63 protein-coding genes and 1 tRNA gene (2 of these 64 cut by a window edge) are annotated in these 52,810 nt (G+C 70.9%); 31 read left to right on the forward strand and 33 right to left on the reverse strand.

Annotated elements, in window-relative coordinates; all coding sequences use genetic code 11:
- Window positions 1-1,236 carry the 5' portion of an amino acid permease gene (locus ACIBST_RS19300; protein WP_397173208.1) on the reverse strand. Its footprint begins 294 nt before the window's first position, so 1,236 of the gene's 1,530 nt are visible here — the first part of the coding sequence; it begins with the start codon at window positions 1,234-1,236; its stop codon lies off the left edge, out of view.
- Between the two features lie 97 nt (window positions 1,237-1,333).
- Complete coding sequence (locus tag ACIBST_RS19305; RefSeq protein ID WP_397173210.1) at window positions 1,334-2,248, reverse strand: zinc-binding dehydrogenase; 915 nt, start codon at window positions 2,246-2,248, stop codon at window positions 1,334-1,336.
- Between the two features lie 92 nt (window positions 2,249-2,340).
- Here ACIBST_RS19305 and ACIBST_RS19310 point away from each other — a divergent pair, with 92 nt between their 5' ends.
- Window positions 2,341-2,895 (forward strand): TetR/AcrR family transcriptional regulator, encoded by a 555-nt coding sequence (locus ACIBST_RS19310; RefSeq protein WP_397173212.1) that lies wholly within the window; start codon window positions 2,341-2,343, stop codon window positions 2,893-2,895.
- A gap of 93 nt (window positions 2,896-2,988) precedes the next feature.
- On the opposite strand, the gene ACIBST_RS19315 is transcribed toward ACIBST_RS19310, so the two are convergent.
- On the reverse strand, window positions 2,989-3,534 hold the full coding sequence (locus tag ACIBST_RS19315) for a type 1 glutamine amidotransferase domain-containing protein (RefSeq protein WP_397173214.1): 546 nt from the start codon (window positions 3,532-3,534) through the stop codon (window positions 2,989-2,991).
- Between the two features lie 110 nt (window positions 3,535-3,644).
- On the opposite strand from ACIBST_RS19315, the gene ACIBST_RS19320 reads away from it, so the two are divergent.
- Window positions 3,645-3,905 (forward strand): heavy-metal-associated domain-containing protein, encoded by a 261-nt coding sequence (locus tag ACIBST_RS19320; RefSeq protein ID WP_352325934.1) that lies wholly within the window; start codon window positions 3,645-3,647, stop codon window positions 3,903-3,905.
- A gap of 4 nt (window positions 3,906-3,909) precedes the next feature.
- Here the strand turns inward: ACIBST_RS19320 and ACIBST_RS19325 are convergent, their stop codons facing one another.
- The gene (locus tag ACIBST_RS19325; RefSeq protein ID WP_397173216.1) at window positions 3,910-4,260 is read right to left on the reverse strand and encodes a DUF2809 domain-containing protein; all 351 of its coding nucleotides are present in this window, start codon (window positions 4,258-4,260) and stop codon (window positions 3,910-3,912) included.
- A 146-nt stretch (window positions 4,261-4,406) separates the two neighbouring features.
- Here ACIBST_RS19325 and ACIBST_RS19330 point away from each other — a divergent pair, with 146 nt between their 5' ends.
- From ACIBST_RS19330 to ACIBST_RS19350, 5 genes are read left to right on the forward strand one after another with little or no spacing between them, the layout of a single operon-like run.
- Window positions 4,407-6,227 (forward strand): ABC transporter substrate-binding protein, encoded by a 1,821-nt coding sequence (locus tag ACIBST_RS19330; RefSeq protein ID WP_397173218.1) that lies wholly within the window; start codon window positions 4,407-4,409, stop codon window positions 6,225-6,227.
- Entirely contained in the window at window positions 6,224-7,279 is a 1,056-nt protein-coding gene (locus ACIBST_RS19335; protein ID WP_397173219.1) for an ABC transporter permease, read from the forward strand. The genes ACIBST_RS19330 and ACIBST_RS19335 overlap by 4 nt, the downstream gene beginning before the upstream one ends.
- A complete protein-coding gene (locus ACIBST_RS19340; protein WP_397173221.1) occupies window positions 7,276-8,157 on the forward strand; it encodes an ABC transporter permease in 882 nt (293 codons plus the stop codon). The genes ACIBST_RS19335 and ACIBST_RS19340 overlap by 4 nt, the downstream gene beginning before the upstream one ends.
- A complete protein-coding gene (locus ACIBST_RS19345; RefSeq protein WP_387679670.1) occupies window positions 8,154-9,134 on the forward strand; it encodes an ABC transporter ATP-binding protein in 981 nt (326 codons plus the stop codon). Before ACIBST_RS19340 ends, ACIBST_RS19345 begins: the two co-directional genes overlap by 4 nt.
- Entirely contained in the window at window positions 9,131-10,135 is a 1,005-nt protein-coding gene (locus tag ACIBST_RS19350; protein WP_397173223.1) for an ABC transporter ATP-binding protein, read from the forward strand. The genes ACIBST_RS19345 and ACIBST_RS19350 overlap by 4 nt, the downstream gene beginning before the upstream one ends.
- Window position 10,136: 1 nt before the next feature.
- On the opposite strand, the gene ACIBST_RS19355 is transcribed toward ACIBST_RS19350, so the two are convergent.
- The gene (locus ACIBST_RS19355) at window positions 10,137-10,961 is read right to left on the reverse strand and encodes an NAD(P)H-binding protein (RefSeq protein ID WP_397173225.1); all 825 of its coding nucleotides are present in this window, start codon (window positions 10,959-10,961) and stop codon (window positions 10,137-10,139) included.
- Between the two features lie 61 nt (window positions 10,962-11,022).
- Window positions 11,023-12,198 (reverse strand): FAD-dependent monooxygenase, encoded by a 1,176-nt coding sequence (locus ACIBST_RS19360; RefSeq protein ID WP_397173226.1) that lies wholly within the window; start codon window positions 12,196-12,198, stop codon window positions 11,023-11,025.
- Between the two features lie 73 nt (window positions 12,199-12,271).
- Between ACIBST_RS19360 and ACIBST_RS19365 the strand changes: the two genes are divergently transcribed.
- On the forward strand, window positions 12,272-12,841 hold the full coding sequence (locus ACIBST_RS19365; RefSeq protein WP_397173228.1) for a TetR/AcrR family transcriptional regulator: 570 nt from the start codon (window positions 12,272-12,274) through the stop codon (window positions 12,839-12,841).
- A gap of 53 nt (window positions 12,842-12,894) precedes the next feature.
- Here the strand turns inward: ACIBST_RS19365 and ACIBST_RS19370 are convergent, their stop codons facing one another.
- From ACIBST_RS19370 to ACIBST_RS19390, 5 genes are all read right to left on the reverse strand, one after another.
- Complete coding sequence (locus tag ACIBST_RS19370; protein ID WP_397173229.1) at window positions 12,895-13,533, reverse strand: maleylpyruvate isomerase N-terminal domain-containing protein; 639 nt, start codon at window positions 13,531-13,533, stop codon at window positions 12,895-12,897.
- A 99-nt stretch (window positions 13,534-13,632) separates the two neighbouring features.
- Window positions 13,633-14,379: a nucleotidyltransferase domain-containing protein gene (locus ACIBST_RS19375; protein WP_397173231.1), complete on the reverse strand. Its 747-nt coding sequence runs from the start codon at window positions 14,377-14,379 to the stop codon at window positions 13,633-13,635.
- Window positions 14,380-14,433: 54 nt separating this feature from the next.
- Complete coding sequence (locus ACIBST_RS19380; protein WP_357966942.1) at window positions 14,434-15,372, reverse strand: ribose-phosphate pyrophosphokinase; 939 nt, start codon at window positions 15,370-15,372, stop codon at window positions 14,434-14,436.
- 18 nt (window positions 15,373-15,390) lie between these two features.
- Window positions 15,391-15,849 carry a GNAT family N-acetyltransferase gene (locus tag ACIBST_RS19385; RefSeq protein WP_397173233.1) on the reverse strand — a complete coding sequence of 153 codons (459 nt, stop codon included), beginning with the start codon at window positions 15,847-15,849 and terminating at the stop codon, window positions 15,391-15,393.
- On the reverse strand, window positions 15,846-16,484 hold the full coding sequence (locus ACIBST_RS19390; RefSeq protein ID WP_397173546.1) for an HAD family hydrolase: 639 nt from the start codon (window positions 16,482-16,484) through the stop codon (window positions 15,846-15,848). Before ACIBST_RS19390 ends, ACIBST_RS19385 begins: the two co-directional genes overlap by 4 nt.
- A 149-nt stretch (window positions 16,485-16,633) precedes the next feature.
- On the opposite strand from ACIBST_RS19390, the gene ACIBST_RS19395 reads away from it, so the two are divergent.
- Window positions 16,634-18,433 (forward strand): alkyl/aryl-sulfatase, encoded by a 1,800-nt coding sequence (locus tag ACIBST_RS19395; protein ID WP_397173235.1) that lies wholly within the window; start codon window positions 16,634-16,636, stop codon window positions 18,431-18,433.
- Window positions 18,434-18,697: 264 nt separating this feature from the next.
- On the opposite strand, the gene ACIBST_RS19400 is transcribed toward ACIBST_RS19395, so the two are convergent.
- Window positions 18,698-18,925: a hypothetical protein gene (locus ACIBST_RS19400; RefSeq protein WP_352327393.1), complete on the reverse strand. Its 228-nt coding sequence runs from the start codon at window positions 18,923-18,925 to the stop codon at window positions 18,698-18,700.
- A gap of 41 nt (window positions 18,926-18,966) precedes the next feature.
- Window positions 18,967-19,854, reverse strand: a complete 888-nt coding sequence (locus ACIBST_RS19405) for a maleylpyruvate isomerase N-terminal domain-containing protein (RefSeq protein ID WP_397173236.1) — start codon at window positions 19,852-19,854, stop codon at window positions 18,967-18,969.
- Between the two features lie 168 nt (window positions 19,855-20,022).
- Here ACIBST_RS19405 and ACIBST_RS19410 point away from each other — a divergent pair, with 168 nt between their 5' ends.
- The gene (locus ACIBST_RS19410; protein ID WP_397173237.1) at window positions 20,023-20,781 is read left to right on the forward strand and encodes an NAD(P)H-binding protein; all 759 of its coding nucleotides are present in this window, start codon (window positions 20,023-20,025) and stop codon (window positions 20,779-20,781) included.
- 5 nt (window positions 20,782-20,786) lie between these two features.
- Here ACIBST_RS19410 and ACIBST_RS19415 read toward each other — a convergent pair whose 3' ends face one another.
- Complete coding sequence (locus tag ACIBST_RS19415; RefSeq protein ID WP_397173238.1) at window positions 20,787-20,918, reverse strand: hypothetical protein; 132 nt, start codon at window positions 20,916-20,918, stop codon at window positions 20,787-20,789.
- Between the two features lie 173 nt (window positions 20,919-21,091).
- Here ACIBST_RS19415 and ACIBST_RS19420 point away from each other — a divergent pair, with 173 nt between their 5' ends.
- Both ACIBST_RS19420 and ACIBST_RS19425 read left to right on the forward strand, forming a co-directional pair.
- A complete protein-coding gene (locus tag ACIBST_RS19420) occupies window positions 21,092-22,138 on the forward strand; it encodes a trypsin-like serine peptidase (RefSeq protein WP_397173239.1) in 1,047 nt (348 codons plus the stop codon).
- A 714-nt stretch (window positions 22,139-22,852) separates the two neighbouring features.
- Complete coding sequence (locus ACIBST_RS19425; RefSeq protein ID WP_397173241.1) at window positions 22,853-23,356, forward strand: HIT family protein; 504 nt, start codon at window positions 22,853-22,855, stop codon at window positions 23,354-23,356.
- Window positions 23,357-23,499: 143 nt separating this feature from the next.
- Here ACIBST_RS19425 and ACIBST_RS19430 read toward each other — a convergent pair whose 3' ends face one another.
- The 3 genes from ACIBST_RS19430 to ACIBST_RS19440 all read right to left on the reverse strand — a co-directional run bounded on the left by ACIBST_RS19430 (window position 23,500) and on the right by ACIBST_RS19440 (window position 25,200).
- Window positions 23,500-24,312, reverse strand: coding sequence for an inositol monophosphatase family protein (locus ACIBST_RS19430; RefSeq protein ID WP_397173243.1), 813 nt, complete (start codon window positions 24,310-24,312; stop codon window positions 23,500-23,502).
- 10 nt (window positions 24,313-24,322) lie between these two features.
- Window positions 24,323-24,658 carry a hypothetical protein gene (locus tag ACIBST_RS19435; RefSeq protein ID WP_397173244.1) on the reverse strand — a complete coding sequence of 112 codons (336 nt, stop codon included), beginning with the start codon at window positions 24,656-24,658 and terminating at the stop codon, window positions 24,323-24,325.
- A gap of 104 nt (window positions 24,659-24,762) precedes the next feature.
- Window positions 24,763-25,200, reverse strand: coding sequence for a hypothetical protein (locus ACIBST_RS19440; RefSeq protein WP_397173246.1), 438 nt, complete (start codon window positions 25,198-25,200; stop codon window positions 24,763-24,765).
- A 209-nt stretch (window positions 25,201-25,409) separates the two neighbouring features.
- On the opposite strand from ACIBST_RS19440, the gene ACIBST_RS19445 reads away from it, so the two are divergent.
- From ACIBST_RS19445 to ACIBST_RS19460, 4 genes are all read left to right on the forward strand, one after another.
- Entirely contained in the window at window positions 25,410-25,919 is a 510-nt protein-coding gene (locus tag ACIBST_RS19445) for a sensor histidine kinase (protein WP_397173248.1), read from the forward strand.
- 267 nt (window positions 25,920-26,186) lie between these two features.
- A complete protein-coding gene (locus ACIBST_RS19450; protein WP_397173250.1) occupies window positions 26,187-26,360 on the forward strand; it encodes a hypothetical protein in 174 nt (57 codons plus the stop codon).
- Between the two features lie 98 nt (window positions 26,361-26,458).
- Window positions 26,459-26,980 carry an EF-hand domain-containing protein gene (locus ACIBST_RS19455; RefSeq protein WP_352355651.1) on the forward strand — a complete coding sequence of 174 codons (522 nt, stop codon included), beginning with the start codon at window positions 26,459-26,461 and terminating at the stop codon, window positions 26,978-26,980.
- 69 nt (window positions 26,981-27,049) lie between these two features.
- Window positions 27,050-27,511, forward strand: coding sequence for an NUDIX hydrolase (locus tag ACIBST_RS19460; RefSeq protein ID WP_397173252.1), 462 nt, complete (start codon window positions 27,050-27,052; stop codon window positions 27,509-27,511).
- Window positions 27,512-27,804: 293 nt separating this feature from the next.
- Here the strand turns inward: ACIBST_RS19460 and ACIBST_RS19465 are convergent, their stop codons facing one another.
- Window positions 27,805-28,110, reverse strand: a complete 306-nt coding sequence (locus ACIBST_RS19465) for a phosphoglycerate mutase family protein (RefSeq protein WP_397173254.1) — start codon at window positions 28,108-28,110, stop codon at window positions 27,805-27,807.
- 150 nt (window positions 28,111-28,260) lie between these two features.
- On the opposite strand from ACIBST_RS19465, the gene pyrH reads away from it, so the two are divergent.
- The 4 genes from pyrH (at window position 28,261) to ACIBST_RS19485 (ending at window position 30,093) form a co-directional block, all read left to right on the forward strand.
- Window positions 28,261-28,977 (forward strand): UMP kinase, encoded by a 717-nt coding sequence (gene pyrH, locus ACIBST_RS19470; RefSeq protein WP_397173256.1) that lies wholly within the window; start codon window positions 28,261-28,263, stop codon window positions 28,975-28,977.
- A 21-nt stretch (window positions 28,978-28,998) separates the two neighbouring features.
- Window positions 28,999-29,538, forward strand: coding sequence for an SMI1/KNR4 family protein (locus ACIBST_RS19475; RefSeq protein ID WP_397173258.1), 540 nt, complete (start codon window positions 28,999-29,001; stop codon window positions 29,536-29,538).
- Window positions 29,539-29,662: 124 nt separating this feature from the next.
- Window positions 29,663-29,842, forward strand: a complete 180-nt coding sequence (locus tag ACIBST_RS19480) for a hypothetical protein (RefSeq protein WP_397173260.1) — start codon at window positions 29,663-29,665, stop codon at window positions 29,840-29,842.
- Entirely contained in the window at window positions 29,839-30,093 is a 255-nt protein-coding gene (locus ACIBST_RS19485; RefSeq protein ID WP_357967010.1) for a hypothetical protein, read from the forward strand. The genes ACIBST_RS19480 and ACIBST_RS19485 overlap by 4 nt, the downstream gene beginning before the upstream one ends.
- A gap of 397 nt (window positions 30,094-30,490) precedes the next feature.
- On the opposite strand, the gene ACIBST_RS19490 is transcribed toward ACIBST_RS19485, so the two are convergent.
- From ACIBST_RS19490 to ACIBST_RS19505, 4 genes are all read right to left on the reverse strand, one after another.
- A complete protein-coding gene (locus tag ACIBST_RS19490; RefSeq protein ID WP_397173262.1) occupies window positions 30,491-31,054 on the reverse strand; it encodes a hypothetical protein in 564 nt (187 codons plus the stop codon).
- Between the two features lie 219 nt (window positions 31,055-31,273).
- A complete protein-coding gene (locus tag ACIBST_RS19495) occupies window positions 31,274-31,669 on the reverse strand; it encodes a DUF5655 domain-containing protein (RefSeq protein WP_397173264.1) in 396 nt (131 codons plus the stop codon).
- A gap of 106 nt (window positions 31,670-31,775) precedes the next feature.
- A complete protein-coding gene (locus ACIBST_RS19500) occupies window positions 31,776-32,171 on the reverse strand; it encodes a hypothetical protein (protein WP_397173265.1) in 396 nt (131 codons plus the stop codon).
- 545 nt (window positions 32,172-32,716) lie between these two features.
- Entirely contained in the window at window positions 32,717-32,986 is a 270-nt protein-coding gene (locus ACIBST_RS19505) for a hypothetical protein (protein WP_397173267.1), read from the reverse strand.
- Between the two features lie 215 nt (window positions 32,987-33,201).
- Between ACIBST_RS19505 and ACIBST_RS19510 the strand changes: the two genes are divergently transcribed.
- Window positions 33,202-33,930, forward strand: coding sequence for a Type 1 glutamine amidotransferase-like domain-containing protein (locus ACIBST_RS19510; RefSeq protein WP_397173269.1), 729 nt, complete (start codon window positions 33,202-33,204; stop codon window positions 33,928-33,930).
- 180 nt (window positions 33,931-34,110) lie between these two features.
- On the opposite strand, the gene ACIBST_RS19515 is transcribed toward ACIBST_RS19510, so the two are convergent.
- Complete coding sequence (locus ACIBST_RS19515) at window positions 34,111-34,683, reverse strand: creatininase family protein (RefSeq protein ID WP_397173271.1); 573 nt, start codon at window positions 34,681-34,683, stop codon at window positions 34,111-34,113.
- Between ACIBST_RS19515 and ACIBST_RS19520 the strand changes: the two genes are divergently transcribed.
- Window positions 34,655-34,825: a hypothetical protein gene (locus ACIBST_RS19520; protein ID WP_397173559.1), complete on the forward strand. Its 171-nt coding sequence runs from the start codon at window positions 34,655-34,657 to the stop codon at window positions 34,823-34,825. The genes ACIBST_RS19515 and ACIBST_RS19520 overlap by 29 nt on opposite strands.
- A gap of 175 nt (window positions 34,826-35,000) precedes the next feature.
- Here ACIBST_RS19520 and ACIBST_RS19525 read toward each other — a convergent pair.
- Window positions 35,001-35,074: transfer RNA gene (locus ACIBST_RS19525), tRNA-Gly, on the reverse strand.
- 100 nt (window positions 35,075-35,174) lie between these two features.
- On the opposite strand from ACIBST_RS19525, the gene dcd reads away from it, so the two are divergent.
- The 3 genes from dcd (at window position 35,175) to ACIBST_RS19540 (ending at window position 37,614) form a co-directional block, all read left to right on the forward strand.
- Complete coding sequence (gene dcd, locus ACIBST_RS19530) at window positions 35,175-35,750, forward strand: dCTP deaminase (protein WP_364326571.1); 576 nt, start codon at window positions 35,175-35,177, stop codon at window positions 35,748-35,750.
- A 236-nt stretch (window positions 35,751-35,986) separates the two neighbouring features.
- Window positions 35,987-36,604: a DUF47 domain-containing protein gene (locus tag ACIBST_RS19535; protein ID WP_106243913.1), complete on the forward strand. Its 618-nt coding sequence runs from the start codon at window positions 35,987-35,989 to the stop codon at window positions 36,602-36,604.
- Between the two features lie 5 nt (window positions 36,605-36,609).
- The gene (locus ACIBST_RS19540) at window positions 36,610-37,614 is read left to right on the forward strand and encodes an anion permease (protein ID WP_397173273.1); all 1,005 of its coding nucleotides are present in this window, start codon (window positions 36,610-36,612) and stop codon (window positions 37,612-37,614) included.
- Between the two features lie 29 nt (window positions 37,615-37,643).
- Here the strand turns inward: ACIBST_RS19540 and mshD are convergent, their stop codons facing one another.
- Window positions 37,644-38,552, reverse strand: a complete 909-nt coding sequence (gene mshD / locus ACIBST_RS19545) for a mycothiol synthase (RefSeq protein WP_397173275.1) — start codon at window positions 38,550-38,552, stop codon at window positions 37,644-37,646.
- Window positions 38,553-38,659: 107 nt separating this feature from the next.
- Here mshD and ACIBST_RS19550 point away from each other — a divergent pair, with 107 nt between their 5' ends.
- Window positions 38,660-40,480 (forward strand): bifunctional metallophosphatase/5'-nucleotidase, encoded by a 1,821-nt coding sequence (locus ACIBST_RS19550; protein ID WP_397173277.1) that lies wholly within the window; start codon window positions 38,660-38,662, stop codon window positions 40,478-40,480.
- Between the two features lie 63 nt (window positions 40,481-40,543).
- Here ACIBST_RS19550 and ACIBST_RS19555 read toward each other — a convergent pair whose 3' ends face one another.
- A complete protein-coding gene (locus ACIBST_RS19555) occupies window positions 40,544-41,884 on the reverse strand; it encodes a sensor histidine kinase (RefSeq protein WP_397173278.1) in 1,341 nt (446 codons plus the stop codon).
- 256 nt (window positions 41,885-42,140) lie between these two features.
- Here ACIBST_RS19555 and ACIBST_RS19560 point away from each other — a divergent pair, with 256 nt between their 5' ends.
- On the forward strand, window positions 42,141-43,025 hold the full coding sequence (locus tag ACIBST_RS19560; RefSeq protein ID WP_397173280.1) for a cytochrome c oxidase assembly protein: 885 nt from the start codon (window positions 42,141-42,143) through the stop codon (window positions 43,023-43,025).
- An 8-nt stretch (window positions 43,026-43,033) separates the two neighbouring features.
- Here ACIBST_RS19560 and ACIBST_RS19565 read toward each other — a convergent pair whose 3' ends face one another.
- Window positions 43,034-44,437 (reverse strand): MFS transporter, encoded by a 1,404-nt coding sequence (locus tag ACIBST_RS19565; protein WP_397173281.1) that lies wholly within the window; start codon window positions 44,435-44,437, stop codon window positions 43,034-43,036.
- A 113-nt stretch (window positions 44,438-44,550) separates the two neighbouring features.
- Between ACIBST_RS19565 and ACIBST_RS19570 the strand changes: the two genes are divergently transcribed.
- Window positions 44,551-45,945, forward strand: a complete 1,395-nt coding sequence (locus ACIBST_RS19570) for a purine-cytosine permease family protein (RefSeq protein ID WP_397173283.1) — start codon at window positions 44,551-44,553, stop codon at window positions 45,943-45,945.
- Window positions 45,946-45,957: 12 nt separating this feature from the next.
- Here the strand turns inward: ACIBST_RS19570 and ACIBST_RS19575 are convergent, their stop codons facing one another.
- The 3 genes from ACIBST_RS19575 to ACIBST_RS19585 are packed head-to-tail and all read right to left on the reverse strand — an operon-like array spanning window position 45,958 to window position 47,498.
- Window positions 45,958-46,239, reverse strand: a complete 282-nt coding sequence (locus ACIBST_RS19575) for a hypothetical protein (RefSeq protein WP_397173285.1) — start codon at window positions 46,237-46,239, stop codon at window positions 45,958-45,960.
- A gap of 35 nt (window positions 46,240-46,274) precedes the next feature.
- Window positions 46,275-46,694, reverse strand: a complete 420-nt coding sequence (locus tag ACIBST_RS19580; RefSeq protein WP_397173287.1) for a CoA-binding protein — start codon at window positions 46,692-46,694, stop codon at window positions 46,275-46,277.
- Between the two features lie 39 nt (window positions 46,695-46,733).
- Window positions 46,734-47,498, reverse strand: a complete 765-nt coding sequence (locus ACIBST_RS19585) for an SDR family oxidoreductase (RefSeq protein ID WP_397173289.1) — start codon at window positions 47,496-47,498, stop codon at window positions 46,734-46,736.
- 78 nt (window positions 47,499-47,576) lie between these two features.
- Between ACIBST_RS19585 and ACIBST_RS19590 the strand changes: the two genes are divergently transcribed.
- The 3 genes from ACIBST_RS19590 to ACIBST_RS19600 all read left to right on the forward strand — a co-directional run bounded on the left by ACIBST_RS19590 (window position 47,577) and on the right by ACIBST_RS19600 (window position 51,007).
- Window positions 47,577-48,413: a helix-turn-helix transcriptional regulator gene (locus ACIBST_RS19590; protein ID WP_397173291.1), complete on the forward strand. Its 837-nt coding sequence runs from the start codon at window positions 47,577-47,579 to the stop codon at window positions 48,411-48,413.
- Between the two features lie 33 nt (window positions 48,414-48,446).
- Window positions 48,447-49,388, forward strand: a complete 942-nt coding sequence (locus ACIBST_RS19595) for a DNA polymerase domain-containing protein (RefSeq protein ID WP_397173293.1) — start codon at window positions 48,447-48,449, stop codon at window positions 49,386-49,388.
- A gap of 122 nt (window positions 49,389-49,510) precedes the next feature.
- Window positions 49,511-51,007, forward strand: a complete 1,497-nt coding sequence (locus ACIBST_RS19600; RefSeq protein WP_397173295.1) for a M28 family metallopeptidase — start codon at window positions 49,511-49,513, stop codon at window positions 51,005-51,007.
- A gap of 40 nt (window positions 51,008-51,047) precedes the next feature.
- Here the strand turns inward: ACIBST_RS19600 and ACIBST_RS19605 are convergent, their stop codons facing one another.
- The 3 genes in view from ACIBST_RS19605 to ACIBST_RS19615 are tightly spaced (at most 4 nt apart) and all read right to left on the reverse strand, a layout consistent with a single transcriptional unit that may run on beyond the window.
- On the reverse strand, window positions 51,048-51,656 hold the full coding sequence (locus ACIBST_RS19605) for a hypothetical protein (protein WP_397173297.1): 609 nt from the start codon (window positions 51,654-51,656) through the stop codon (window positions 51,048-51,050).
- Window positions 51,653-52,414, reverse strand: a complete 762-nt coding sequence (locus ACIBST_RS19610) for a MerR family transcriptional regulator (RefSeq protein WP_397173299.1) — start codon at window positions 52,412-52,414, stop codon at window positions 51,653-51,655. The genes ACIBST_RS19605 and ACIBST_RS19610 overlap by 4 nt, the downstream gene beginning before the upstream one ends.
- A gap of 4 nt (window positions 52,415-52,418) precedes the next feature.
- Window positions 52,419-52,810, reverse strand: partial view of a tyrosine-type recombinase/integrase gene (locus ACIBST_RS19615; protein WP_397173548.1) — the 3' portion only. 211 nt of this gene lie beyond the right edge of the window; the window shows 392 of its 603 coding nt (coding positions 212-603); the start codon falls outside the window, past its right edge — the gene reads right to left on this strand; its stop codon occupies window positions 52,419-52,421.

Raw genomic sequence — 52,810 nt, forward strand, 5'->3', positions numbered from 1 at the left:
CCAGATCGGGATGAGGAACGCCAGGTAGAGGCCGATGACCGCGATCGACACGACGGCGTAGAAGGCGACCGGGGTCGTCGAGCCGGCCGGGGCGTACAGGGCGGGCAGGGTGATCAGGGCCGCGATGAGGCAGCCGGCCAGGATCGCGTTGACCGGCGTGCGGTTGCGGTCCACCTTCGACCACAGCCGCCAGCCGGGCACCGCGCCGTCGCGCGAGAACGCGTACGTCATGCGCGACATCGAGGTCACGCAGCTCATCCCGCAGAAGAACTGGCCGATCGTGGAGATCGCGAAGATCGCGGTGGCCAGCGGGGAGGAGAGCGCGGTCTCGAAGATGGCGCCGACGAAGCCGGACTGCTTGTTGATCTCGTCCACGTTCGTCGCGGCGAACAGGAACGCCAGCAGCAGGATCCAGCCGCCGATCGCCGAGTAGAAGATCGACTGCCACAGGCCGCGGGCGGCCGTCCTGGCCGCGCCCTGCGTCTCCTCCGACACGTGGGCGCAGGCGTCGAACCCGGTGATCGTGTACTGGGTGAGCAGGAAGCCGAGCGGGAGCACGTACAGCCAGAAGGGCACGCCGCCGTCGCCGTCGCCGAAGCCCGAGTTGTTGATCGTCCCGCCGAACACGAAGCCGAGCGACTGGTGCTCCGACGGCGCGAAGACCAGGATCGCCACGATGACGACCGCGCCCGCGACGTGCCACCACACGCTGATGTTCTGCAGCAGCGAGATGAGCCGGTGGCTGAAGATGTTGATGAGCGCGTGCAGGATGAGGATGATCACGAACAGCAGGAACGCCTGGGGGAGCGTCCCCTCCCACGCGCCGCCGGTCAGGCGGCTGATCGTGATGTTGAGGAACGTGGCGCAGCCGTAGTCGACCGACGCGGTGACCGCGATGAGGCCGATCAGGTTGAGCCAGCCGGTGAACCAGCCGTGGATCGGCTTGCCCATGGTGGCGGCCCACCAGTAGATGCCGCCCGCCGTCGGGAACGCCGAGACCAGCTCCGACATGCAGAAACCGATGATCAGGATGAACGCGGAGATCAGCGGCCAGCCCCACGAGATGGCGATGGGGCCGCCGTTGTTCCAGGCCTGCCCGAAGGTCGTGAAGCAGCCGGCGAGGATCGAGATGATGGAGAAGGAGATCGCGAAGTTGGAGAAGCCGCTCCAGGTCCGGGCCAGCTCCTGCTTGTAGCCGAGCTCGGCGAGTCGCCTGGAATCCTCTTCGAGTGACATGAGGTCTCCCTGGGGGGCGCGGAGGACGCTCTGTTTGGTCTAGGTCTAGACCATTTCTTCCCGAGGGACAAGGCGTGACAGGTGAGTTTCGATGTGGTCAGGAAAGACCGTCTCCCGCCGGGCCGACGTCGAGCACGACCTTCCCCGTGACCGTGCGGTCGAGCTGGGCCGCGGCGGCCTCGTCCAGGCGGTCCCACGGCACGCGGCGGCCGATCTCGACGGTCAGGTCGCCGGCGGCCACGAGGCCGAGCAGGAAGGCCAGGTCGGGGCCGGGGGCGCTGACGTCGCCGAAGGAGTTCATCGAGCGGGCGGGGCCGAGGGAGAAGGTCGAGCCGGGCGGGAAGACGGCCGGCTGCCCGCCGGCCCAGCCGACGCTCTGGAGGTTGCCGCCCGGCTTGAGCAGGCCCCAGGCGGTCACCAGGGCCGGGCCGCCGACCAGCTCGATCACGACGTCCACGGGGGCCACGCCGTCCAGGGCGGTCACGACGTCCACGTCCGGGCCGAGGGCCGAGGCGCGGGCGGGGGAGCTCACCGAGGCGACGACGTGCGCCCCGGCCAGCCTGGCGAGCTGCACGGCCAGCCGCCCGACCGAGCCGGACGCGCCCGTCACGAGGACGCGCGACCCGAGGGCGACGCCGGCGGCGCGCAGGGAGCGCAGGGCCGACAGGCCGGACATCGGCAGGGCGGCGGCCACCGCCAGGTCCACCCCGTCGGGCACCACGGCGAGCGAGCCGGTGTCGAACGCTGCCCGCTCCGCCCACGCCCCCGCCCCGAACGCCGCCACCCGCGCGCCCTCGGCCGGGCCCGTGCCGTCGGCGGCGGGCCGCAGCACCACCCCGGCGGCGTCGTAGCCGAGCACGACGCCCTCCGGCAGGCGGTCCATGTGCCGCAGCTCGCTGAAGTTGACCGACGTCCGCCGCACCTCGACGAGTGCCTGTCCGGCCTCGGGAACGGGCTCGGGGACGTCGGCGAGCCGTCCCACGGCCCCCGGGCCGACCACCAGTGCGCGCATATGACATCCTCCCGGAACCATGCGGACCGGCGGTCCGCTTCATCGCCGGGATACTATGGGGACCGACAGTCCGGTTGCAAGGAGGGGCCTTGGTGCGATCAGACGCGACCCGCAACAGGCAGGCGATCCTGCGGGCCACCGAAGAGCTCCTGGACGCCCACGGCGCCGAGCACATCTCGCTCGACCGGGTGGCCGCGGCGGCCGGGGTGGGCAAGGGCACGCTGTTCCGCCGCTTCGGCAGCAGGACCGGCCTGTTCCAGGAGCTGCTGGCCGAGCGCGCCGCCGCCCTGGCCGAGGCCATCGAGTCGCCCGGCTCGCCGCTCGGGCCGGGGACGCCGCCGCGGGAGCGGCTGCTGGCGTTCCTGGACGAGCTGGCCGGGCTGGCCGAGCGCAACCTGGCGCTGTTCGCCGCGCACGAACGGGCCTGCGCGGCCGACAAATACCGCGACCCCACCTACCTGCGGTGGCACGCCCACGTGACGGGGCTGGTCGGGGCGGCGGCGCCGGGGCTCGACGCCGGGTTCGCCGCCCACACGTTGCTGGCCTCCTTCGACGCCGACCTCGCCCGGCACGTGATGGCCGAGGGCGGCGCCGACCGGCTCAGGGCCTCGGTGCGCGGCGTCGCCGAGGCCCTGCTCCGCACCTGAGGCCCTGCCCCGCGCGCAGGCTCTGCTTCGCGCTTCAGGCCCTGTTCCGCGCCCGCCAAGGGGCCGAGGCGACAGCGGGATGACGTGCCGCGGTCAGGCCGAGAAGGCGTCCGTGACGGCCTGGCAGAAGGCCTTGAGGTCGTCCGGTTTGCGGCTGGTGACCAGGGTGTTCGGGCCGTCCGTGCAGACCACGACCTCCTGGTCCTTCCAGGTCGCGCCGGCGTTGCGCAGGTCGGTCTGCAGGCTCGGCCAGGACGTCAGCGTGCGCCCGCGCACGACGTCGGCCTCGACCAGCGTCCAGGGGGCGTGGCAGATGGCGGCCACCGGCTTGCCGGCGTCGAAGAAGGCGCGCGCGAACCGGACCGCCTGCGGCACCGTGCGCAGGAAGTCGGGGTTGGCGACGCCCCCGGGGAGCAGCAGGGCGTCGAAGTCGCCGGGGTCGGCGTCGTCCACCGTGGCGTCCACGGTGAAGGTGTCGGCCTTGTCCAGATGGTTGAACGCCTGGATCCGCCCCGAGGACGTGGAGACCAGCCGGGGCGTGCCGCCCGCCTGCTTGACCGCCTTCCACGGCTCGGTGAGCTCCACCTGCTCGACTCCTTCGGGAGCGACCAGGAACGCGATGGTCTTGCCGTTCGACATGACTGTCCCTTCGTTTTCGCCTCCCCTATCCGGACGCCGCCGAAGTATGCGCTCATTACCCCTGGGGGGTATATAGTGGGCCGCGAAGCCGAGAGAAGAGGAGTTCGGACATGGTGATCACCGCGTACCAGGTCGAGGGCATGACCTGTGGCCACTGCGTCAGCTCGGTGCGGGCCGAGGTCGGCAAGGTCGACGGGGTCCAGGCGGTCGAGGTCGACCTCGCGGCCAAGGAGATGGTCGTGACCAGCAGCGCGCCGATCGACCAGGCCGTCATCGAGTCGGCCGTCGTCGAGGCCGGCTACGAGCTGGGCGGCGGCCGGGAGCTGCTGCCGCAGGCCGGGTCGTGCTGCGGCTCGGGCGGCTGCCACTGACCCCTCAGGGGGATCGGCGCCGGGCCCACAGGGTGTGCGCGGCGCACGCGGCGGCCGCGCCGACGGCGTACCAGAGCAGGTCGGGCGGGTTGAAGGTGCTGCCCAGCAGTGGCCGCAGGACTGCCGGGATCTCACCGAGCTGGGCGAACTCGATCGCCCAGCTCAGCCCGCCCGACGCCAGGGCGGCTGCCCACGGCCGCACCCGCGGCAGCGCCAGCACGACGAGCGCGTAGATCAGTACGGTGTAGAGCGCGTCGCCCGCGTACTTGGGCACGGGCCCGTCCCACCACACCCGGACGGCGAGCCCCGCCACGACGGTCGCGACGGCGGCGAGGAGAACGGGCAGGCGGGGCACCCGATCACGGTAGTGCCAAGCCTACTGAAAATTTACACCGCAGAAGGAAACGAGAATGAAACAATTTTCCGCGACTCGTTGACACGCGGTCTCCGTATGGTGTGCCTTCATCTACACAGGAATCCCCCGCCTGAAGGTGAGGCATCATGAGGAAATGGTTCGCACGCCTGGCTGTGCTGGGCGTAGCGCTGTTAGTGGCCGGCCAAGGCGCCACGGCGGCCCAGGCCCAGGAACCTGCGGCGGGGAAGAAGATCCTACGCGTCGGCGCCACCCAGGCGATGGACTCCATGAACCCGTTCCTGGCGGTCCGGCTGGTCTCCACCGCGATCCAGCGCACGATGTACGGCTTCCTCACCGTCCCTGACTCCAAGACGCTCCAGCCCAGCCCCGACCTGGCCGAGTCGTGGACGACGTCCGACGACGGGCTCACCTGGACGTTCAAGATCCGTAACACCAAGTGGTCCGACGGCCAGCCGGTCACGGCCGAGGACGCCGCCTGGACGTTCAACAAGATGATGACGGACGAGGCGGCCAAGACGGCCAACGGCCCCGCCGTGGAGAACTTCGCGAGCGTCACCGCCAACGGCCAGGACCTGATCATCAAGACCAAGGCGCCGCAGGCGTCCATGCTGGAGAACCCGGTCCCGATCATGCCCAAGCATGTGTGGGAGAAGGTCACCGACATGGCCAACTACGAGGCGGAGACGTACCCGACCGTGGGCAGCGGCCCGTACATCGCGGTCGAGCACAAGAAGGACCAGTACGTCAAGCTGCAGGCCAACCCCAACTACTGGCGGGGCAAGCCGAAGGTCGACGAGCTCCAGTTCATCTTCTACGACAACCCGCAGGCCGCCATCGCCGGGCTCAAGAAGGGCGACATCGACCTGCTCGGCCGGATGACGCCGCCGGAGTTCCAGGCGATCGAGAACGACCCGAACATCGAGGCGTGGAACACCCAGGGCAGGCGGGCGTCGTACCTGCAGATCAACCACGGCGCCACGACCACCGACAACAAGCCCATCGGCGACGGCCATCCGGCGCTGAAGGACCCGAAGGTGCGCCAGGCGCTGCACTTCGCCATCGACAAGCAGAAGCTGGTCGACGAGGTGCAGGGCGGGCTGGCCAAGCCCGCCGACGGCTCGATCATCCCGCCCATGTACAAGGACTTCTTCTGGGAGGCCACGGGCGAGGACAAGGTCACCTACGACGTGGCCAAGGCGAACAAGATCCTCGACGACGCCGGCTACAAGAAGGGCGCCGACGGCGTCCGGACGATGCCCGACGGCAAGCGCAAGCTGGAGTTCCGCTTCAGCATCCACACCGACACGCCGATCGAGGACAAGCTCGCCGAGTACCTGACCGGCTTCTGGAAGGAGATCGGCATCACGCTGACCACCCAGAAGCTCGACTCCAGCAAGTTCACCGAGGAGACCGGCGTCACGGCGCTGTTCGACATCGCGATCAGCGGCTGGTCGGTCAACCCCGACCCCGAAGAGGTCCTGGCCACCCACCTGTGCAGCCGCAGGCCGGCGCCGGGCGGCGAGGGCGGCGGCACCGAGTCGTTCTACTGCGACCCGACCTTCGAGAAGCTCTACCAGGAGCAGCTCAAGGAGCTCGACCGGCCCAAGCGCGCCGAGCTCATCAAGCAGATGGAGCAGCGGCTCTACACCGACGCCCCCGTCATCGCGATCTACTACACCAACGACCTTGAGGGTTACCGCAAGGACCGGATCACCAGCATCACCCCGATCCCCGAGGACAAGGGCCTGCTGTACGGCGGCAGCGGCTACTGGCCGTTCTACACGGCCGACGTCAAGGCGACCGCGGCCGGCGGCTCGGCCTCCGACGGCGGCTCCGGCTCCAACACCGGTCTCATCGTCGGCGTGGTCGGCGGCGTGGTGGTCATCGGCCTCGTGGCCTTCCTCCTGACCAGGCGGCGCAAGAGCGCCGCGGACGAGCGCGAATGACCACACCGCTCGAAGCAGCAGAGCCCGCCGCCGTCCAGGCGGCGGGCCCTGGTGAGGACCGCCCCGCTCGCCACGGCACGCTGAGGTACGCGTTGTCGAAGGCCGGCGGGGCGCTGTTCAGCATCGCCGCGGTGATCGTCGGGACGTTCTTCGTCTTCCGCATGCTGCCCGGCGATCCGGTGCGGAACCTGGCGCAGGGCCGCAACATGACCCCGGCGCAGCTCGACATGGAGCGTCACCGGCTCGGTCTCGACAAGCCGGTGCTCGACCAGTTCTTCGACTTCGTCGGCAAGACGCTCAGGCTCGACCTGGGCACGTCGTACGAGTACAAGCGGCCGGTGCTCGACCTCATCGGCGAGCGCATCGGCCCGACGCTGCTGCTGGCCGGGACCGGGCTGGTCATCGCGGTCAGCCTGGGCATCTGGCAGGGCACCAGGGCCGGATGGCAGCGGGGGAGCCGGTTCGACCGCTTCTCCACCGGTCTGTCGCTGGTGTTGTGGTCGGTGCCGACGTTCTGGCTCGGCCTGCTGCTGATGATGGTGCTGGGCGTGGGCATCGGCCCGATCCCCGGCATCTTCCCCTTCCGCGGCATCGAGAGCGTCGACGCGCCCGACGGGTTCGCGTACCTGCTCGACGTGGCCTCGCACATGGTGCTGCCGTGCCTGACCCTGGTGGCGGTGATCTACGCCCAGTACCTGCTGGTCATGCGGTCGTCGTTGCTGGAGGAGGTCAGCCAGGACTACGTCACCGTGGCCCGTGCCAAGGGCCTGCGCGACGACGAGGTGCGCCGCCGCCACGCGGTGCCCAACGCCCTGCTGCCCACGGTGACGCTGGTCTTCATGCGCATCGGCTTCGTGGTCGGCGGCGCGGTCACCGTGGAGACGATCTACACCTGGCCGGGCCTCGGGCAGCTGTTCTACCGGGCGGTCCGGGTCCCGGACTTCACGCTCATGCAGGGCACGTTCATGCTCATCACCGTGGCCGTGATCCTCATGAACACGCTGGCCGACCTGCTCTACCACGTTCTCGACCCGAGGGTGAGGTCGGCATGACGAGTGTCGCTGCCACGCGCAGGCGGCAGGCGCTGAGCAACTTCTGGACCGACTTCCGCCGGCACCGCGCCGGGGTGGCCGGGATGGTCGTGCTACTGGTGGCCGTGGTGCTCGCGCTGGTCGCGCCGCTGTTCATCGACGAGGGCGTGACGAGCGTCATCGACGCCCCCGGCGACGAGTTCGACGCGCCCAGCCTGGCCTTCCCGTTCGGCACCGACGAGTCGGGCCGGTCGATCCTGCTGATGATCTGGTGGGGCTCGCGCGCCTCGCTGCTCATCGGCTTCCTCGCCGCGCTGCTCAGCATCGTGATCGGCATGGTCATCGGCATCGCCGCCGGGCACTTCGGCGGCTGGCTCGGCGGCGCGCTGATGCGGGTCACCGACTGGTTCCTGGTGCTGCCCTCGCTGGTGACCGCGCTGGTGCTGGCGGCCATCCTCGGCGGCAGCACGTTCACCATCATCATGGCGATCGGCGTCACCACCTGGCCGTCCACGGCCCGGCTGATCAGGGCGCAGACCTTCGCCGTCGAGGCCCGGCCCTACATCGAACGCTCCAAGGCGCTCGGCGGCGGCCACTGGCACATCACCACCCGGCACGTCCTGCCCAACGTGGCGCCGCTGCTGCTGGCCAGCACGACGCTGGAGGTGGCCAGCGCGATCGTCACCGAGTCGACGCTGGCCTTCCTCGGCGCCAGCGCGAACAAGACGTCGTGGGGCACGATGCTGCGCGGCTCCTACGACTACGGCGCGGCCAACGAGGGCGCGTGGTGGTACATCATCCTCCCCGGTCTGGCCATCCTCGTGGTCGTCATGGCGTTCACCCTCGTCGGACGGGCGCTGGAGGCCGTGCTGAACCCAAGGCTCAGGAGGGCGGCATGAGTCTCCTCGAACTGGACGACCTGTCGGTGACCTACCGCATCGCGTCGGGCGAGGTGCCCGCGGTGCGCGGCGTGTCGCTGACCCTCGACCCCGGAGCGGCGCTCGGCGTCGCCGGCGAGTCCGGGTCCGGCAAGTCCACGCTGGCCATGGCGCTGCTCAGGCTCCTGCCCAAGAGCACGCGCGTCGGCGGCCGGATCCTGCTCGACGGCGACGACGTCCTCACCATGAAGTGGGGACGCATGCGGGCCGTGCGCTGGGCCGAGGCCTCGATCGTGTTCCAGGGCGCGCAGCACGGGCTCAACCCCGTGCGCCGGATCGGCGAGCAGATCGCCGAGCCGCTGCTCGTCCACGGCCTGGCCAAGCCGGACGGCGCCCGCAAGCGCGTCGGCGAGCTGCTCGAACAGGTCGGCCTGCCCGCCTGGCGGGCCCGCAGCTACCCGCACGAGCTGTCCGGCGGCCAGCGGCAGCGCGTGATGATCGCGATGGCGCTGGCCTGCTCGCCGCGCCTGATCATCGCCGACGAGCCCACCACCGCGCTCGACGTGATGGTCCAGGCGCAGGTCCTGACGCTGATCAAGGAGCTGATCGCCGAGCACGGCATCTCCCTGATCATGATCTCGCACGACCTGTCGGTCCTGGCCGACGTCTGCGACCAGCTCGCGGTCATGTACGCCGGCCGCGTGGTCGAGCACGGCCCCTCCCGCGAGGTGTTCCACGACGCCCGCCACCCCTACAGCCGGGCGCTGGCGGCCGCGTTCCCCACCGTGGGCGACCCGGTCTCGCGGCTGGCCCCCAAGGGGCTCGGCGGCGACCCGCCGGACCCGATGCAGCTCCCCACCGGCTGCGCGTTCCACCCGCGCTGCCCGGTCGCGCTGGACGAATGCGCGGGCCTGGACGTCGAGCTGTGGCCCGCCGGTCCCCGCCACGCCGCGGCCTGCGTGCACGTACGCTCCAAGGAGGAGGTCGAGGCTTCATGACCGAGACGCAGACCGCGGCCGAGACCGTCTCGACGGGCAAGGGCGCGCTGCTGGAGGCCCGTGACCTGCACGTCGCGTTCTCCTCGCGGGGCCGCAGCGCCCGCGCCGTCGACGGCGTCAACCTGGCGATCGGCCAGGGCGAGATCGTGGCCCTGGTCGGCGAGTCGGGCTGCGGCAAGACCACGCTGGCCCGCACGCTGCTCGGCCTCGAACGCCCCACGTCCGGCGAGGTCCGCTACGACGGCTCCGCGCTGAACTACGGCTCCAAGGCGCTCAGGGCCTACCGCCGCCAGGTCCAGCTCGTCCTGCAGGACCCGATGGGGTCGCTCAACCCCCGCCAGACCGTCTACGAGGCGGTCGCCGAGGGGCCGCGCATCCACGGCCTGCCCGACGAGGAGGAGATCGTGGCCTCCGCCCTGTCCAGGGCCGGGCTGCGGCCGCCCGAGCGGTTCTTCCTGCGTTACCCGCACGAGCTGTCCGGCGGGCAGCGGCAGCGGGTCGTGATCGCCGGCGCGCTCGCCCTCGACCCGAAGGTGCTGATCGCCGACGAGCCCGTGGCCTCGCTCGACGCCTCCGTGCGCGGCGAGATCCTGGCGCTGATGCTCAAGCTCAAGACCGACCTCGGCCTGTCGGCCCTCGTCGTCACCCATGACCTCGGCCTGGCCTGGAACATCGCCGACCGGGTCGCGGTCATGTACCTGGGGCGGATCGTCGAGTCGGGGCCGGTGGAGCAGGTGCTGACGGCGCCGCGGCATCCGTACACGCAGGCGCTGATGTCGGTGCTGCCGGAGTCGCCCGAGCGGATCGTGCTGACCGGCGAGCCGCCGGACCCGACCAGGGTGCCGGGTGGCTGCCGGTTCCACCCCCGCTGCCACGTGCTGGCCTCCGGCCGAGCGGCGGAGGCGGGCGTGGACGCGGCCTGCCGGTCGCAGGCGCTGAGCATCCTGCCCGCGGTCCCCGACGCCCAGGCCGCCTGCCACTACGCGGCGGTCAGCGGGTAGCTCACCCGCGGAACGCGTCGGCGTGCTCGCGCGCCCACTCGGCGAAGTCACGCGCGTCCCGGCCGGTGATCTCCCGGACGGTCGGGACGACCGTGTAGCCGACCTCCGGCGTGTTGCCCAGCGCGCCGACCAGGAACTCGACGGTCTGCTCGCCCATGCCGTCGGCGCGCCACTTGGCCCGCGCCTCGTCCACGGTGAGCTCGACGAAACCGACGTCCCTGCCGACGGCCTCGGCCAGGACGGCGACCTTCTCCCGCAGGCTGAGCGCGCGCGGGCCGGTCAGCACGTACGTCCGGCCGCCGTGGCCGCCCTCGGTCAGGACCTTCGCGGCCACCGCGGCGATGTCCCGCTCGTGCACCAGGGCGCTCAGCCGGTCGCCGAACGGCTCCTTGATGACGCCTTCCGTCCTGATCGTGTGCGCCCACCACTTGAGCGTGTTGGCCATGAACTCGACCGGGTGGAGCAGCGTCCACTCCAGGTCGGTGGCGGCGAGCGCCTGCTCCAGCGCGCCGTCCTCGCGGCCGCCGAGCACGGTGACCCGGCGGACGCCGGCGTCGGCGGCCAGTTCGGCGAGCCCGGCGCCGTCGGGCAGCGGGGCGTAGTCGTCGCCGGCGAAGTTGATGAAGTGCACCCCGGTGACGCCCTCGAAGGCGGCGGCCAGGGAGGCCGGTTCGGCGAGATCGCCGCCGACGATCTCGACGCCCTCGGGAAGGGCGGCCCCGGCGGGGTTCCTGGTGAGGGCGCGCACCTTCTGACCGGCCTGGAGCAGCTCCTCGACGACGAGGCGGCCGACGGTCCCGGTGGCACCGGTGACGAGGATGGTCATGTGAAACCCCACTTCTTTCGGAACGGAATGTTCTGCTCTTATAGTAGCAGAACGGAACGCTTCATTCCGAGTAATTCTTGAGCCGGATCGCCACGGCCGCCCGGTGGATCGCCCCCGCGATCCGCTCGACGACCTTCTCCTTGCCCGGCAGGTACGGCAGCAGCTTGAGCATCCTGAGCTGGAACCACAGCGCCAGCCGTGAGCCCATCACCATGCCCCTGACGTTCACCGGCCCGAGCTCCTGGTTGACCCGGACGAACTCCCGCATCTCCCGCTCGTAGCCCGCCGCGCCGCCGCCCCCGGCCAGCTCGCCCGCCAGCACGTACGCGCCCACGATCGCCAGGCTGGTGCCCTGTCCCGAGGCCGGCGAGGCGCAGTAGGCGGCGTCCCCGAGCAGCACGACCCGGCCCTTCGACCAGCTGTCCATGTGCACCTGGCTGACCGAGTCGAAGTAGAAGTCGTCGGCGTCGCGCACCGCGCCGAGCAGCGCCGGCACCTCCCACTCGACCCCCGCCATGGCCTCGGCCAGCAGGTCCTTCTGGCGGCCGGTGTCGCGGTGGTCGTAGGCCAGCGGCTGGGAGGCCCACATGAACAGCGCCTTGGCGGCGCCGTCCTGGCGGGTGCTGTAGACGTTGGCGGTGCGGCCGGGGGCGGCGTGCACGGCCTCCTCGCGGTCCAGTCCCAGGGTGTTGGGGACGGTGGAGATCGAGACGTAGTAACCCAGGTCGCGGACGAACCGGGCGTCCTCCCCGAACACGATCCTGCGGATGTTGGAGCGCATGCCGTCCGCGCCGACGATCAGGTCGAACCGGCGGGGCGCGGCGTGCTCGAAGGTGACCAGCCCGTCGTCGGAGACGGCGGTGACGGAGTCGCCGAAGAGGTATTCGGCGTCGTCGCGGGTGAGGTCGTACAGCAGCTCGTTGAGGTCGCCGCGCATGATCTCGACGTCGTCGCCCTCGCGTCCGCCGAACAGGTCGGCGTCCATGGTGGCCACCGGGCGGCCCTTGCGGTCGTAGTGGGTGGCCACGCGCATGCCGGTGCTGCGGGCGGTGACCGCGTCCAGCAGGCCCATGCGCCCGATCACGTCGAGGGCGGCGCCGCGGATGTCGACCTTGTAGCCGCCGGTGCGCAGGGCCGGAGCGCGCTCGACGACGGTGACGGTGCAGCCGTGGCGGCGCAGCCAGTAGGCCAGCGAGGTGCCGGCGATGCTCGCGCCGGAGATCAGGACGTTCTTCATGCCGAGAACGGTACACATGTCTCAGACGCTTGTCTAGGACAGAGTTTTCAGACGTTCGTGTTAACGTCTGGGCATGGGAAACAGGGAAGACCTGCTGGCCGGGGCGAAGCGTTGCCTGATCGAGAAGGGCTACTCGCGTACCACCGCGCGCGACATCGCGACGGCGTCGGGCGTGAGCCTGGCGGGCATCGGCTACCACTTCAAGTCCAAGGACGCGCTGATGAACGAGGCGCTGTTCGAGGTGATGCAGGAATGGGGCGACGACCTGGCGCGGACGCTCGTCGCCGACGTCGAGGAGGGCTCCTCACCGCTGGAGCGGTTCGCGGCGGCGTGGGACCGGGTGGTGGAGTCGTTCGACCGGCTGCGGCCGCTCTGGATCACCCAGCTTGAGCTGCTCGGGCAGATCGATCACGTGCCGGAGCTGCGCGAGCAGCTCGTCCCGGCGCTCAAGGGCGCGCGGCTGGGGCTCGCCGAGCTGTTCCAGGACGTGCGGGCGGAGACGGACCCCGAGCGGGCCCGGCTGGTGGGCTCGCTGTACCAGGCCATGCTGACGGGGTTCCTGGCGCAGTGGCTGCTCGACCCGGACAGCGCGTTGTCCGGGCGCGAGGTGGCCGAGGCGCTGCGCCTGGTGGGCGGCTCGTGAACCGGGCCGGGGCCTAGAAGGCGCCTATCGCGTCCCGGCTCCGGGCGTGGTGATCAGAAGGCGCTTATCGTGGCGGGGGCGCGTTCGGCCCTGCTGAGGGTGCGGATGACGGCGGTGGCGCCGTGCCGGTGCACCGCCAGGCGGGCCAGCAGCTCCACGACCGGCTCGTTGATCGACGGCGGCAGCTCCGGCGTCTCGACGCCCACGCTGGCGGCCAGGTCGTCGGAGTGCACGACCAGCTCCGTCACCCTGGTGAGCAGGAAGTCGTCGAGCCGCAGCGACCAGCCGGTCCACGGCAGCCGCACGATCCGGTCCGCCGGCTCGGCGGGCAGCTCGGCCAGCAGCCGGTCCAGCAGCGCCTGCGTGCGCTCGACGAGCGCGGCGTGCCCGTCCGCGGCGGCCGCCTGGCCGCCCACCCGGACGCTGACGTTGCTCTCGTGGTCGAGACCGGCCTGCACCCACGGCGACCTCGTGTAGTGCTCGATGAGCGGGATCGGCGCCCCGGGCTCCTCGCCGGAGTCGAGCACGTCGATGACCCTGACGATCTGGTGGGCCAGGTGCCCGGCCAGGCCCGCGACGCTGAACTCGGTGAGCGCGCTCGGCTTGTCCCACGCCGCCCGCACGGCCGGGTCGCGCAGCAGCGACATCGCCGACGTCGCGGCCACCAGATAGGACTGCCTGATCTCCCCCATTTGCCGCCCTTTCCCCGGTTCGGGTGGTAAGTCGGGGCCAAGACTATCCCTCGGCGATCCGCGGGGTGCCGCCGTCCTGCCCACTGAGACGGGGGCGGCTCAGGTCTCGTCGGGGCCCTCCGCCAGCACCTTCCCGATGGCCGACCGGACGAAGGCGCGGGTCAGCCTGCCCCTTCTGAAGCGGCTCAGCACCGGGCGCGGCGTGCCGTACCGGCGGGCCCGCACGTCGGCCAGGACGGTCTCCGGCGCGCCCATCCCGGCCAGCACGTCAAGGGCCTCCCGCTTGGTGATCAACCGGCCCTCCCGCAGCGTGACCGAGGCCCTGGCGACGGTCAGCAGGCCGAGGTCCACCCAGACGTCCCGCAGCCAGCGCCGCCGCCCGCGGGTCTTGTCCAGCCAGAACTCGCGCAGGTCCGTACGGACGAAGTCGGCCAGCACGGCGTCGGAGACGGCCGGCAGCAGCTCGGCCGGCGGCGGCCCGTGCAGCACGAGCGGAGCCGTGTGCAGCTCGCGGCGGGTCACCGCCGTCACCGGGCGCCGGAAGATCTGCTCGTGGGCCCACGTCACGTGCTCGACCCGCAGGTCGGCCAGCTCCTCCAGCGGCAGGTAGGAGCAGTGGAGGAGGTCGGCGAGCGGCAGGCCGAGCCCGCGGTGCAGCCCCTTGATCCGGCGCCACTGCTCCATCGTGACCGGCGTCTCGACCACCGCGATCAGGTCGAGGTCGCTGCGCCCCGGCTGGTAGTCGCCGGCGCCCAGCGAGCCGTGCGCCCACAGCGACACCAGGGGCACGACCTCGCCCACGCCGTCTCGGAACCGCCGGAGCAGGACGTCTGTGGCCGCATGCATGATGTCCACTATGATCCATTCCCGGCCGTCCCGGAAGATCACCGGGGCGGGCCGTCAGGACGTGCTGAACAGAGCGCTCACCGACTCGCCGTCGTGGATCCGGCGCATGGCCTCGGCCAGCGCCGGCGCGATCGACAACACCGTCAGCTTGTCACTCGGCTTGGGCGGCGGCACGGTGTTCGTGCAGACGATCTCCATGACCTCGGGGAACGCGCTCAGCCGCTCGATCGCCCCGCCCGCGAACAGCCCATGCGTGCACGCCACCCGGACGGAGTTGACGCCCTGCTCACGCAGCCGGCCCAGCAGCTCGATGACCGTGCTGCCCTTGGCGATCTCGTCGTCCAGGATGATCACGTCCTTGCCGGCGACCTCGCCGATGACCGAGCTGATCACCACGCGGTCGTCGGCGAAGCGCTGCTTGGCGCCCATCGCGACGCCGGTGCCGAGCAGGCGGGCGAAGTGCGCGGCCTCCTTGGCGTTGCCCAGGTCGGGGGAGACGACGACGGCGTTCGACAGGTCGTAGCGGCGGAAGTGCGCGGCCAGCTCGCGCAGCGCGTGCAGGTGGTCGACCGGCACGCTGAAGAAGCCGTGCACCTGCGGCGAGTGCAGCGTCATGGCCAGCACCCGGTTCGCGCCCGCGGCCACCATCAGGTCGGCGACCAGGCGCGCGCCGATGGAGATGCGTGGCGCGTCCTTCTTGTCCGATCTGGCGTAGGCGTAGTGGGGGAGCACCACGGTCGTCCTGGCCGCGGACGCGCCGCGCGCCGCGTCGATCATGAGCAGCAGCTCGACCAGGTTCTCCTGCGTCGGCGGCACCAGGGGCTGGATGAGGAACACGTCGCGCTCGCGGCAGTTGGCCTGGAGCTGCACCTCAAGCGCGTCGTTGGCGAAGCGGGCGACCTTGACGGGGTGGAGCGGGGTTCCGAGATGGGAGCAGATCTCCTCGGCCAGCTCGGGATGGGCGCTGCCGGAAAATACCGTGATGTCTCGCACGATTCCCAGAGGATAGCTTCACGGGCTCACGTAGTGGTGGAGCAGGGCGGGTTCGCCCGCGGCGTTGAGCCATCGCGCGCGGGTGCTGCCGACGCGGCGCCAGCCCAGCCGCTCGTAGAGCGCGACGGCGGCCCGGCCCTCGTCGGAGACCTCCAGGACGACGGGCGCCCCGGCCGCCTTCCGCACGGTCTCCAGCAGGAGGGCGGCCAGCCCGCGGCCCCGGGCGGCGGGCACCACGAAGAGCCGGGTGACCTGCGGGCCCTCCGCGGCGCCCGCCAGGCCCACGTGGCCGAGCACCTGGCCCTCCTCGACCGCCACCCAGGCGCGCAGGAGGTCGCCCGGAGTCAGCCAGCCCTGCGGGTCGGCCGGCCAGTCGACGGGGTAGCGGTCGGCGGCGTGCACCAGGGCAAGGGCGTCGGTGCAGGCGGTCAGGTCGGCCGGTGTGCGGGGGCGGACGCCCATGCCGGCGGTCGTCACGTCAGCGCCTCGACCGTGAGCGCGTCGAGGTCGGGCAGGACCTGCCAGGCGAGCGCGAGGGCGTCGTCGTCGGGCGGGTAGCCGGGATGCGGCACGGCGATCACCCGCATGCCGGCCGCGTGCGCCGAACGCAGCCCGTTGCTGGAGTCCTCGACCGCCACGCAGTCCTTCGGGTAGATCTCCAGCCGCCGGGCCGCCTCCAGGTAGCCGTCGGGGGCGGGCTTGCCGCGCGCGACCTCCTCGGTGGAGACCGTGGTGACGAAGTACTCGCGCAGCTCGGACGCGTCGAGCACCACGTCGATCAGCCGCCGCGGCGACGAGCTGGCCAGGCCGAGGGTGAACCGCGCGGCCAGCCGGCGCACGGCCTCGCGGGCGCCCGGCAGCAGCGGCACGCCGTCTTGGTAGCGCTCGGCCATCTGGTCGACCACGCCCTCGGCGATCTCGCCGGGCGTCAGGCGCACCCCCAGCTCGTGCAGGTAGGCCGCCCACTCGCCGGTGCTCATGCCCATCAGCCTGGACTGCGTGTCGGGCTGCCAGGTGCCGCCGTGGTCGGCGACGAAGGCGCGCCGCACCTGCTCCCAGACGGGTTCGGAATCGACGAGCACGCCGTCGAGGTCGAACACGCACGCTTCCATGACCACCCCCGGATGAGATCAGCTTGGGACCACCCAATCACACCGTCCGCGCCGCTACGCCGCCGCTCCCTGTCCTTATTGCCCGAGTTTCATGCTATTGGGGCTGGTTGTTGAGCTACGAGCGTCCATTCAGGGGCATGCGAGCAGACATGGCAGACCTTCCATTTCATGACACGGGCGACTTCGAGGACGCCGATCGCGGCTTCATCGCGAAGCTGACCCCCGCCGTGGTCACGTCGAGAAGCGGCGAGGTCGTCTGGGACAACGACTCCTACGCCTTCCTCAACGCCGAATGCCCCGAGACCGCCCATCCCAGCCTGTGGCGGCAGAGCCAGCTCTGCGCCAAACAGGGCCTGTACGAGGTCGCCGACGGCATCTACCAGGTACGCGGCCTGGACCTGTCGAACATGACCCTGGTCGAGGGCGACATCGGCGTCATCGTCATCGACCCGCTGGTCTCCACCGAGTGCGCCGCCGCCGCGCTCGCCCTCTACCGCCGCCACCGCGGCGACCGGCAGGTCACCGGGGTCGTCTACAGCCACAGCCACGTCGACCACTTCGGCGGCGTGCGCGGGGTCACCGACGGCAACGTGCCGATCCTGGCCCCCGCCGGGTTCATGGACCACGCGGTCTCCGAGAACGTCTACGCCGGCCCCGCCATGAACCGCCGCGCCGGCTACATGTTCGGCCTCGCCCTGCCGCACGCCCCGGACGGCCAGATCGGCTGCGGCCTCGGCATGACCTCCTCGACCGGCACCACGTCCCTCATCCCGCCCACCGTGGACGTCAGCCGCACCGGCCAGGAGGAGATCGTGGACGGGGTGCGGATCGTCTTCCAGCTCACCCCCGGCACCGAGGCCCCCGCCGAGATGAACTTCCTCTTCCCCGACCGCGACGCCCTGTGCCTGGCCGAGAACGCCACCCACAACCTGCACAACATCCTCACGCTGCGCGGCGCCCAGGTGCGCGACGCCCGCGTCTGGGCCCGCTACCTGTCGGAGACCCTCACGCTGCTCGCCGACCAGGCCGAGGTCGCCTTCGCCTCCCACCACTGGCCGACCTGGGGAAAGAGCAACATCGTACGGTTCCTCCAGGAACAGCGAGACCTGTACGCCTACCTGCACGACCAGACCCTCCGGCTGCTCAACAAGGGCCTGACCGGCGCCGAGATCGCCGAGCAGATGCGGGTGCCGCCCGCGCTGGAGCAGGTCTGGCACACCCACGGCTACTACGGCTCGGTCAGCCACAACGTCAAGGCCGTCTACCAGCGCTACCTCGGCTGGTACGACGGCAACCCCGCCCACCTGTGGGAGCACCCGCCCAGGGAGAGCGCGATCCGCTACGTCGAGTGCATGGGCGGCGGCGCAGCCGTCGTGGCCTTCGCCCGCCGCTACATCGAGGAGAACGACCTGCGCTTCGCCGTCCAGCTGCTCAACCACGCCGTCTTCGCCGACGAGGGCAACAAGGCGGCCAGGGACCTGCTGGCCGAGGTCTACACCCGGCTCGGCCAGGGCGCGGAGAACGGGACGTGGCGCAACTCGTACCTGACGGGGGCCATGGAACTGACCGACGGCATCGCGCCCACCCGCGTCACCACCACCTCGCCCGACCTGGTCGCGGCCCTGACGGTGGAGCAGATCTTCGACTCCCTCGCCATCCGCGTGGACGGCCCCAAGGCCTGGCACGAGAGCCTGTCGATCGACTGGCACCTGACGGACCTGGGGGAGCTGTACCGCACCACGCTGTCCAACGGGGTGCTCGTCCAGCGGCTGAACCCGCCGGAGGAGCCCGTGGACCTGACGCTCCGCCTCACCCGGGCGCAGCTTCTCGGCCTGCTGGCAGGGAAGGGCGTGGAGGGGGTGGAGCGGGAGGGCGACATCACGGCGCTCCAGCGGCTGGTCGCCGTGCTCGACTCCCCGGCCCGCGACTTCGCCATCGTCACCCCCTGAGCCACCGACTCCACGAGCCACCGACTCCACGAGCCACCGACTCCCAGAGCTCGGACTCCCAGAGCTCGGACTCCCAGAGCTCCGACTCCACGAGGCGCCGACGCCGCGAGCCGCCCGGCCCTCCGGGCCTGTGACCTCATGGCTTGCTGACCCGCGGGCCTCTGTCCCCGTGAGTCACTGAACCCCGGCGCCCTCAGCCGGGCTCGCCGCGCGTCGGTCCCGCCCATGCGGCCCTCTGGGCACACGGGCGTCGCGGACCGGCTCTCAGAGTTTGTACAGCTTGTTGAACGGCGTGGTGATCCGCTCCTGCCGGGATCCGAAGTCGACCAGTACGGCGACGTCGTCCTCCACCCCGATGACGACACCGAGGCCGAATCGGTCGTGGCTCACCCGGTCGTGCATGTCGAACTGCTCCGCGGGTGGCGCCGGAGGCGGCGGTTTGAAGGGACTTGTGGGCAGGTGACGACGAGAATCGCCGCTGGCTCGCTTCATCTCCTCCAGTATGCGCCCACCGAGTGAATACTTTGTGGCGTTCACACCTGTATGGACTCGACGCGCGTGCGCGGGACCGTCGTCGTGGGCAGGCGGACGAACCGCAGAAAGGCCGGCAGCAGCCACGGACGCCGCCCCCAGACGGCCACCTTGCCCGTGAGCGCGGCCCGCGTCCTGGACATCCGGCCGAACAGCAGCAGGTTCAGCGCCGCCGGGTCGAACCGCACGTGCGCGTCCACCTGCGGCCCCAGCTCGGCCACCGACACCCGCCCGTGGTCGAGCGCCAGCGCGGCCGGCGCGGTGTGCGCGGAGTGGAAGCCGACGGTGATCCGGCGGGGCGGGGCGGGCGTCCCGGTGTCCATCAGATGTCCGTAGTCGTTCCTGATCATCCCGATCAGGAACAGGTCGAAGAACAGCCCGGCGTCCCGCGCGGGCACCGACCAGGGGGTACGGGTGGCGCGGGCGATGTCCCAGCCGTGCAGCAGCAGCTCGTTCAGCAGGTGGGCCAGCACGCCCGCGACGGGCACCCGCGCGTCGCCCAGCCACGGGACCGGCGTCGCCGGATCGACCTCCGCGCCGGCGCGCAGGATCTCCCGGACGTCGCCGCGCAGCCGCTCGGCCAGGACGGCCGGGTCCCGCTCGGGGAAGTGCTCGAACGCCAGCTCGTTCAGGGCGCTCACCGTGTCGACGTTCGCGCCGAGTATCGGCCCGGCCAGCTCGGGGAAGGGCGTGGTCACGTCGCCGCGCACCACGCAGGTGTAGAGCGAGGCGATCGCGGCGACGTGGGCCGCGGTCTCGGCGACGGTCCACTCCTTGGTCGCCATGGCGTGGGGATCGACGATGGAGACCAGCTTCGCGAACCGGTCGGTGGCCGCCTTGAGCGAGCCGCGCACCGACGCCCATTTGCCGTACGTGATGAGCTCGTCCATGTTCTCTCCAGAGGTCCACGATCACGCTAACCCGGGTGACCTGGGCGGTCTTCTCCGGAAATGCTCCTCTGGGGCCGTCGTGGGCCCGTCCCGGGCGGAAAAGCGGTGGCGTCGCAGGACGTCGCGGCAGTTCACTTTGAGCACCCATCCTGATCAAGAGGGAGCTCCATGATCGTTATCTCGGCGGCGTCGGGCGCGCTCGGCCGTCTCGTCATCGACCGGCTGCGGACCAGGGCGGACGTCGTCGCCGCCGTACGCGATCCGGCCCGCGCGCCCGAGGGCGTGCCGGTGCGGCGGGGCGACTATGACGATCCGGCGAGTCTGCGCACGGCGTTCGAGGGCGCCGCCCGCCTGCTCCTGATCTCGTCGCCGGAGCTCGACCCCGGCCGCCGGATCGGCCACCACCTGGCCGCCCTCGCCGCCGCCGCAGACGTGGGCGTCGGCGCCGTCGTCTACACCAGCTTCCTGGACGCCGACACCGTCGCCACGGGCATGACCGAGGCCCACCACGCCACCGAGCAGGCCCTCCTGCGCAGCGGCCTGCCGTACACGATCCTGCGCCACCCCTTCTACGGCGACGCGTTCGTCCCCCGGGTCTCAGGCGGCGAGCTGACCGGGAGCGGCGGAGGGCGCGGCCTGAACACCGCGTTCCGGTCGGACCTGGCCGAGGCGGCGGCCAACGTGCTGACCGGCGAAGGCCACGAGGGCCGCGCCTACGACTTCACCGGGCCGCTGTGGACCCACCCGGAGGTGGCCGAAGCGCTGGGCGTGCCCTACCGCGAGGTCCCCGACGCCGGCCCCGGCCCGATGGCCTGGCTGAACGCCCGGATCCGCGCAGGCGCGCTGGAGAGACAGACCCCCGACCTGGAGAACGTCCTCGGCCGCCCCGCCCGCACGATGCTCTCCCACCTCCGCGCCACCCTCTGACCGCCCTACCTCCGGCCGCGCGACATCACCACGACGATCCAGACGATGGTGGGCAGCAGAATCAGGAACACCAGGATTCCGGCAATGACGGTCCAGTCCGCGTCGGAAAAGTGCTGAGACGGCAGATCATCCTCCACCGGGCGATGCTATCGATCACCGCCGGCCCGCCAAGGGCTCGTGCGCGGGGGTCGGGTTGACAGCCGGCTGTCGAAAGTGTTGATCATCTTGAGTTCGGCAGGTAGCGTCAGCCCTCGACGGCGATCGTATGTTCGAAAAGCCGTAACCCCCCGAGCAGAGTGGAGCAGGCTGGATGAAGACAATGCTGGGCGTGCTGGCCACCGGCCTCCTGGTCTCCGGACTCACGGCCGCGCCCGCCGCCGGAGCGGCCGGCACGGCTAGCTACCCGCTGGCGGTCACGCAGACGTCCGCCGTCGAGGTGGCCGCGTTCTGGCTGGGCAACGGCGGCGCCAACCTGGCGGACGCCACCCCCTACGCCGTCCAGACCGACATCGACGAGGTCATCCTCGGCGGTACGGTCGTTGCCGACGGCAAGCCCGGCACCGTCCCGCCCGTGCTCCCGCCCGACGGCGCCGGAGACGCCGGCAAGGGGCCCGTCAGCTCGGGCAAGGTGTTCTTCGTCGGCGCCGACGGCCTGCCGCACTGGTGCACCGGCACCGCCATGCAGTCGCAGTACCGCAACCTCGTGGCCACCGCCGGCCATTGCGGGTACGACCAGCAGTACGGCGCGGCTCTCGGCAAGTGGGTCTTCGTCCCCGGCCACTCCGCCGGCGCCGCCCCGTCCGGCCTCTACGTCGGCAAGCAGCTCTTCACCCACTTCGACTTCCCCGCGTACGGCGACCACGACCGTGACTACGCCTTCGTCACCGTCCACAACGGCGTCACCTCCTCACCCGCGGGCGAGCTGACCGACACCGGCAGGCTGGTCGACCAGGTCGGCGGACAGGGACTGGCCTGGAACCAGCCGCTCGACTCCTCGGTCGACGTCTTCGGCTTCCCGGCAGGCGTCCACCCCGACGGCTCCCGCCCGCAGCCGGGCGACACCCTCGAAACCTTCTCGGGACGCACCTCCGCCGCCCAGGCGCCCGGCCTGAAGGCCGAGGAACTCGCCGCCGTGGACTCCCCGTTCCCCGGTGAAGGCTCCCTCGGCTCCTCCTGGCTGCTGCGCTACGACAAGAGCAGTCGCGTGGGCCACCTCAACGCGATCACCATCAGCGTCGCCGACACCGACGGCGACCTGCGCTACGACAAGAGCTTCTCGCCGTACTTCGACGGCGAACTGCGCGGGGTCTACTCCGACGCGAGCACCCAGTGGAGCGGCTCCATCGTCCTGCCATAGGGCACGCCACCGGGCCGGAGGATACTGCGGTGTGCATCCTGTTGAAGAGCAAGCCCACGAGCTGGGGAGCCGCGTCTACGTGGCTCTGCGGGACGGCGGCCTCGACGCCGCCCCCGTCCTGGAACTGGCCTCCCTGCTGGAGGAATGGGGTCTGAGCACTGCGACCACGCGGGAGCTCCTGGAGTCCTCCGCCGCCCGGCCGAGCGCCGCCGATCTGGCCCGGCTGGGGCAGGGTCTTCTCGACGACATCGACTTCCGTCCGGGCTTCGCCGTCGACCCCCAGTTGTGGACGACGCTGGAGCAGGCGCTGGAGGTCGTGGAACGCGACGTCCGGGTTGCCGGGATCACCGGCCGGCTACGCCTGATCACCGATCCCTTGCGCGGGCGTCACGACGCGCAGGTGGAGTACGAGGGTTCCTACCACGGCAACGGGATCCCGCCGGAAGGGGGGCAGCGACCCGCAGCGAGCGTTGCTGTCCCTCGCCGAGGCGGTCCAGGAGACCCTCATGGGGCTCACCTGGACGGTGTGGCCCGTCTGCCCCGCGCACGACCGTGGGCTGCACGTCGGAGGGGAGGATCGCGGGCCTGTCTGGCGGTGCACCAGCGGTGGAGGGCATGTCGTCGCGCTGGTCGGCGAGTTGTCCTGAGCGCGCCGGGCCGGGGACGCCGACCGGCTCGCCGGCGAGCTCCGGGCCGTGTGTAGGGTCGGGCGTCATGAGCGATGACTGGCGGCAGGACCGGATCGGCAGTGCGTTGGCGGGCCGGAATCCCACCGTGCTCAGGCGGCTGGACGCCGGCTTCGCCGTGATCGGTGACACTCAGTTCCTGCCGGGATACTCGGTTCTCCTGACGGACGAGCCCGGCGTCCAACGGCTGTCCGACCTGCCCCGGGCCAGGCGGATGGCGTTCCTGTCGGACATGGAGCTGCTCGGCGAGGCGGTCGAGCGGGCCTGCGGCGCGCTGGACCCGGGGTTCCGGCGGGTGAACCTGGAGATCCTCGGCAACACCGACCCCTTCCTGCACGCCCACGTCTGGCCGCGGTACGAGTGGGAACCGGCCCGGCTGGTCGGCCGGCCGGTGTGGCTGTATCCGCCCGAGAGCTGGTCCGACGAGCGATTCGCCCTCGGCCCGCGGCACGACCCGGTGCGCGAGGAGATCGGCCGCCGACTCGGCGAACTGCACGCGGCCCACGGAGCTCAGCCCAACACCGGCGGCTGAAGCGGACCCCGGGAACCGCCCGGTCCTGCTTCAACGCCGGACGGCCCTGCGCGAATGCCTCGCCGTCGCCGGGCGGCCCTGCGCGGAAGCCTCGCCGACGCCCGGACCGACCTAAGCGAATGCCTCGCCGACGCCGGACGGCCCTATTCCGGGGGCTCGCCGCGGGAGCGGGCGACGGTGAGGAGTTTCAGGAGGTCGGCGGCGAGGGCGGGGCTCGTCGCGACGGTCGCCCCGGAGGACAGGTCGTGGGGGCTGCCGTCGAGGTCGAGAACCAGGGCTCCGGCCTCGCGGGCGATGACGACGCCCGCCGCGGTGTCCCACGGGTTGTTGCTGAGCATGACGCTGGCATCCACCTTGCCGTCGGCCACCCACACGAGGTCGATCGCGGCCGAGCCGAGCATCCTGACGCGCTGGACGCGCGCGGCCAGCTCCTGGGTCAGGGCGAAGCGGGGGCGGTTGCGTTCGGCCGCGTCCTCGCCCACCGCGTAGTCGCCCAGGGCGACGACGGCGTCCTGGAGTTCCCTGGCGCCGCTGACCCGGACGGGCGATCCGCCGGCCGTCGCACCGGCGCCCCGGGCGGCCGAGTAGCGGACGTCCAGGAACGGCAGGCCGACGACGCCGAGCAGCGGCACGTCCCCGTCGACCAGGCCCAGGGAGACCCCGCACAGCGGGATGCCGTGCAGGAAGTTCGCCGTGCCGTCCACGGGGTCGAGCACCCACGTCAGGCCCCGGCCCGGCCGGCTCGCGCCCTCCTCCTCGCCGAGAAAGCCCAGCTCGGGCGTCTCCTTCGACAGGAACTCGCGTACGGCGTGCTCGACGGCGAAATCGACCTCGGTGGCCATGTCGCGGTCGCCCTTGGCGGTGACGACGCCGGGAGCCCGGGTGGTGATGATCTCGCCGGCGATCGACGCGGCCCGCTCGGCGACGGGCAGCAGCGTCCGGACGTCGATGGTCATACGGGCCGTCCTAGGGCAGTTCGGAACGCATCAGGGCCTTGGCGAACGGCTCTCCGGTGGCCCGCGCGTGCGCCATCCGCGCGCGAGCAGCGCCGAGCGTGCGCGGCCGGTAGCCGGGCCCGCCGCAGCAACTCTTGTGGAAGCCGACGCCCGCGTGCAGCAGCAGCGAGAGCACCCGCCAGGCCGCGGTGTCGCGCCGCCGGGGGGCCGCGAAGGCGGAACCCACGTGGATCAGCGGCTCGCCGCACCGCGGGCACGACCGTCCTCGGTCACCGGGCAGCGGGTAGGGCTGCTTGTACGAGGCCCGGCAAGGCAGGCAGACGAACGACGTCTTCGCATGACCCATGCGCCCAGGGTAGCCCCCAGGGTCGGCCGGCTCCGGCTCCTGAGGGCCAGGAGCCGGAGCCGGCCGGGGTCCCGCCAACCCTTCCCTGGCGGGGTGCGGGGTGGTCAGTTCTCCTCGTACGGGGCGGGCGGCCGGAGCAGGTCGCAGCCCTCGAAGACCTGCCTCTCGGCCGCCGAGCCGGGCTTGACCTGCTTGAACCCGGCCGGCTTCGTCTCGTCCTTGGTGACGGGCTGCCAGACGCCGCCCTTGCGCAGACACTGCGCCCACGCGGCGAACTTGGCGTCCTCCTCGGGGGTGGCCGGTTCGGAGCCGCCGAGCAGCGCCGAGTCCCACTCCTTGCACGCCTTCATGGCGGCGTCGAGCTTGGCCTGGGTGACCTTGCTGACGGCGCTGGTGTCGAGGTCCTGCCCCTTGACCGGGTCCGGGATGTCGATCCCGTTCTCGCGCATGCATCCGGCGAACTTCACCGCGGTCTCGTGCCAGCTCGGCTTGCCGGAGTCGGCGCGGGGCTGGACGAGCCGGCGAGGCTCTGCGTCCCGCACGCCGCGCTCAGGGCGAGGACGGGCAGGGCGGCCAGGACGGCGAGACGCCGCTTGCTGATCAACACGGTTTCCTCCAATGGGTCGGCGGGCTGCCCAACACCGTGGCCCGCCGTTGTGAGGAGCCCGTCCGCTCCATGTCATGAACGGAAGCGGGCGCCGACCGGCTGGACGCCGACGCCGGGACCGCCGCCCGGCTGATCACCGCCGAGGTGGCCCGGCTCCCCGCGCTCGTCGACGACCTGATGGAGATCTCCCGCTTCGACGCCGGGGCCGCCGCGCTGAACCTCAACGACGTGGACGTCGGCGCCGCCGTCGCGGCCTGCCTGCGCTCCCGCGGCTGGAGCTCGGACGTCACCGCCGACCTGCCGTCGCCGGACGTCCGCGTTCCCCTCGACCCGCGCCGCCTGGACGTCATCGTGGCCAACCTCGTCGGCAACGCGCTGCGGCACGGCGCGCCGCCCGTCGCCGTCCAGGTGCGCGCCACCGGTCGGGCGGTCGCCGTCGAGGTCTCCGACCAGGGGCCCGGCCTGCCCGCCGACGTGCTCCCGCACGTCTTCGAGCGCTGCTACAAGGCCGAGCTCGCGCGGACCCGCTCCGAGGGCAGCGGCCTGGGGCTGGCCATCGCCCGCGAGAACGCCCTCCTGCACGGCGGCGACCTCACCGTGGCCCCCGGCCCGGGGGCCGTCTTCACCCTCACCCTGCCGAGGAACCGTCCGTGAGGGCCTGGCCGCTCGCGTTGGTCCTGGCCGCCTGCGCGGCCTGCGGAGTGGGCCCCACGGGCGTGATCCGCGCCGGCGAGGCGCCGCGCGGCTTCATCCAGGGGACCAGCCTGTACTTCGTGCGGCACGACCGTCTCGTGCCCGTCACCCGCCCCGAGGGCCCCGCTGGACGCCGCCGAAGCCGTCGGGCTGCTGACCGGCGGCCCCACCGCGGAGGAAGGCGAGCGGGGCTTCGTCACCACGCTGCCGGAGAAGCTGGCCGTCCAGGTGGGCGACGACGCGTTCGTCCCGGCCGAGGGCGCCGGCCTGTCGCGGACGGCGACCGGGCAGCTCGTCTGCACGATCGCCGCCGCCACCGCCGCCGAGCGCGGCGTGGAGGTGGACGACGTACGGGTGACCGTGCCGGGCGCCGGGCAGGCCCGCTGCGCGCACTTCACCTGACCCCCCACCCTACGTAACGGATTAGTCACTCAAACGACTATGGTCACGATAAGTGATCACTCGACAGCATTGGGTCTCCCCGAGGAGTGGAGGCAGATGTGGCCAGTGAGTTCCAGCGGAAGAAGGTCGGCGGCGTCTTCCGGGCGATGGACGTCGACGGCGACGGCCGGCTGACCCAGGCCGACTTCCAGGCGCTCGCCCACCGCTGGTCGGCCGTCGCGGGGCCGGCCGGCCCGGAGCGGCTGACCTCCGTCATGACCGGCTGGTGGCCGGTGCTCCGGGCCGCCTCCGGCGGCGACGCCGGCGTCTCCCTCGACCAGGTGCTCAGCGTGGTCGACGTGCTCGGCGACATGACCGACGCGGTCACCGGCACCGCCGACGCGATGTTCGAGGCCATCGACCTCAACGGCGACGGCCTCATCTCCCGCTCGGAGTACGGCGCGCTGATCGAGACGTGGAACGGCGCGCCCTCGGCCACCGACGACATCTTCCCCCGCCTCGACCTGGACGGCGACGGCCACCTCTCACGCGAGGAGTTCCGCCTCCACTGGACCGAGTTCTGGGCCGGCGACGACCCGGACGCCCCCGGCTCATACGTGTTCGGCGCCCCGCCCGAATGACCGCTTCCCGGGGCCACTGGAGCGTCGCGACCGGGTCAGGGGTCAGGGCCGGATCGTATGATCCGTCTCATGTCGATCCCCCGAGCGGTCGCCGTGGTCGTCGACGGCAGCCGGGTCCTGGTCATCAAGCGGTACTTCCGGCGCGGCGCCGGCGTCGCCTGCGGCATCTGCACCGCCAAAGGGCGACAAGGGCAGCCGTGTCCCGGGCACCACTACGCGCTTCTTCCGGGAGGCCACGTGGAGGACGGCGAGTCGCCGGAGAGCGCCGCGGTCCGCGAGCTCCACGAGGAGACGACGCTCACCGCGACGATCGACCGGTTGCTCTTCGCCGGCTCGCACAACGGCCGGCCCGCCTTCTACTTCCTCATGCGGGACGTGCTCGGCGTCCCGTCGCTCTCCGGTGACGAAGCCGTGGACCACGGGCCGGACAACACCTTCGAGCTCAGGTGGGCGAGCGCCGCCGAGTTCGGGCGGCTCGGCCTCTACCCCGCCGACGTGCGCGAGCCGCTCACCCGGCTGCTCCACAGCTGACCCCGCCCCCCGAACCCGCCGGGCCACGTGGGCAGGACGATCTCCGCCCCAGGGTTCTCCCATGAACAGGTCCCTACGATTGGCGCCCATCACCCCTGCCAACGTCGAGATGGCCCTCGCCGTGAAGGTCCGTCCCGATCAGGAGCGGTTCGTGTCGCCGGTGGCGAAGTCCCTCGCGGAGGCCTACGTGCAGCCGCAGGTGGCCTGGCCGCGCCTCATCCTGGACGGTGATCGTCCCGCCGGTTTCCTCATGGCGTTTCTGGACATCGACTGGAACGGCAAGGGCGTCGACTTCAGGTCCGGCCTGTGGCGGCACGCGGCTGTACGTCACGTGGGAGCCAGGGGAAGGCGGCCCCGAGGACTTCTACCGCAAGCTCGGCTTCCAGCTCACGGTCGAGGAGAGCGGCGGCTGTCTGCACGGCGCGGGGCAGGGGCGAGGAGTAGATCGCCGTCGTGTCGTCGCCGATCTCCGCGGTGATCCGCCGCCCGAGCTGTGCTGCTTGCCGGTGTCCGGTGTCGGTGAGGCCGCGGCATCCGTTCGGGCCGCCTATCACGCCCTCCTGCTTGTGGCGGGAGTCCCCGTGACGTACGAAGAACATCCGAGTTCGCATGCTGTGGATCATGCCAAGGGGGCGGCCGTCGAGGCACCCGCAGTCGGACGTTCCTCGCGAGGGTGCGCCTCGTATCCTTGATCGGGTCGCCGAGGGCGCGGCCGTGGAGGGAACGGGATGAGTCGTTACTCACGGGTCGTGGTGAAGCTGAGCGGCGAGGCGCTTGCCGGAGATGCCGGTTGGGGAAGCGATCCGGCGAGTCTCGCTCAGCTGGCGGATGAAATCCTCTCCGTCAGTACGCTGGGCGTCGAGGTCGCGGTGGTCATCGGCGGCGGCAACTACTTCCGCGGCCGGATGGCCGACGGCTGGGGGATCGGCCGCGCCGAAGCCGACAACATCGGCATGCTCGGCACGGTGATGAACGCGCTGATGCTGCGTGGCGTGCTCACCGCGCGGTCGCAGACGGATGTGCGGGTGATGACGGCAGTGCCGATGCAGAGCGTCGCGGAGCCCTTCATCCGGCTGCGCGCCGACCGGCACCTTCGCCGCGGGCTGATCGTCCTGCTCGCCGGTGGCATCGGCCAGCCGTACGTCACGACGGACTATCCGGCTGTCCAGCGGGCCCTGGAGCTTGAGGCGGACGCGCTGCTGGTCGCCAAGCGCGGGGTCGACGGGGTGTACGACAGCGACCCGAACGTGAACCCGGACGCCAAGCGGTACACCGACCTCACCTATCGAGAGGCTCTGGCGGCAGGGGTGCGGGTGATGGACCAGAGCGCCTTCGTCCTCGCCAACGAACAAGGGCTGGTCATGCACGTGTTCGACGTGGCGGCGACGGGCGTGATGAAGGCGATCTGCCAGGGAGAAGACGTGGGAACGAGGATCACCCGGGATCCGGAACACTCCAGGGCGTGAGCCGATGGCAAGATCACCGTCATGACGGACCGCGATGATCTCCTTCGGCGCGTGTCGGCGAAGGCGTGCGAGACCACGGAGCTCCTTCCTCCTCCCGCGACGGCGGAGGAGGTGGCACAGGCGGAACGCGCGTTGGGCTTTCGACTCCCTCCGCTGCTCACCCGGCTCTACCGCGAGGTGGCCAACGGCGGCTTCGGCCCCGACTACCAGCTTCTCCCGCTCGCCGGAGAAGGACGTACCGCCGTGAACGAATACCGCAAGATCCGGGAGACCTCAGGACCCGGCGCTGACGCGCACTGGCCGGCGGACGTCCTGCCCGTCCTGGACTGGGGGTGCGGCATGTACGCCGCCGTGGACTGCCGCAGCCCCGAGGGCGCCGTACTGCTCTTCGAGCCGAACGGGGTCGGCGATGACTGGCACCACGCCTGGTATGCCGACTCGGAGAGCCTGACCGAGTGGCTGGAGACCTGGCTCTCCGAAACGGGCTGGTACGAAGAGGGCGCCGACGAAGACGGTGAGCTGCGGCCATGGGAGTCCGCTCAGCAGCGGCTGGCGGAATGAGGCGCCTTTCGAGGGGCCGCTTCTGGCCTGGAGACCTGTTTCCGTAGGCGTCCGCTGAGACCTGCTGCCGTTCGGAGATCAAAGCGGTTGCGCGGCGGGGAGCCGGCGGCACATCATCTGAGACGTGGCCGCCCTGCCTGACCCCCTGCCCGTGCTCTTCGACTGCGGCTGTTCGGACATCTACCACTGCCCGCGCGCCGGGGAAGTCGAATGCCTCCGGCACAGCGGCTTCGCCGTTCGCCGCGACGCGCTTGAGCAGCACATCCCGGTTCGTGCCGCCACCAGCCATCAGGAGGCCCTGTGACAGAGGAAAGGGAAGTACCCGTAGGCCAGGCCCTGAACGGCCTCGACGTCTACCCGCTTCCCGACGGCTGGACCGCTCTGGGCGCGATAGTCCTCGTGAAGTGCCTCGACGAGGAAGGCCATTCCTCATGGGCCTTCCGAACCACGGACGGGCTGAGCGATGAGGAACTCCTCGGCGCCCTGACCGTCCGAACCGACCTCCTCCGCCGCAAGCTGTACGAGGCGTACACGGGCGACGAGGACGACGAATGAGACCAGTAGGTCTGCCCGGCGACGCGCGACTACGTCCGTCGGCGAAGGAAGGCCAGCGGGACGCAGACGAACGTGGAGATGATCATCATCGCCAAGAAGGGCAGCATGTCGACTCGAATGTTCATCTCCGGCTGGTAGGTGTTCATGTACCACTCGTCCAACGCGGCCAGTAGCCAGGCGCCTGCCGGCCACAAGAGGTGATGGGAGTGCCTTCAAGACCGCCGTTTCAGCTGGTAGCGGCGGTGGAGGTGTGAGCGTTGGAGTGCCGTCGAATCCCCGTGACTCCCCGCTGATCGCCGCCCGAACGGGCACGCAACGGGCACGCCCCCTCCGAGCCGGAGGTCCTGGAGGGCGGGTGATCGCGACTGCACCGAGGGGCGCCGAGCTGGACAGGCGCTCAACCCTCCTCAAGTTGCCGTAGGTACTCGGCCAGTTCGGGGACTGTCGGAAGAACCTGCGGGTCGACGCTCTTCCGGATCAGCCCGGCCTCCTCATCCCCGCGTTGCCCTTCGAGGATGACGACGACGAACTCGGGCGGAAGTGAGCCGTGGAGGTCGCCCCGGCGCGCTGTCGCGGTGATCGCTTTGCAGACGTGGGCCATCGCGGAGTCGTGCGCCGCATCGAGCGCGTTCAACGCCGCATACCGATCAGCCTCGGAGGCGGTGGGCGCCAAATGCTCTTCGGCGAGACGGTGATACCACGGCGACATCGCATTGCTCGGGACGTCCAGGACGTCCCACCGCCACTCCGGCGGGGTGAACCGCGTCGAGTGCCCATGGTCCTCGTGCACCGCTGCCTCAGTGTTGGCGGCCAGGGCAGGGGGGAGGATCTGGACGTCGTCCATGTAGAAGAGGTGGAAGGCTGCGCCGTACAGCCGCTCGCCGGGGCACGCCCCTGCAAGATCACTCAGGGTGCGGCATGCGCTGTCATGCCATGCGTCCTCGAAGGCGCCCCAGTCCATCGCCGCATGCTAGTGCGGATCTTGCGGCCTTGGCCGTCTGGATCCCGAGGGGTTCCGGTGCCGACATTGGTGAAGGGGCGCACAGCGGGCGCGAAAGACCGAACACAGCAACCGCGCTCGAAGCGACGAACTGGGCTCTCCAAGAGCGGGTGACGGGGATCGAACCCGCGCCGTCAGCTCGGGAACCGCAGCCATTGACCAGAAGCTTCACGCCTCGTGTCAGGGCTGGCCTTCTCGTGGAGCTCCCAGGTGTCCGCCTTGGCCCACTTCGTGCGCCTCGCGGAGCCAGCCGGCGAATTCCTCATCAAGTGCAGCGAGATCAGAGATTCGGAAGGAATGAACGTACAGCCGCTTCGTGTACGGAGCCACGCTGGTGATGCGAGAGTCGTCGCTGATCGTGCGCTGGATGTCGAAGTAACCTCGGAGCCCTCGCGCGTCCGGCTTCGCTCCGGCGAATCCACGACGTGTTCCCTTGACGGTGATCATGCTCTTGGACACCGCATACGTGAAGGGGCCGCATGCCGCAACCAGCCTGACGAATTCGCGGTACAGGGCCACCGATGTGTCGGGCTTGCCCTCAAGGTGGTCTTCGATCGTCCAGGTCTCATGGTCCATGGACCGAGAAAGTAGCAGGCGGCAGCGACGGTTTCCGGACTGCGAATCCGTACGTTCTCCCCTGCCTGACGCTCCTTTGTGCCAGGGCGCGTTGCGCGAGGTCTCGTCACGATCCGCGGTTGTCGGACGACAAGGCCAGGTAGGCGGCGCCGGCCGAGTTCAGGACGTTGATCCACCCAGGATGGTCGAGGTAGGCGTTGTCCGGAGCGGTAGGGCCGAGGTGATCGAGCACCTGCAAGAGGGCGTCGACCACCGCCTGCACGAGTTCGGCTTCTCGGTGATCGATGAGGAGATGAGGGATCAGTGCTCGTGCGGCGTGTTGGTCGATGAAGGTGTCGTCGATGAGCCAGTGCACGGCAGCGGTGAGGTCGGGCGATCCTTTCCCGGACCGCCAGTGTCGGTCCTGGTACTCGCGGTCACTCAGGGCTCGCAGTGACTCGAGCACGTCCTTGCGTCGCTCTGGCCACTGCACCGGTTGAACGCCGGGATGTTCTTCCCCCATAAGCGCCAAGCTACTGGGGCCTGTCGATGTCCAGTTGCCATGGGCCTGGTGGATCACGTCTGACAGGTGCCGTATCAGGATGCGGAAGCTTCTCTTGGTGGTGTCTCGGGTGGTTTCCCGGCGTCTCCCTCACCCGCTTCTAGCCCGCCGGAGAGTGACTCCTGATCAAAAATAATGGACAGGCCAGCTGTGCGGACAACAAGATCTCGGCATGGGAACCGACATCCATGGATTCATCGAGTGCCGCACATGGACTCCCGAACTCGATGTCGGTGAGACCGCGTGGTGCGCTGCCATCTCGCTGAAGATGTTGGTCGGCAGAGACTATGAAGCCTTCGATTGCCTCTTCGGGGTTCGCAGCTCAGGCCACTGGCGACCGATAGCGGCCGATCGCGGGCTCCCTCAGGATGCGTCGGAAACCACCAGAGCTGCCTGTGGGGGCGCTGAGCTGAGCAGTGAGCTGGTCCCGAGTGACCGTGACTGACCACTCATCACCCCTCTTGATGGCCCCTAATGGCCCGGTCATCAGCCTCCGACCTGCCGCTCTACCACTGCTTCCCCTCCGCCAAGCGCTGTTCCCGCATCGCGGCGATCGAGTCGCTGATGGCGCGCAGCACAGTCCGAGCCTGATCGCGTTCGACGCCCATGCGAGTCTGGAAATCCCAGTCGTCAAGATGAACGCCGTTACAGACCTCGTTGAGAGCATTGTTGATCGCGAGGGCGTCGTCCGGACCCAGTTTCACGGTGATCACTTCGGCGGTCGCACCAACGATTTCCACGAGCGCATTGTGCATGTTGAGGTGCACCGCGCGCATCTCCCCTGTCTGATCGCCCCGTGGCCCTGGCCCGCTCGGCTTGTCCCGGGTCGACGGTGGGCGGGATGATCAGGCTTCCACCTCGACCAGCTACGGGCCTCTGCTCGTGCTCATGCGCTCATCCCGGAGCCGAGGCCCCGCCGGAGGCATGAAGCGGGTGAGAGTTACGAAGGGCTCCTTGCGTGTGACCCGTCCCAGTTGAAAGATGCGTGTTCATGATCAGAGACTCGCAAATCCTGGCCTGTTCCGGGGTGCTGTATCCGCCTGAGGGATTTCGGCACGTCGGCGTTCAGATATGGCAGGCGAGGCAGTTGGCTGGTGTGCGTAAGCCGCGGATGTGCCTCATCGCGACGGCGGTGGGTGACTCGCGGGAATTCATCGACGGCTGGTACGCGCGGGCCGCGGCGTTCGGTGACGCGGACTTGTCCCATCTCCAGTTGTTCACGCAGCCGAACGTGCGCGACGTGCGGGCGCACCTCCTTGCCCAGGATGTGATCTTCGTGTCCGGGGGGAGCGTGGTGAACCTGCTGGCGGTCTGGCGGGCGCACCGCCTTGATGAACTCCTGCGGGAGTGCTGGGAGAAGGGCGTCGTACTGGCCGGTCAGAGCGCGGGCAGCCTGTGCTGGCACACGGGCGGTGTGACCGACTCCTTCGGCGACGATCTCGATGCTCTCAATGACGGCTTGGGATTCCTGCCGTTCAGCAATGGCGTCCATGATGACTTGGGCGATCAGCCCCGGCGGGCTCGGTTCCGCGAACTCGTGGGCACCGGGAGGCTGCCGGCGGGATACGCCACTGAGGACGGAGTCGCCCTCCACTACGTGGGCACCGAACTGCACGAGGTCGTGAGCGTCCTTCCCGACCGGAACGCATGGTTCGTCGAGGCAGACGGCGATGGCGGGTACCGGGAAAAGGCGCTTTCGGCTCGCTGCTGGGTTCCTTGAAAGTTGCGCTGAAGCTCGCCGCGCCACAACACGAGTGCGCGGCCCAGGCCGCCGGCGGCCGGGACCGCCCCCAGGCCGCATGCCCGGACGTCGGCGGGCGGAGGGCCGGGGGGTGCGGCGGCGCGCCGCGCCGCCGCAGTGCTCACGCTGTGTCCGCTCGGTGACTGAGGAGCAGGTTCATCACGTGGGCGAAGCCCTGCCGTGAGCGAGTCGAGCACGGCCTTGCCCTTTGCGGCTGTCGCGAAGGATGGGGCGGCCGATGACGCCGTTCTTCGCCTGCATGCCCTCGGTCAGAAGGTGTCGTCGTTCGTTGGTCACGTGGTCAGCGTTCTCATGGCCCGGGGGGATGACTTGCGGGCAGGCGTGCAGCAGGATCGAGGTCTCGATCTCTCCGGCGTGCATGTCTTCGTGCATGGAGCTGGACAGCTGTGCGGCGGCTTGGGCATGTCCAAGGCCGGACGCCGGACGGTGGGCATCCCGCAGGGCATCGTCCCGATCCTCCGGGAGTACATGGACACCCTGGGCCAGGACGAGCCGGGCGCGCTCATGTCCCCGGCAGCCAAGGGCGGACCGATGCGCCGGAGTGGCTTCAACACCCGTACGCGGTGGGTGGACGTCGTCACGGAGATGGGCTTGCCAGGGCTTCATTTCCATGACCTGAGGCACACGGGCAACATGCTGGCGGGCCGAGTCCGGCGCGGGCCTCAGGGACCTCATGGCGCGCATGGGGCACGACAACGTCCGAGCGGCCATGATCTACCAGCACGCGGTCAGAGGAGCCGGCGAGGCGATCACCAACGCCGTCGATCGGCGGCTCGAAGCGCGAGACGACCGCAAGGCCACGGCGAGCGTGACGGGTCATCGCCGTCCCCTGAGCGAGCGTACGAAGCGCTGAAGGCCGACGAAGAAGCGGGCCGAGCGGTGGGGAGTTCGAGGGGCGGGAGTCCCTCGCCATCTGGCGAAGCCCCAAGAAGGACGGTCCGGGCGAAGCGAGGGCGACTCGGGCAGGCGGCAGGCCCACTGTGTGGGCAGGCGATGGGTGGGTGGCGTTCGCCGAACGGAGGAGGAGTTGGAGCGGGTGACGGGAATCGAACCCGCGCTGTCAGCTTGGGAAGCTGATGTTCTGCCATTGAACTACACCCGCACGAACCGAAGTACGCGCCCCCCACTGTAGCGGAAACTTGCCCCCCAACAGCAAACCCAACGCCCCACCTTTTCCGGCCGGGACGGTAAGTTGGCTCACCGTGTTGCTATCTGACCGTGACATCCTTGCTGAGATCGACTCCGGCCGGCTCGCCCTAGACCCCTTCCACCAGGACATGATCCAGCCGTCCAGCATCGACGTACGGCTCGACCGCTACTTTCGTGTCTTCGAGAACCACAAGTACCCCCATATCGACCCCTCCGTCGAGCAGCCGGATCTCACGCGGATGGTCGAGCCGTCCGGTGACGAGCCGTTCATCCTGCATCCGGGGGAGTTCGTGCTGGCCTCCACCTATGAGGTGATCACGCTCCCCGACGATCTGGCCTCGCGGCTGGAGGGGAAGAGCTCGCTCGGACGGCTGGGCCTGCTGACCCACTCGACCGCCGGGTTCATCGATCCCGGTTTCAGCGGGCACGTCACGCTTGAGCTGTCCAACGTGGCGACCCTGCCCATCAAGCTGTGGCCGGGGATGAAGATCGGGCAGTTGTGCGTGTTCCGGCTCAGCTCGCCCGCCGAGCACCCGTACGGATCCGCCAAGTACGAGTCCCGGTATCAGGGGCAGCGGGGCCCGACTCCGTCCCGGTCGTTCAGGAACTTCCACCGGACGAAGATTTGAGTGAACAACAGGTGAACATTTAGGGAACGTCGCGGAAGGATGAGCCCTCCGCGCACCCGACAACAGGCCACGTCACCGGCCGGATTTCCCTGCAAAAAGCGGCCAAACTACAACGGACGCCGGTGTCGCACAACATACGCAGGGTAGCCAGAAGGCGAAGGGGACATGAAGTTCGCATTTCGCCTGGTAACCCGTACCCTCTTCCACGGACCATCCCCGCACATCTGGAGAACGACGTGCGCCTGCGTCTCACGCCACGTGAGGACAGCTACTACGACCTGTTCGCCGACTCCGCGAACAACCTGGTCACGGCATCCCGTCTGCTGGTCGAGATCATCAGTGACGGATCGGACAGGGAAGCCCTGGCCGAGAAGATGCGCGCCTGCGAGCACGCCGGTGACGAACGCACCCATGCGATCATGAACCGGCTCAACGAGAGCTTCATCACTCCGTTCGACCGTGAGGACATCTACCGCCTCGCCTCCAACCTCGACGACGTGATGGACGCGATGGAGGCCGCCTCCGACCTCATCGTCCTCTACCAGATCGACCATCTCCCCAAGGACGTGGTCCGGCAGGTCGAGGTCCTGGAACGCGCCGCCGAGCTGACCGCCGAGGCGATGCCCCGGCTGCGTTCCATGAAGAACCTCAACGAGTACTGGATCGAGGTCAACCGCCTGGAGAACCAGGGTGACCAGGTCTACCGCAGGCTGCTGGCCAAGCTGTTCAGCGGCGAGTACGACGCGCTCACCGTCATGAAGATGAAGGAGGTCGTCGACGCCCTGGAGGAGGCCGCCGACGCCTTCGAGCACGTGGCCAACACCGTCGAGTCGATCGCGGTCAAGGAAAGCTAGGCCCAGTGGACCTCACGCTCGCCCTCGTCATCGGCGTGGTCGTCATCTCCCTGGCCTTCGACTACACCAACGGGTTCCACGACGCGGCGAACGCCATCGCGACCTCCGTCTCGACCCGGGCGCTCACTCCCAGGGCCGCGCTGTTCATGGCCGCGGCGATGAACTTCATCGGCGCCCACCTGGGCACCCAGGTGGCCCAGACCGTCGGAAAAGGGATCATCGACGCTCCCAACGGTCCGCACGGCCTGGTCGTCGTGGCCGCGGCGCTCATCGGCGCGATCGTCTGGAACCTGATCACCTGGTACTTCGGGCTGCCCTCCTCCTCCAGTCACGCGCTCATCGGCGGCCTGGTGGGCTCCGCGCTGGCCTCGGCCAGCGTGGTGCACTGGGACGGCGTCGTCGAGAAGGTCGTCATCCCGATGATCCTGTCGCCGCTGATCGGGTTCAGCCTCGCCGCGCTGATCATGATCGCAATTTACTGGATCTTCCGCAACAGCCAGCCGGGCAGGACGAACCGCGGCTTCCGCTATGCCCAGACCGTCTCGGCCGCCGCCATGGCGCTCGGGCACGGCCTGCAGGACGCGCAGAAGACGATGGGCGTCATCTTCCTCGCGCTGACGGTCGGCGGGTACGCCAGCCCCGGCGAGGGGATCCCGCAGTGGGTCATCCTGAGCGCCGCCGGTGCGATCTCGCTCGGCACGTACGCCGGCGGGTGGCGCATCATGCGCACGCTCGGCCGGCGGATCATCGCGCTCGACCCGCCCCAGGGGTTCGCCGCCGAGTCGGCCGCGGCCACCGTCCTGTACGGAGCCGCGATCGGGTTCGGCGCGCCGATCTCCACCACCCACACCATCACCACGGCGATCATGGGCGTCGGCGCGACCAAGCGGCTGAGCGCCGTGCGGTGGGGCGTGGCCGGCAACATCGTGACCGCCTGGGTGCTCACCATCCCGGCGGCGGCCCTCGTGGCGGCGCTGGCCTACGCAGTCCTCCACCTGATGGTGGAGTAGGGCCTGACGGTGGAGTGGCACGCCGGGGGCTATCCGCCGGCGTACATCACGTCCACGTCCCAGCGGGCGAAGCCCAGGGACTCGTACAGCCTGATCGCGGCCGTGTTGGCCTCGTCCACGTAGAGCATCGCGTGGGCGAGGCCGCGCGAGCGCAGGTGGGCCAGGCCGGCCAGGGTGAGCGCCCGGCCCAGGCCGGTGCCCTGCTGGGAGGGGTCGACGCCCACGACGTAGACCTCGCCGAGCGGCTCGTGGCCGTGCTCGGACGAGCCGTGGATCTTGGTCCAGTGGAAGCCGGCGAGCCGGTCGCCGCGGACGGCCAGGAAGAAGCCCTCGGGGTCGAACCAGGGCTCGCGCTCGCGCCGGTGCAGGTCGTCGAGCGTCCAGGCGCCCTGCTCGGGGTGGTGGGCGAAGGCGGCGGCGTTCACCTTGAGCCACGCCTCCTCGTCCTGGCCCGGGACGAACGTGCGCAGCTCCACACCTTCCGGAAGCGTGTAGGGCGGCAGCGGGGCCGACAGCGAGCGGCGCATCTGCCACAGCGAGCGCACCCGGTCGAAGCCGAACGACGCCGCCAGCGCCCCGGCTCCGGCGTGGTCGCCGTGCGCCCACAGCCGCACACTGCCGCCGGTCAGCTCCAGTACGGCCCGCAGCAACCGCGTCCCGTGGCCCTGGCGCCGGTAGGCGGGATGGACGACCAGCTCCGCGCTCGGCCCCTCGACCTCGTCGGTCGGATCGACGTGCGCGTAGCCCGCGGGCGCGCCGTCGTCGGCGTGCAGCAGCAGCGAGCGGGCACGGGGATCGCCGCCGTACCGGAGATGGAGCATCACGTGCTCGTTGAGCGGGCGGACCCCGTCCGTCTCGGTCGCCGCCTCGACGATGCGGAGAACCTGGGAGACCTCGTCGTCGTCGAGCCGTTCGCAGATCTTCACATGTGCACCCACATAAGGAACTCTAGGCGTACCAATGGCGAACAATGCCATGGGCTGCCCCGGTCAATCGTTACCTTTGCGACATTCGTTGCATAGGGAGACGTCGTAACGTCCCTCTCATGACGTCACGCACCCTCCTCCGGCTGTGCACGGCCGGCGCCGCCACCGCGGCCGGGATCGCCCTGGCCATGGCGCCCGCGGTCGCCGCGACCAGCGGCTCGGCCGGTCACGGAAACGGCCACGGAAACGGCCACGGCGGGCCGACCGTCCCGGTCCGCCTGCTGAGCATCAACGACCTGCACGGCAACCTCGAACCGCCGTCGGGCTCCTCCAGCCGCATCCTCGACCCGGACGGCCCCCTCATCGACGCCGACGGCTCGCTGACCGGGCTGCCCGGCGGCAAGTACTCGATCGCCGGCGGCGCGTCGTACCTGGCGACGTACGTCAAGCAGGCGCGTACCGAGAACACGCTGCTCGTGGCGGCGGGCGACCTGATCGGCGCGTCGCCGCTGATCTCGGCCGCCTACCACGACGAGCCCACCCTGGAGGTGCTCGGCTCGCTCGGGCTCAACGCCACCGCGGCCGGCAACCACGAGTTCGACGAGGGGTACGCCGAGCTGCAGCGCCTCATGAACGGCGGCTGCCACCCGGTGGACGGCTGCTCGCCCGCCGGCCAGTGGAAGGGCACGGACTTCGACTTCCTCGCCGCCAACGTCCTGAAGGAGGGCTCCGGCCAGTACGCCCTGCCGCCGTTCTACGTCAAGAAGATCAACGGCGTGCAGGTGGGCTTCATCGGCCTGGTGACGGCGACCACGCCGACCATCGTCACCGCGGAGGGCATCAAGGGCCTGCAGTTCACCGAGGAGGTCGCCGCGGCGAACCGGGCCTCGGCCTACCTGGCGCGCAGGGGCGTCAAGGCGCAGGTCGTCCTGATGCACGAGGGCGACTCGACCACCCCGAACCAGAGCCCGGACGCGTGCTCGGCGAACACCGCCAACGCCGGCTCGCGCATCGCCAGGGAGCTGAACCCGCAGATCGACCTGGTCATCAGCGGCCACTCGCACCAGGCCTACATCTGCAAGACCAAGGACCCGGCGGGCCAGGACCGCTACTACACGCAGGGCTCGTCCTTCGGCCGCGTGCTGACCCAGATCGACCTGCGGGTCGACAAGCGCACCCGGGACGTGGTCCGCTCCTCGGTCACCGCGGACAACAAGGTCGTCGCCCGTACGGTCACCCCGGACCCGCAGGTCGAGGCCCAGGTCCAGACGTGGCGGACGCGCAGCGCCGAAGTGGCCAACCGCAAGATCGGCTCGATCACCGGTGACATCACCAACGTCGTCACCAACACCTCGGCGGCGACCACCAGGCCGGAGACGCCGCTCGGCGACCTGATCGCCGACTCCCAGCTGGAGGCGGCCAAGCCGGCGGGGGCCGAGATCGCGCTGATGAACCCGGGCGGCATCCGCACCTCGCTGACGTACGCGCAGTCGGGGTCCGAGGGCGACGGCGTCGTCACCTACGGCGAGGCGTTCGCCGTCCAGCCGTTCAGCAACATCGTCCAGGTGCGGACGTACACGGGCGCGCAGCTCAAGGCGCTGCTGGAGCAGCAGGTCTGGACGCCCAACCCGGCGACGGGCGCGATCAACCACCGGATGCTCCAGGTGTCGTCGTCGCTGACCTACACCTTCGACACCACCAAGCCGGTGGGGTCGCGCGTGTCGGACGTCAAGCTCAACGGCGCCCCCGTCACGGACACGCAGTCGATCAAGATCGCCGCGAACAACTTCCTGATGGGCGGCGGTGACGGCTTCTCGGTGTTCACGCAGAGCACGGACACGTGGAGCGGGCCGGTCGACCTGGACGCGTTCACGGCGTATCTGACCGCGCACTCGCCGATCAGCCCGTCGGCGGCCGACCGCATCACGATGATCAAGTGATCTCCGGGCCGGAGGTCCCGCCGCGCGGGGCCTCCGGCCTTTCCTGACCGGGCGCGACGGGTCTCAGCTCCGGTGCGGTGAGTCGCCGGCGGGATCCTGTTCGCGGTGCAGGGGCAGGCGGGCCACCAGGCGGGCGCCCGGCTCGTGGTCGGCGACCTTGAGCGTGCCGCCGTGCGAGACGCAGATCTCGCGGGACAGCGGCAGGCCGAGCCCGCTGCCGCCCTTCTCCTTCCGGCGGGCGTCCTCCAGCCGGGTGAAGCGTTCGAAGACGCGCTCGCGGTCGGCGGGCGGGATGCCGTCGCCGTCGTCGGTGACCGAGACGCAGACGTGGTCGCCCTCCACCCACACCTTCAGGTCGATCCGGTGCGCGGCGTGCCGGGTGGCGTTGTCCAGCAGGTTCGTCAGCAGCCGGTCGAGCTGCACGGGCGAGCCGAGGACGGGAGCCTGGGCGCACACGTCCACCACGATGGGGATCTTGCCGCCCTCGCGGCGGCGCACCTGCTCCTCGGCCAGGCGGCACACGTCGACGACGCGGCGGTCGGGGATGGCGCCGGCGTCCAGGCGGGCCAGCAGGAGCAGCTCGTCGATGATCCCGGTGAGGCGTTCGGCGGCGGCCAGGGCGCGGGCGCCGGTGGCGGGCCAGTCGGTCTCGTCGGGGTAGGCGTTGGCCACCTCGAGCTGGGTGCGCAGGGCGGAGATGGGGCTGCGCAGCTCGTGGGAGGCGTCGGCGACGAAACGGCGCTGGGTCTCGGCCGAGCGTTCCAGCCGGTCGAGGGTGTGGTTGGTGGTGGCGGCCAGGTCGGTGATCTCGTCACCGGTGTCGGGGACGGGCACGCGCCGGCTCAGGTCGCGGCCGGTGATCTCGGCGAGCTCGGCGCGGATGCGCTCGACCGGGCGCAGCGCGGAGGCGACCACGACCCAGGTGATCCCGGCGACGAGCACCAGGGCGATCGGCGTGCCGAGGAACACCATGGCGTTCAGCCAGGACAGCGCCCGGTTGACGTCGCTGAGCGAGGAGGCGCCGTAGACCGTGACGAGCCGGCCGTCGGGGGTGTGCACCTGGATCGCCATGATCAGGTACTGGGCCTCCTTCTCGTCCCTGAGGCCGGTGAGCGTGCTCTCGGCGCTGTAGAGGGTCTCCGGCCTGGCCACCTGCATGCCGGACAGCCGCTGGCCGGGGTGCAGGCCGGGGCTGGTGGCCAGCACCCGTCCGTCGGCGTCGACCACCTGCAGGAGCTGCACCCGGGCCGGGGCCTCCAGCGACGCGGGGAGCTGTCCGGTGCGGGCCTCGCTGGCCACCCTGCGCACGGCCAGCTCCACCCGGGTCTCCACGAGCCCGTGCAGGTTGTCCGGGCCGAGGGTGAGGGCGAGCGTGCCCGTGACGGCCAGGACCACTGCCGCCACCAATGTCGCGAGCGTGGTCAGGCGCCCGCGGATCGAGCGGGGAAAGAGCCTTTTCGCCATCCCGTGAGACCTACCCATGGAGACCCGGACGGGGAAAAGGCCGGATCGAGATTCGGCAAGCGGCCCGCAAAGAGGGGTGTCCCGCCGGGCCGGCCCTGCGTCCCGCTCGAATAGTGGATCACGTGGGAGGCGCCACGGGCCTGCCGCCGGTCCTCGGCGGGCGGCTGTCGCGACACATGGGCGAGGTGATCGATCCGTGCCGCATCATCACCCCCTGAGCGGGTTCTGGGCCGCGCCGGCGCTGGTCGTGCTGGTGACGTACGTGGTGCTGGCCGGGCGGACGGCGTGGAGCCGGTGGCGTACCGCGAGCTTCGCCGGCGGCTGCGCGCTGGTGACCGTGGCGCTCACCGATCCCGTGGCCGCGCTGGCCGCGACCGACTTCCGCGGCCACATGATGCAGCACCTGCTGATCGGCATGCTGGCGCCCCTGGCTCTGGCCCTGGGCGCGCCGGTGACGCTGCTGCTGCGCTCGCTGCCGGTCCCGCGGGCCCGCCGCCTGACCTGGGCGCTGCGCGGGCCCGCCGTCCACCTGGCGGCCAACCCGTGGACCGCGCTGGCGCTCAGCGCCGGCGGCATGGCGGCCCTGTACTGCACGCCCCTGTACGGCCTCGCCCCCGCGCCGCCGGTGCACGCCTGCCTCCTGCTGGCCGGTTACCTGTTCGCCTGGGTCGTCGCCGGGCCCGACCCCGCGCCGCGCCGCCCGCCGGTGCCGGTGCGGCTGGCCGTGGTGGGGGTGGCGGTCGCCGTGCACGCGGGCCTGTCCGGGGCCATGTACGCCGGCCGGCTGGCCCTGCCGGCGCCGTCCGACCAGCTCAGGGGCGCGGCGGAGATCATGCTCTACGGCGGGGGCGCCGCTGAGCTGCTGCTCGCCCTGGCCGTGGCGGCCTCCTGGCGGGCCCGGCGCACTCCCGAGAACGCCGACGTCGAGCTGCTCGCCCCCGGCCTCACCGTCCGGGTGCCGGGGGAGCCCGAGCCCGTCCGGCGGGTCCGCGTCCCCGACCGCGAGCCGGCGAGGACGCGCGGCCCGCTCACCCCGGCCCAGTACGGCGACGAGGACGAACCAGACCCCGCCGACCTGTAGCCGCCCGGTCAGTGGGCGGCGCGGGAGCGGAAGAGGTCGTAGAGGGCGGCGGCCAGCGCCATGACCACGAACCCCAGCACCACCCACAGGCCGTGCCGGAAGGCCGTCGGCCAGCCCTGCGGCAGCGAGCCGAAGAACGCCGAGCCCGCCGCCGCGATGCCGATCGCCGACCCGAGCCGCTGCCCGGTCTGGAGCACCCCGGCGGCGCTGCCGCCGCCCGCGGGAGGCACCTCCGAGAGGGTGATCGCCTGGTTGGGCGAGATCACCAGGCCGCTGCCGATGCCCGCGACCAGCAGCGGCAGCGCGGTCGCCGCGCCCACGCCGGCCCCCGGCACCAGCAGCGTCGCCACCATGGTCGCCAGCAGGCCCGCGATCACCGTCCCGAGCCCCACCGCGACCAGCTTCCTGCCCGCCCGGCCGACGAGCCTGCCGCCGACCACCGACGACCCGGCCGACCCCAGCGCGAACGGCGTGATCGACAACCCGGCCAGCAGCGCGCTGTAGCCCTCGCCGCTCTGCAGGTACAGGGTGAAGGCGAAGAAGATCCCGGTGAACCCGGCGAAGTAGAACAGGGCGATGGCCGACCCGAGGCTGTAGGAGCGCCGGGCGAACAGCGCCAGGTCCACCAGCGGCTCCCTGGGGTACAGCCGTTCCCACAGCACGAACCCGGCCAGCACCAGCAGCGCCGCGGGCACGAGCAGCCACTTGGCCTCGCTCTTCCACTGGTGCTGCTGGATGAACGGCAGCAGCAGCGTCGCCACGCCCACGCCGAGCAGCAGCACGCCGACCGGGTCCATGCTCTCCCGCCGCCCGGCGCGCACCGGCCCGGGGGCGGGCTCGGGCAGCCACTTCCAGGCCAGCGGCAGCAGCGCGATCCCGATGGGCAGGTTCACCAGGAACACCCACCGCCAGCCCTGCTCGGCCCCGAACCCGGTGACCAGCGCGCCGCCGATCAGCGGCCCGGCGGCGGTGGACACGCCGATGGTCGCGCCGAGCGCGCCGAAGGCCCGGCCGCGTTCGTGGCCCAGGAACATCTGCTGGATCAGGCCGGACACCTGCGGGTTCAGCATCCCGGCCGCCATGCCCTGCACGAGCCTGGCCGCGATCAGCACCGGCATGCTCCCGGCGAAGCCGCAGGCCGCGCTGGCCGCCGTGAACAGCACCACGCCCCACATGAACAGCGTCCTGCGGCTCCTCGCGTCGCCCATCCGCCCGGCCGGGACCAGCAGCAGGCCGAACGTGAGCGCGTAGCCGGACAGCGTCCACTGCAGCCCGTCGTCCGAGGCGTGCAGGCCGGCGCGGATGGAGGGCAGGGCCACGTTGACGATGCTCACGTCCAGGCCCGACATGAACGCCGCGACCAGGCACACGCCCAGCGCCCGCCTGCGCGTGTCGGAACCGGATGCCTGCATCGCGACCTCTCTGCGGGACAGGGGCAGCGATCATGATTCCCCCCAGGCTGGGAAATATCGTCCTAGGCGGACAATGATTTCTTTGCCGGGCCCCCGCGAAGGAGCAAGTGATCATGGACACGATGGCCGTGGAGCGGAACGGCATCAACGCCGTCCCCGACAGCGAGCGGCGCGGAAGACCGTCCGACCTGTTCTGGCCCTGGGCGGGGGCGAACCTGTCCCTGTTCGGGGTGGCGTTCGGCGTGTACGTCGTCGGGCTCGGCCTCGGCGTCGTCCCCGCCGTGGTGACCGGCGCCGTCGGGTACGGGCTGTCGTTCCTGCTGGTCGGCCTGGTCGCCGTCGCGGGCAGCCGGTCCGGCGTGCCGACGATGACGCTGGGCCGGGCGCCCTTCGGGTACCAGGGCAACAAGCTGCCCGCTCTGCTGTCGTACGTGTCGAACGTGGGCTGGGAGATCGTGCTCGTCACGCTCTCCGCGCAGAGCGGCGCCGCCATCCTGCGCCGCGTGGCGCCCGGGATCCCCGAGACGACCGCCACGGCCGGCTGCTTCGCCGTCTCGGCGCTGGTCGTGATCGCCGTCGGCGTGTACGGCCACGCCATGATCATGGTCGTCCAGCGTTACCTGACGTACGCGTTCGTCGTGCTGACCGTCGTCTACCTGATCCTCATGCTGCCCAAGCTGGGCGGCTCGCTGGAGACGACGGCGGGCCCCGGCGGCTGGGTGGGCGGCGTCATCCTCTCCATGACCCTGCTCGGCCTGGGCTGGGTCAACTGCGGCGCCGACTACTCCCGCTACCTGCCGGCCGGCTCCCGGCCCAGGTCGGTGGCCCTGTGGACGACGCTGGGCGGCGCGCTGCCGCCGATGGTGCTGCTGGTGTTCGGCGTGCTGCTGGCCGGCGGCGACCCGAAGCTGGCCGAGGCGGCGGGCGGTGACCCGGTGGGCGCGCTGGCGGCGGCGTTGCCGACCTGGTTCCTGCTGCCGTACCTGCTGACCGCGATCGGCGGCTTCCTGGCCGGGGCGATCATGGACATCTACTCGTCGGGGCTGTCGATGCTGGCGCTCGGCGTGCCGGTCAGGCGGCACCTGGCGGTGCTGATCGACGGGCTCCTCATGGTGCTCGGCGGCTACTACCTGCTGTTCGTCTCCGACAACTTCTTCGGCACCTTCCAGGCGTTCCTGGCGATCATCGGCGTGGTGATGGCCGCCTGGGTGGCGATCTTCCTGGTGGACATGTGGCGGCTGCGGGACGGCGGCCGCGCCTACGACGAGCGCCTGCTGCGCCCCGGCGCGCCCGCACTCAACCCGGCCGGGCTGGTCTCCCTGGTGGTGGCCTCGGTCGTGGGCGTCGGCCTGATCACGTCCGCGGACGAGCACATCGCGGCGGTCGTCGGGTTCCTGATGAGCGACGAGCTGCGCGACAGCACGTTCGGGGCGGCCAACATCGGCGTGGTCATCGCGCTGCTGCTGGCCGGGGCGCTGTACTTCGTGCTCACCCTGCGCCGCCGCTGACCCGGGGCGAGGTCAGTTCGGGCCGGGCCGGCGCCAGGTCTCCAGCGGCGCGGGGGAGCTCATGCGCTCCTTGAACTCGCGCGCCCTGGTCAGGCAGTCGGGGCAGACCGGCTCGGGCACCGACCGGGCCAGGGCCTCCGGGGCCGGCTCGCGCCGGGTGCCGAGCACCGTCCGGTCCGGAGGCAGGCCGGTCTCCGGGTCGATGGTCATCATGGTGACGTTCGCGGCGGTGTAGGGGAACGTGCGCTTGCATGCGAAGCACGTGCCGATCGTGGTGATGTGGTCGTCTTCCATGGATCCGCCCTCCCTCACCGCACGGTACCTCGCGATCAGGGATTGCGGCGCAACGCCCACTCCACCGCGGGGCAGCGGTCCATGACGACGTCGAGCCCGGCGTCGAGAGCGCGCTGGGCGGCCGCCTCGTCGATCACGCCGATGGGCAGCCACACCGCTTTCGCGCCGGCCGCGATGGCCTCGTCCACGACCTGGCCGGCGAACTCCGAACGCCGGTAGACCGCCACCACGTCGGCCTTGACCGGCACCTCGGCCAGCGACGTGTAGCCCGGCTCGCCCAGGACCGGCCGGCCCGCCGGATGGACCGGGATGATCTTCTTGCCGCGCGCCTGGATGCGGTGGGCCTGGTCGTAGGCCGTGCGCTGCGGGTCGTCGCCGAGCCCCACGAACACCCACGTCCCGGCCTCGTGCAGCAGTTGCCTGATCACGCGCTGATCCGCGAAACGATCGTCCATGCAGGCGTCAACACGCCGGACGCGCGCGGGCTTCCCGGCCTACGCCTGGGCGGTCGGCAGCACGACCACCTGGCGCAGGTTGACGTGCCGGGCCCGGCTGACCGTGTAGCCGATCAGGTCGGCGATCTCGTCGGCGGTCAGCGGGGTGAACGCCTCGAACATCCCGGCGAGCTGCGCGCCCAGCTCGGCGTTGTCGATGTGGTCGCCGAGCTCGGTCGCGGTCAGGCCGGGTTCGAGGTTGGTCACGCGCACGCCGCGCGGGCCGAACTCCGGGCGCAGCGAGGCCGACAGGTGGGTCAGCGCCGCCTTGGTCGCGCCGTAGACCGCGTAGTTGGGGAACGTGACGTGCGCGCCGATCGAGGAGATGTTCACCAGGTCGGCCGTCCGTCCGGCGTCGGCGGCGGCCAGCAGGTCGGCGGCGAAGGCGCCGGTGACGCGGAGCACGCCGGCGACGTTGGTGTCCAGCATGCGCGTCCACTCGTCGAGACGGCCGTCCTGGACGGGGTTGGGCAGCATCACGCCGGCCGCGTTGACGACCAGGTCGGCCCGGCCCAGCCCGGTGTGGACGACCTCCACGGCGGCGGCCACGCCGGCGTCGTCGGTGACGTCCACGGTGACGGGCAGCGCGGTGCCGCCGTCGGCGTCGATCTTGGCGGCCAGCTCGGCCAGCCGGTCGGCGCGGCGGGCGAGCAGGGCCACCTTGGCGCCGTTGGCGGCCAGCAGGCGGGCCGTGGCCTCGCCCATGCCGCTAGCGGCTCCGGTCACGACGGCGATGCGGCCCGAGAGGTTCTCGTAGTTCGTCATGGCTCTCACCCTGGCCGAGCCGCGCGGACTTACCCAGCGCACGGCTTTTCCTGGTAACGGCGGTACTACCCTGAAGCGGTGGAAGGTGATTTGGGGCAGTTTCTCCGTTCTCGTCGGGCCCGGATCCATCCGGCGGACGCCGGGCTGCCCGCGTCGGGGCGGCGGCGGGTCAGCGGCCTGCGGCGCGAGGAGGTCGCGCTGCTCGCGGGCGTGAGCGTCGACTACTACATCCGCCTGGAGCAGGAACGCGTCCAGAACGTCTCCGACGCCGTGCTCGACGCCGTCGCCCGGGTCCTGCGCATGGACGACACCGAACGCGCCCACCTGCGCGACCTGCTCCGGCCGGTCAGGCACGTGAGCCGGCCCGTCCTGCGGCCCGGACTGAGCAGGCTGCTCGACCTGGCCGACGGCATGCCCGCCTTCGTCCTCGGGCCCCGGATGGACGTGCTGGCCTGGAACGCGCTGGCCGACCGCGTCAGCGGCTTCGCCGGCGTCCCGGACGGCCGGCGCAACCAGCTCCTCCAGGTGTTCCTGGCGCCGCACACGCGCACCCTCTACCGCGACTGGGCCGAGGTGGCCGCCGACACGGTCGCCTACCTGCGGCTGTACGCCGGCCGCCGTCCTGAGGACCCGCTGCTGGCCGAGCTGGTCGCCGAGCTGTCGGCCGACCCCGACTTCGTCCGCCTGTGGGCCGAGCACGGGGTCGCCGAGAAGACGTACGGGACCAAGCGCCTGCGCCACCCCGAGCTGGGCGAGCTGGACTTCGCGTACGAGACCCTGGCCGTGCCCGGCCAGCCCGACCTGGCGATCGTCATGTACACCGCCGACCCCGACTCGGCGACCGGCCGCACGGTCGCCCGGCTGCGGGCGGAGATCGGCTCCTCGCGGGAACTCGCCCCGTCCGTCCGTGGTTGACCCGGGCGCGGGCCAGTGGGCATCGTGGGGCGGGTGACCGCCGATGACGTCGCTCTGACCAACCTCGACCAGCCGCTGTTCGACGGGTCCGGCGCCACCAAGCGCGACCTGGTCGACTACCTCGACGCGGTCGCCGACCGCATCGTCCCGGCGCTGCGCGGGCGCGCGCTGTCGGTGCTGCGGGTACGTCCGGGCCAGGAACCCTTCATGCAGAAGAACCTGCCCAAATACGCTCCTTCCTGGATCAGGACCGTCACCGTCTGGGCCGAGGCGTCCCGCCGGGAGGTGACGTACGCGCTGTGCGACGACCGGCGCACCCTGCTCTGGTTCGCCAACCAGCGGGCCGTCGAGTACCACCCGGCGCTGTTCCTGGACGGCCGGCCCACGCACCTGATCCTCGACCTCGACCCGCCCGAGGGCGACGACTCCTTCCCGCTCGCCGTGCGGGCCGCCCACCTCGTCCGCCAGGCGCTCGGCGACGCCGGGCTGGCGGGCGCGGTCAAGACCAGCGGCGCCAAGGGCGTGCACGTGTTCGTCCCCGTCCCGCCGGGCACCGCCATGGACGACCTGGCCGCGGCCACCCGGGCCCTGGCCGCCCGCGCCGAGCGGCTCGACCCGGCGCTGGCCACGACGGCCTTCATCAGGGAGGACCGCGCGGGCAAGGTGTTCATCGACTCCACCAGGGCCGGCGGCGCGACGGTCGTGTCGGCCTACAGCCCCCGGGTGCGGCCGGGCGTGCCGGTCTCCTTCCCCGTCCCCTGGGACGAACTCGACCAGGTCGTGCCCGCCGACTTCACCATCCACAACGCGGCCGGGCTGCTCGGCGGGCGCGACCCGTGGGCCGAGCTCATGCCGGAGCCGCGCGAGCTGCCCGCCGACCTGGTCGCGGAGGGGCACACCATCCCGGTGGCCCGCGTCCAGGCGATGCACGAGGGCAAGCGCCGGGCCCGCGCCCGGCGTGCCGAGTCACCGTAGTGTCCGGATATTGACGCATTGGCGTAGGCCGGTAGACCTTCTCAGGGCTGCCTCGACGGGCTACTTTGCGAATCATTGCGGCTCGGGGGATTTCTCCGCATCTCACTCCTAGGGGAGCCTGCATGCGCAGAATCATCATCGCTCTGCTCACCGCTCTCGCCTTACCCGTCGCCATGGCGGTCCCGGCGAGCGCGGGCCCGCTCGACGACGTCTTCGCCAAGCTGCTGGTGAAGCAGGTCAAGGGCGAGAACGTGAAGAAGCACCTGGAAGCCCTCCAATCCATCGCCAACGCCAACGGCGGCACCCGCGCCGCCGGCACGCCCGGCTACAACGCCTCCCGCGACTACGTGGCGGGCAAGCTGCGCAAGGCCGGTTACAAGGTCACGCTCCAGCCGATCAACTTCGTCGAGAGCTGGACCGAGAACAGCCCGCCCACGCTGAACCGGACCGCGCCGGACGCCAAGACGTACGTGCCGAACGAGGACTTCTACTCCTTCCAGCCCTCGCCCGCCGGGGACGTGACCGCGCAGGTCCAGGGCGTGGATCTGATCCTGCCCCCGACCCCGACGCCCACCTCGACCAGCGGCTGCGAGGAGTCGGACTTCGCCGGGTTCGTCGCCGGGCGCATCGCGCTCATCCAGCGCGGCACCTGCGCGTTCGCCCAGAAGATCCGCAACGCGGGCCGGGCCGGCGCGTCCGGGATCATCGTGTTCAACGAGGGCCAGCCGGGCCGGACCGACGCGTTCCCGCTGGACATCGGCGAATGGCGGGCGAACGTGCCCATGGTCTTCGCCGACTTCGCCGTCGGCAACGAGCTGGCCACCGGCTCGCCGACCGTGCGGCTCAAGGTCGACGCCAACCTCGTCCTGGGCGCCAACGACAACGTGATCGCCGAGTCCCGGTTCGGCGACCCGCGCAACGTCGTCATGGTCGGCGGGCACCTCGACAGCGTGACCGCCGGTCCCGGCATCAACGACAACGGCTCGGGCAGCGCGACCATCCTCGAAGTGGCCGAGGAGATGGCGCACTTCCCGGTCAAGAACAAGGTGCGCTTCGCGTTCTGGGCCGCCGAGGAGATCGGCCTGCTCGGCTCCGACCAGTACGTCGAGAAGCTGTCCCAGGCGCAGCGCGACCGGATCAGGGTCTACCTCAACTTCGACATGGTCGCCTCGCCCAACTACGCGTACAAGCTGTACGACGGCGACGACTCCGACGGCCAGGGCTCGCCGGCCGGTCCGCCCGGATCGGCGCAGATCGAGCGGCAGCTCGCCGACTTCTACGCCTCCCGCCACCTGCCCACCGTGGGCACCGACTTCGACGGGCGCTCCGACTACGGGCCGTTCATCGCGGTCGGCATCCCCGCAGGCGGCATCTTCACCGGGGCCGAGGGCGTCAAGACGGCGGAGGAGGCCGCGCTGTTCGGCGGCGTCGCCGGCCAGCCCTACGACGCCTGCTACCACTCGGCGTGCGACACGATCGCCAACATCAACGCGACCGCGCTCGACGTGGACGCCGACGCGGTGGCCGACTCCACGGCCAGGTTCGCCTTCAACCTGAACGGCATCCCGCCGCGGACCGCCGCCGCCAAGACCGCGCTCACTTCGCAGTCGGCGCGCTGAGCAGGCGATCCCGGGCGGGCCGCCGCCCGCCCGGGGTCCTTCAGCTTGTACGGCTCGGGGCGCGCAGGGCGGCGACCGCGGCGGCGGGGTCGTCGGCGAAGAAGCGGATCGAGGTGACCTCGGCCCGCCCGCCGAGCGGTCGCACCGCGACGACCGGCTCGCTCAGCTCCACCGTCACGTTCGTCCTGGACGCCACCGCGACGCCCAGCCGCCCGCCGTCCACGCTGATCAGCCCCGCCTCGTTGTAGTTCTGGACGGTCCGGACGGAGGCGATGAGGTCGCGCGGCACGCGCAGGTCGAAGTAGGCGGCGTACCGGACGCGCAGCTCGTCCCCGGTGACCACGTGGGGCCTGGTGACGGAGGCGGCGGCCATGAAGACGACGAACAGCAGGCTGTACAGGTCGGCGGCCAGCACCGGCACCCGTATCGCCGCCGGCACGTCGTTCACCACCAGCAGCAAATCCACGACCGCCGTCTCGACCACCATCGCGAACATGAACAGCCCCAGGGTGAACGCCTGCTCCTTGGCGTACGACAGGGCGGTCGCCCCCGCCGGGACGCCGTGCCGCCGCCGAGCCGCCCACAGGGCCACGCTGGTCAGCCCCGCCAGCTCGAACCTGAGGACCGCGCGCAGCACGCCCATCATCACGTCTTCTCCTTGGCGTCGGTCTCCGTGAGTGTGGTGAACAGCAGCCGGAGCACCTCCGCCTGCGCGGGCGACAACTCCCCGAGCATCGTCTCCATCCAGGACAGGTCGGCCCCCGGGCCGGAGGGCACCATCCCGGCCAGCTCGTCCGGTATGTGGGCGGCCATGTCCGCGGCGAGCCGGCCGATCCGCTCGTCCCCGGCCGGCGCGTCCGCCAGCTCGTCGAGCCGCCGGTACAGCTCCTGCCCGGCGGCGAGCGCGTCCGGCTCGGTCATCGGGCGCATCAGCTCGGCCAGGCCCGCCTGGCCCTCCTCGTCGGACAACATGGTGGCCAGGGTCAGCAGCTCGTGGTCGAACGCCCCGAAGGCCGAACCGCCGCCGTCCAGGTCGCGCAGCACGGCCGCCGCGTCGGGGGACACCATCGACTCCGGGCTCAGGCGGGGCTGCGCGAGCAACGCCGCCAGCCGGGCACGCCGCGCCGCGATGGCCTCCTGCTGCCTGGCCAGGTCGGCGTCCAGCTCCTGCAACGCCTCCCGGAAGTCCACGCCCCGGTCGTCGGCCAGCGCGTCCCGCAACTCCTCCAGCGACAACCCGAGCGCGGCCAGGTGCCGCACCCGCGCCAGCCGTACGGCGTCGCGCAGCCGGTACTCGCGGTAGCCGTTGGGAAGACGTTCGGGCTCGGGCAGGATCCCCAGGTGGTGGTAATAGCGCACGGTACGGGTCGAAACCCCGACCAGCGCGGCCAGCTCGCCGATCCGCATGCCCTCATTGAACAGTTTGACGTCGCGTCAAGGTCAAGCCGACGGGGTTCCGGCCTCTCTGGCTGCTCGGAAGGGGCTTCGGGGGTCTGTGTTGATCTTTGGGAGCCAGACGGGAGCCACTGCTCCACCCGGCCTGCGGCTTGAAGATCTTGTCCATCACGACCACGCCCCTGGTCAGGGCCGGCCTGATCTCTTGCCGGTAGACGGTCTCGGTCACGTGCGTTGACGAATGACCGACGATGCAGGCGATCTCCTCGATCGCCACGTCGTGAGCGGACAGCAAGGACACGAAACTGTGCCGAAGCTCACGCGGGCACCAGTTGGTGCCGATCCCTGCTACATCTGCGATGAGTCTGAACTCCCGCCAGATGTAGTAGCGGTTCATCGGTGTTCCGT

Origin of the sequence: Nonomuraea sp. NPDC049684, from assembly GCF_044465345.1 — a bacterium.
Lineage (GTDB): Bacteria > Actinomycetota > Actinomycetes > Streptosporangiales > Streptosporangiaceae > Nonomuraea.

Bases quoted from the DNA above. Each gene is read 5' to 3' on its own strand.
- ACIBST_RS19305 (WP_397173210.1), bottom strand. From the start codon at position 2,248: ATGCGCGCACTGGTGGTCGGCCCGGGGGCCGTGGGACGGCTCGCCGAC.
- ACIBST_RS19315 (WP_397173214.1), bottom strand. From the start codon at position 3,534: ATGTCGAACGGCAAGACCATCGCGTTCCTGGTCGCTCCCGAAGGAGTC.
- ACIBST_RS19320 (WP_352325934.1), top strand. From the start codon at position 3,645: ATGGTGATCACCGCGTACCAGGTCGAGGGCATGACCTGTGGCCACTGC.
- ACIBST_RS19330 (WP_397173218.1), top strand. From the start codon at position 4,407: ATGAGGAAATGGTTCGCACGCCTGGCTGTGCTGGGCGTAGCGCTGTTA.
- ACIBST_RS19335 (WP_397173219.1), top strand. From the start codon at position 6,224: ATGACCACACCGCTCGAAGCAGCAGAGCCCGCCGCCGTCCAGGCGGCG.
- ACIBST_RS19340 (WP_397173221.1), top strand. From the start codon at position 7,276: ATGACGAGTGTCGCTGCCACGCGCAGGCGGCAGGCGCTGAGCAACTTC.
- ACIBST_RS19345 (WP_387679670.1), top strand. From the start codon at position 8,154: ATGAGTCTCCTCGAACTGGACGACCTGTCGGTGACCTACCGCATCGCG.
- ACIBST_RS19350 (WP_397173223.1), top strand. From the start codon at position 9,131: ATGACCGAGACGCAGACCGCGGCCGAGACCGTCTCGACGGGCAAGGGC.
- ACIBST_RS19355 (WP_397173225.1), bottom strand. From the start codon at position 10,961: ATGACCATCCTCGTCACCGGTGCCACCGGGACCGTCGGCCGCCTCGTC.
- ACIBST_RS19360 (WP_397173226.1), bottom strand. From the start codon at position 12,198: ATGAAGAACGTCCTGATCTCCGGCGCGAGCATCGCCGGCACCTCGCTG.
- ACIBST_RS19365 (WP_397173228.1), top strand. From the start codon at position 12,272: ATGGGAAACAGGGAAGACCTGCTGGCCGGGGCGAAGCGTTGCCTGATC.
- ACIBST_RS19370 (WP_397173229.1), bottom strand. From the start codon at position 13,533: ATGGGGGAGATCAGGCAGTCCTATCTGGTGGCCGCGACGTCGGCGATG.
- ACIBST_RS19375 (WP_397173231.1), bottom strand. From the start codon at position 14,379: ATGCATGCGGCCACAGACGTCCTGCTCCGGCGGTTCCGAGACGGCGTG.
- ACIBST_RS19390 (WP_397173546.1), bottom strand. From the start codon at position 16,484: ATGGAAGCGTGCGTGTTCGACCTCGACGGCGTGCTCGTCGATTCCGAA.
- ACIBST_RS19395 (WP_397173235.1), top strand. From the start codon at position 16,634: ATGGCAGACCTTCCATTTCATGACACGGGCGACTTCGAGGACGCCGAT.
- ACIBST_RS19400 (WP_352327393.1), bottom strand. From the start codon at position 18,925: ATGAAGCGAGCCAGCGGCGATTCTCGTCGTCACCTGCCCACAAGTCCC.
- ACIBST_RS19405 (WP_397173236.1), bottom strand. From the start codon at position 19,854: ATGGACGAGCTCATCACGTACGGCAAATGGGCGTCGGTGCGCGGCTCG.
- ACIBST_RS19410 (WP_397173237.1), top strand. From the start codon at position 20,023: ATGATCGTTATCTCGGCGGCGTCGGGCGCGCTCGGCCGTCTCGTCATC.
- ACIBST_RS19420 (WP_397173239.1), top strand. From the start codon at position 21,092: ATGAAGACAATGCTGGGCGTGCTGGCCACCGGCCTCCTGGTCTCCGGA.
- ACIBST_RS19425 (WP_397173241.1), top strand. From the start codon at position 22,853: ATGAGCGATGACTGGCGGCAGGACCGGATCGGCAGTGCGTTGGCGGGC.
- ACIBST_RS19430 (WP_397173243.1), bottom strand. From the start codon at position 24,312: ATGACCATCGACGTCCGGACGCTGCTGCCCGTCGCCGAGCGGGCCGCG.
- ACIBST_RS19435 (WP_397173244.1), bottom strand. From the start codon at position 24,658: ATGGGTCATGCGAAGACGTCGTTCGTCTGCCTGCCTTGCCGGGCCTCG.
- ACIBST_RS19460 (WP_397173252.1), top strand. From the start codon at position 27,050: ATGTCGATCCCCCGAGCGGTCGCCGTGGTCGTCGACGGCAGCCGGGTC.
- ACIBST_RS19465 (WP_397173254.1), bottom strand. From the start codon at position 28,110: ATGTTCTTCGTACGTCACGGGGACTCCCGCCACAAGCAGGAGGGCGTG.
- ACIBST_RS19475 (WP_397173258.1), top strand. From the start codon at position 28,999: ATGACGGACCGCGATGATCTCCTTCGGCGCGTGTCGGCGAAGGCGTGC.
- ACIBST_RS19490 (WP_397173262.1), bottom strand. From the start codon at position 31,054: ATGGACTGGGGCGCCTTCGAGGACGCATGGCATGACAGCGCATGCCGC.
- ACIBST_RS19495 (WP_397173264.1), bottom strand. From the start codon at position 31,669: ATGGACCATGAGACCTGGACGATCGAAGACCACCTTGAGGGCAAGCCC.
- ACIBST_RS19500 (WP_397173265.1), bottom strand. From the start codon at position 32,171: ATGGGGGAAGAACATCCCGGCGTTCAACCGGTGCAGTGGCCAGAGCGA.
- ACIBST_RS19505 (WP_397173267.1), bottom strand. From the start codon at position 32,986: ATGCGCGCGGTGCACCTCAACATGCACAATGCGCTCGTGGAAATCGTT.
- ACIBST_RS19510 (WP_397173269.1), top strand. From the start codon at position 33,202: ATGATCAGAGACTCGCAAATCCTGGCCTGTTCCGGGGTGCTGTATCCG.
- ACIBST_RS19520 (WP_397173559.1), top strand. From the start codon at position 34,655: ATGGGGCACGACAACGTCCGAGCGGCCATGATCTACCAGCACGCGGTC.
- ACIBST_RS19515 (WP_397173271.1), bottom strand. From the start codon at position 34,683: ATGGCCGCTCGGACGTTGTCGTGCCCCATGCGCGCCATGAGGTCCCTG.
- ACIBST_RS19550 (WP_397173277.1), top strand. From the start codon at position 38,660: ATGACGTCACGCACCCTCCTCCGGCTGTGCACGGCCGGCGCCGCCACC.
- ACIBST_RS19565 (WP_397173281.1), bottom strand. From the start codon at position 44,437: ATGCAGGCATCCGGTTCCGACACGCGCAGGCGGGCGCTGGGCGTGTGC.
- ACIBST_RS19570 (WP_397173283.1), top strand. From the start codon at position 44,551: ATGGACACGATGGCCGTGGAGCGGAACGGCATCAACGCCGTCCCCGAC.
- ACIBST_RS19575 (WP_397173285.1), bottom strand. From the start codon at position 46,239: ATGGAAGACGACCACATCACCACGATCGGCACGTGCTTCGCATGCAAG.
- ACIBST_RS19580 (WP_397173287.1), bottom strand. From the start codon at position 46,694: ATGGACGATCGTTTCGCGGATCAGCGCGTGATCAGGCAACTGCTGCAC.
- ACIBST_RS19585 (WP_397173289.1), bottom strand. From the start codon at position 47,498: ATGACGAACTACGAGAACCTCTCGGGCCGCATCGCCGTCGTGACCGGA.
- ACIBST_RS19600 (WP_397173295.1), top strand. From the start codon at position 49,511: ATGCGCAGAATCATCATCGCTCTGCTCACCGCTCTCGCCTTACCCGTC.
- ACIBST_RS19610 (WP_397173299.1), bottom strand. From the start codon at position 52,414: ATGCGGATCGGCGAGCTGGCCGCGCTGGTCGGGGTTTCGACCCGTACC.